The sequence below is a fragment of the Mesorhizobium sp. M1169 genome (assembly GCF_040318345.1).
Taxonomy (GTDB): Bacteria; Pseudomonadota; Alphaproteobacteria; order Rhizobiales; family Rhizobiaceae; genus Mesorhizobium.
This window is the reverse complement of the sequence record NZ_JAMYME010000032.1, coordinates 1-57,671: the sequence shown is the minus strand read 5'-3', so window position 1 is coordinate 57,671 and position 57,671 is coordinate 1. Positions and strand designations below refer to the sequence as shown.

General features: G+C 59.3%; 47 protein-coding genes and 7 pseudogenes (1 of these 54 running past the window's edge). 25 read left to right on the top strand and 29 right to left on the bottom strand.

Going from position 1 to position 57,671, the window contains the following annotated elements; all coding sequences use genetic code 11:
- Positions 1 to 438, bottom strand: the 5' portion of a protein-coding gene (locus tag NKH41_RS25190; protein WP_023721622.1) for an FkbM family methyltransferase. It extends 288 nt beyond the left edge of the window; 438 of the gene's 726 nt are visible here — the first part of the coding sequence; it begins with the start codon at positions 436 to 438; its stop codon lies beyond the left edge, outside the window.
- Positions 439 to 706: 268 nt separating this feature from the next.
- Here NKH41_RS25190 and NKH41_RS25185 point away from each other — a divergent pair.
- The 3 genes and pseudogenes from NKH41_RS25185 to NKH41_RS25175 form a co-directional block, all read left to right on the top strand.
- Positions 707 to 1,172 (top strand): annotated as a pseudogene (locus NKH41_RS25185) (IS6 family transposase); the annotation flags it as partial.
- Between the two features lie 473 nt (positions 1,173 to 1,645).
- Positions 1,646 to 2,788 carry a non-hydrolyzing UDP-N-acetylglucosamine 2-epimerase gene (gene wecB, locus NKH41_RS25180; protein WP_023721620.1) on the top strand — a complete coding sequence of 381 codons (1,143 nt, stop codon included), beginning with the start codon at positions 1,646 to 1,648 and terminating at the stop codon, positions 2,786 to 2,788.
- A gap of 633 nt (positions 2,789 to 3,421) precedes the next feature.
- Positions 3,422 to 3,616: a site-specific integrase gene (locus NKH41_RS25175; protein ID WP_023721618.1), complete on the top strand. Its 195-nt coding sequence runs from the start codon at positions 3,422 to 3,424 to the stop codon at positions 3,614 to 3,616.
- Between the two features lie 1,240 nt (positions 3,617 to 4,856).
- On the opposite strand, the gene NKH41_RS25170 is transcribed toward NKH41_RS25175, so the two are convergent.
- From NKH41_RS25170 to NKH41_RS25135, 8 genes are all read right to left on the bottom strand, one after another.
- Entirely contained in the window at positions 4,857 to 5,747 is an 891-nt protein-coding gene (locus NKH41_RS25170) for a sugar kinase (protein ID WP_245278698.1), read from the bottom strand.
- A gap of 152 nt (positions 5,748 to 5,899) precedes the next feature.
- Positions 5,900 to 7,981: an FAD-dependent oxidoreductase gene (locus NKH41_RS25165; RefSeq protein WP_031194753.1), complete on the bottom strand. Its 2,082-nt coding sequence runs from the start codon at positions 7,979 to 7,981 to the stop codon at positions 5,900 to 5,902.
- Between the two features lie 203 nt (positions 7,982 to 8,184).
- Positions 8,185 to 9,840, bottom strand: a complete 1,656-nt coding sequence (locus tag NKH41_RS25160) for a GMC family oxidoreductase (RefSeq protein WP_352466339.1) — start codon at positions 9,838 to 9,840, stop codon at positions 8,185 to 8,187.
- Between the two features lie 13 nt (positions 9,841 to 9,853).
- Positions 9,854 to 10,552, bottom strand: coding sequence for an SDR family NAD(P)-dependent oxidoreductase (locus tag NKH41_RS25155; protein ID WP_023721612.1), 699 nt, complete (start codon positions 10,550 to 10,552; stop codon positions 9,854 to 9,856).
- Positions 10,549 to 12,108: an aldehyde dehydrogenase family protein gene (locus tag NKH41_RS25150; protein ID WP_023721611.1), complete on the bottom strand. Its 1,560-nt coding sequence runs from the start codon at positions 12,106 to 12,108 to the stop codon at positions 10,549 to 10,551. Before NKH41_RS25150 ends, NKH41_RS25155 begins: the two co-directional genes overlap by 4 nt.
- Positions 12,102 to 12,836, bottom strand: coding sequence for an enoyl-CoA hydratase/isomerase family protein (locus tag NKH41_RS25145; RefSeq protein WP_023721610.1), 735 nt, complete (start codon positions 12,834 to 12,836; stop codon positions 12,102 to 12,104). The genes NKH41_RS25150 and NKH41_RS25145 overlap by 7 nt, the downstream gene beginning before the upstream one ends.
- Complete coding sequence (locus tag NKH41_RS25140) at positions 12,829 to 14,442, bottom strand: acyl CoA:acetate/3-ketoacid CoA transferase (protein ID WP_023721609.1); 1,614 nt, start codon at positions 14,440 to 14,442, stop codon at positions 12,829 to 12,831. The genes NKH41_RS25145 and NKH41_RS25140 overlap by 8 nt, the downstream gene beginning before the upstream one ends.
- Before the next feature lie 153 nt (positions 14,443 to 14,595).
- Positions 14,596 to 15,642, bottom strand: a complete 1,047-nt coding sequence (locus tag NKH41_RS25135; RefSeq protein WP_023721608.1) for a LacI family DNA-binding transcriptional regulator — start codon at positions 15,640 to 15,642, stop codon at positions 14,596 to 14,598.
- Between the two features lie 402 nt (positions 15,643 to 16,044).
- On the opposite strand from NKH41_RS25135, the gene NKH41_RS25130 reads away from it, so the two are divergent.
- The 6 genes from NKH41_RS25130 to NKH41_RS25105 all read left to right on the top strand — a co-directional run bounded on the left by NKH41_RS25130 (position 16,045) and on the right by NKH41_RS25105 (position 21,513).
- Positions 16,045 to 17,274: an ABC transporter substrate-binding protein gene (locus tag NKH41_RS25130; protein ID WP_023721607.1), complete on the top strand. Its 1,230-nt coding sequence runs from the start codon at positions 16,045 to 16,047 to the stop codon at positions 17,272 to 17,274.
- A 66-nt stretch (positions 17,275 to 17,340) separates the two neighbouring features.
- Positions 17,341 to 18,228 (top strand): carbohydrate ABC transporter permease, encoded by an 888-nt coding sequence (locus tag NKH41_RS25125; protein WP_031194747.1) that lies wholly within the window; start codon positions 17,341 to 17,343, stop codon positions 18,226 to 18,228.
- Complete coding sequence (locus NKH41_RS25120) at positions 18,225 to 19,058, top strand: carbohydrate ABC transporter permease (protein ID WP_023721605.1); 834 nt, start codon at positions 18,225 to 18,227, stop codon at positions 19,056 to 19,058. Before NKH41_RS25125 ends, NKH41_RS25120 begins: the two co-directional genes overlap by 4 nt.
- Position 19,059: 1 nt before the next feature.
- Complete coding sequence (locus NKH41_RS25115; protein WP_031194746.1) at positions 19,060 to 19,392, top strand: Clp protease/crotonase-like domain-containing protein; 333 nt, start codon at positions 19,060 to 19,062, stop codon at positions 19,390 to 19,392.
- 2 nt (positions 19,393 to 19,394) lie between these two features.
- A complete protein-coding gene (locus tag NKH41_RS25110; RefSeq protein WP_031194744.1) occupies positions 19,395 to 20,459 on the top strand; it encodes an ABC transporter ATP-binding protein in 1,065 nt (354 codons plus the stop codon).
- A gap of 70 nt (positions 20,460 to 20,529) precedes the next feature.
- The gene (locus tag NKH41_RS25105; RefSeq protein ID WP_023721602.1) at positions 20,530 to 21,513 is read left to right on the top strand and encodes a Gfo/Idh/MocA family protein; all 984 of its coding nucleotides are present in this window, start codon (positions 20,530 to 20,532) and stop codon (positions 21,511 to 21,513) included.
- A 109-nt stretch (positions 21,514 to 21,622) separates the two neighbouring features.
- On the opposite strand, the gene NKH41_RS25100 is transcribed toward NKH41_RS25105, so the two are convergent.
- Positions 21,623 to 22,804: an NAD(P)/FAD-dependent oxidoreductase gene (locus NKH41_RS25100; protein WP_352466337.1), complete on the bottom strand. Its 1,182-nt coding sequence runs from the start codon at positions 22,802 to 22,804 to the stop codon at positions 21,623 to 21,625.
- Positions 22,805 to 22,817: 13 nt separating this feature from the next.
- Entirely contained in the window at positions 22,818 to 24,056 is a 1,239-nt protein-coding gene (locus tag NKH41_RS25095) for an ROK family transcriptional regulator (RefSeq protein ID WP_023721600.1), read from the bottom strand.
- 339 nt (positions 24,057 to 24,395) lie between these two features.
- On the opposite strand from NKH41_RS25095, the gene NKH41_RS25090 reads away from it, so the two are divergent.
- From NKH41_RS25090 to purU, 6 genes are all read left to right on the top strand, one after another.
- Positions 24,396 to 25,406: a sterol desaturase family protein gene (locus NKH41_RS25090; RefSeq protein WP_023721598.1), complete on the top strand. Its 1,011-nt coding sequence runs from the start codon at positions 24,396 to 24,398 to the stop codon at positions 25,404 to 25,406.
- A 37-nt stretch (positions 25,407 to 25,443) separates the two neighbouring features.
- On the top strand, positions 25,444 to 25,758 hold the full coding sequence (locus tag NKH41_RS25085) for a MocE family 2Fe-2S type ferredoxin (RefSeq protein WP_036245547.1): 315 nt from the start codon (positions 25,444 to 25,446) through the stop codon (positions 25,756 to 25,758).
- 12 nt (positions 25,759 to 25,770) lie between these two features.
- Complete coding sequence (locus tag NKH41_RS25080) at positions 25,771 to 26,076, top strand: putative quinol monooxygenase (protein ID WP_023721596.1); 306 nt, start codon at positions 25,771 to 25,773, stop codon at positions 26,074 to 26,076.
- A gap of 45 nt (positions 26,077 to 26,121) precedes the next feature.
- Positions 26,122 to 26,943 carry a 3-methyl-2-oxobutanoate hydroxymethyltransferase gene (locus tag NKH41_RS25075; RefSeq protein WP_023721595.1) on the top strand — a complete coding sequence of 274 codons (822 nt, stop codon included), beginning with the start codon at positions 26,122 to 26,124 and terminating at the stop codon, positions 26,941 to 26,943.
- Between the two features lie 165 nt (positions 26,944 to 27,108).
- On the top strand, positions 27,109 to 27,996 hold the full coding sequence (gene folD, locus NKH41_RS25070; protein WP_023721594.1) for a bifunctional methylenetetrahydrofolate dehydrogenase/methenyltetrahydrofolate cyclohydrolase FolD: 888 nt from the start codon (positions 27,109 to 27,111) through the stop codon (positions 27,994 to 27,996).
- A gap of 10 nt (positions 27,997 to 28,006) precedes the next feature.
- Complete coding sequence (purU, locus tag NKH41_RS25065; protein ID WP_031194740.1) at positions 28,007 to 28,891, top strand: formyltetrahydrofolate deformylase; 885 nt, start codon at positions 28,007 to 28,009, stop codon at positions 28,889 to 28,891.
- Between the two features lie 313 nt (positions 28,892 to 29,204).
- Here the strand turns inward: purU and metH are convergent, their stop codons facing one another.
- Positions 29,205 to 33,014 (bottom strand): methionine synthase, encoded by a 3,810-nt coding sequence (gene metH / locus NKH41_RS25060; protein ID WP_352466336.1) that lies wholly within the window; start codon positions 33,012 to 33,014, stop codon positions 29,205 to 29,207.
- A 343-nt stretch (positions 33,015 to 33,357) separates the two neighbouring features.
- Between metH and NKH41_RS25055 the strand changes: the two genes are divergently transcribed.
- The 6 genes from NKH41_RS25055 to NKH41_RS25030 all read left to right on the top strand — a co-directional run bounded on the left by NKH41_RS25055 (position 33,358) and on the right by NKH41_RS25030 (position 39,002).
- The gene (locus NKH41_RS25055) at positions 33,358 to 33,621 is read left to right on the top strand and encodes a hypothetical protein (protein WP_031194737.1); all 264 of its coding nucleotides are present in this window, start codon (positions 33,358 to 33,360) and stop codon (positions 33,619 to 33,621) included.
- A 361-nt stretch (positions 33,622 to 33,982) separates the two neighbouring features.
- Positions 33,983 to 35,107 (top strand): NAD(P)-dependent oxidoreductase, encoded by a 1,125-nt coding sequence (locus tag NKH41_RS25050; RefSeq protein ID WP_352466335.1) that lies wholly within the window; start codon positions 33,983 to 33,985, stop codon positions 35,105 to 35,107.
- 10 nt (positions 35,108 to 35,117) lie between these two features.
- The gene (locus tag NKH41_RS25045) at positions 35,118 to 36,725 is read left to right on the top strand and encodes a methyltransferase domain-containing protein (protein ID WP_023721589.1); all 1,608 of its coding nucleotides are present in this window, start codon (positions 35,118 to 35,120) and stop codon (positions 36,723 to 36,725) included.
- 88 nt (positions 36,726 to 36,813) lie between these two features.
- Complete coding sequence (speD, locus tag NKH41_RS25040) at positions 36,814 to 37,215, top strand: adenosylmethionine decarboxylase (protein WP_084642945.1); 402 nt, start codon at positions 36,814 to 36,816, stop codon at positions 37,213 to 37,215.
- Positions 37,216 to 37,417: 202 nt separating this feature from the next.
- Positions 37,418 to 37,942, top strand: coding sequence for a hypothetical protein (locus NKH41_RS25035; RefSeq protein ID WP_023721587.1), 525 nt, complete (start codon positions 37,418 to 37,420; stop codon positions 37,940 to 37,942).
- 310 nt (positions 37,943 to 38,252) lie between these two features.
- Positions 38,253 to 39,002 (top strand): hypothetical protein, encoded by a 750-nt coding sequence (locus NKH41_RS25030; RefSeq protein WP_352752663.1) that lies wholly within the window; start codon positions 38,253 to 38,255, stop codon positions 39,000 to 39,002.
- Here NKH41_RS25030 and NKH41_RS25025 read toward each other — a convergent pair.
- A pseudogene (locus tag NKH41_RS25025) lies at positions 38,905 to 39,823 on the bottom strand (aminotransferase class III-fold pyridoxal phosphate-dependent enzyme); the annotation flags it as partial. The gene NKH41_RS25030 and the pseudogene NKH41_RS25025 overlap by 98 nt on opposite strands.
- On the opposite strand from NKH41_RS25025, the gene NKH41_RS25020 reads away from it, so the two are divergent.
- On the top strand, positions 39,714 to 40,952 hold the full coding sequence (locus tag NKH41_RS25020; RefSeq protein WP_352547719.1) for an ROK family transcriptional regulator: 1,239 nt from the start codon (positions 39,714 to 39,716) through the stop codon (positions 40,950 to 40,952). The pseudogene NKH41_RS25025 and the gene NKH41_RS25020 overlap by 110 nt on opposite strands.
- A 24-nt stretch (positions 40,953 to 40,976) precedes the next feature.
- Here the strand turns inward: NKH41_RS25020 and NKH41_RS25015 are convergent, their stop codons facing one another.
- From NKH41_RS25015 to NKH41_RS24960, 12 genes and pseudogenes are all read right to left on the bottom strand, one after another.
- Positions 40,977 to 42,002, bottom strand: coding sequence for an ROK family protein (locus NKH41_RS25015; RefSeq protein ID WP_352491425.1), 1,026 nt, complete (start codon positions 42,000 to 42,002; stop codon positions 40,977 to 40,979).
- 754 nt (positions 42,003 to 42,756) lie between these two features.
- A complete protein-coding gene (locus tag NKH41_RS25010) occupies positions 42,757 to 43,161 on the bottom strand; it encodes an ester cyclase (protein ID WP_023721581.1) in 405 nt (134 codons plus the stop codon).
- Between the two features lie 48 nt (positions 43,162 to 43,209).
- A complete protein-coding gene (locus tag NKH41_RS25005) occupies positions 43,210 to 43,803 on the bottom strand; it encodes an NADPH-dependent F420 reductase (RefSeq protein ID WP_023721580.1) in 594 nt (197 codons plus the stop codon).
- 65 nt (positions 43,804 to 43,868) lie between these two features.
- Entirely contained in the window at positions 43,869 to 44,327 is a 459-nt protein-coding gene (locus NKH41_RS25000; protein ID WP_023721579.1) for a nuclear transport factor 2 family protein, read from the bottom strand.
- A 42-nt stretch (positions 44,328 to 44,369) separates the two neighbouring features.
- Entirely contained in the window at positions 44,370 to 45,239 is an 870-nt protein-coding gene (locus tag NKH41_RS24995) for an SDR family NAD(P)-dependent oxidoreductase (RefSeq protein WP_031194731.1), read from the bottom strand.
- A complete protein-coding gene (locus NKH41_RS24990) occupies positions 45,223 to 46,305 on the bottom strand; it encodes an LLM class flavin-dependent oxidoreductase (protein WP_023721577.1) in 1,083 nt (360 codons plus the stop codon). The genes NKH41_RS24995 and NKH41_RS24990 overlap by 17 nt, the downstream gene beginning before the upstream one ends.
- Before the next feature lie 22 nt (positions 46,306 to 46,327).
- Complete coding sequence (locus NKH41_RS24985; protein ID WP_023721576.1) at positions 46,328 to 47,254, bottom strand: pirin family protein; 927 nt, start codon at positions 47,252 to 47,254, stop codon at positions 46,328 to 46,330.
- A gap of 25 nt (positions 47,255 to 47,279) precedes the next feature.
- Positions 47,280 to 47,882, bottom strand: coding sequence for an FMN-dependent NADH-azoreductase (locus NKH41_RS24980; protein ID WP_023721575.1), 603 nt, complete (start codon positions 47,880 to 47,882; stop codon positions 47,280 to 47,282).
- Positions 47,883 to 48,240: 358 nt separating this feature from the next.
- The gene (locus tag NKH41_RS24975; RefSeq protein ID WP_084642941.1) at positions 48,241 to 48,774 is read right to left on the bottom strand and encodes a cupin domain-containing protein; all 534 of its coding nucleotides are present in this window, start codon (positions 48,772 to 48,774) and stop codon (positions 48,241 to 48,243) included.
- Positions 48,775 to 48,957: 183 nt separating this feature from the next.
- Positions 48,958 to 49,679 (bottom strand): annotated as a pseudogene (locus tag NKH41_RS24970) (acetoacetate decarboxylase family protein).
- A 196-nt stretch (positions 49,680 to 49,875) separates the two neighbouring features.
- Positions 49,876 to 50,426 (bottom strand): annotated as a pseudogene (locus NKH41_RS24965) (isochorismatase family protein).
- Positions 50,427 to 50,580: 154 nt separating this feature from the next.
- Positions 50,581 to 50,982 carry a DoxX family protein gene (locus NKH41_RS24960; RefSeq protein WP_023721570.1) on the bottom strand — a complete coding sequence of 134 codons (402 nt, stop codon included), beginning with the start codon at positions 50,980 to 50,982 and terminating at the stop codon, positions 50,581 to 50,583.
- Positions 50,983 to 51,117: 135 nt separating this feature from the next.
- Here NKH41_RS24960 and NKH41_RS24955 point away from each other — a divergent pair, with 135 nt between their 5' ends.
- A complete protein-coding gene (locus NKH41_RS24955) occupies positions 51,118 to 51,993 on the top strand; it encodes a LysR family transcriptional regulator (RefSeq protein WP_031194727.1) in 876 nt (291 codons plus the stop codon).
- A gap of 378 nt (positions 51,994 to 52,371) precedes the next feature.
- On the opposite strand, the pseudogene NKH41_RS24950 reads toward NKH41_RS24955, so the two are convergent.
- A pseudogene (locus NKH41_RS24950) lies at positions 52,372 to 52,637 on the bottom strand (ABC transporter permease family protein); the annotation flags it as partial.
- Positions 52,638 to 53,364: 727 nt separating this feature from the next.
- Between NKH41_RS24950 and NKH41_RS24945 the strand changes: the two are divergent.
- Positions 53,365 to 53,619: pseudogene (locus NKH41_RS24945) on the top strand (IS5/IS1182 family transposase); the annotation flags it as partial.
- Positions 53,620 to 54,309: 690 nt separating this feature from the next.
- Here NKH41_RS24945 and NKH41_RS24940 read toward each other — a convergent pair.
- Both NKH41_RS24940 and NKH41_RS24935 read right to left on the bottom strand, forming a co-directional pair.
- Positions 54,310 to 55,166 (bottom strand): annotated as a pseudogene (locus NKH41_RS24940) (MBL fold metallo-hydrolase); the annotation flags it as partial.
- Positions 55,153 to 56,658, bottom strand: coding sequence for an aminotransferase class V-fold PLP-dependent enzyme (locus tag NKH41_RS24935; RefSeq protein WP_352491424.1), 1,506 nt, complete (start codon positions 56,656 to 56,658; stop codon positions 55,153 to 55,155). The pseudogene NKH41_RS24940 and the gene NKH41_RS24935, both read right to left, overlap by 14 nt.
- A gap of 94 nt (positions 56,659 to 56,752) precedes the next feature.
- Here NKH41_RS24935 and NKH41_RS24930 point away from each other — a divergent pair, with 94 nt between their 5' ends.
- Positions 56,753 to 57,235, top strand: coding sequence for an Lrp/AsnC family transcriptional regulator (locus NKH41_RS24930; protein WP_352466327.1), 483 nt, complete (start codon positions 56,753 to 56,755; stop codon positions 57,233 to 57,235).
- Positions 57,236 to 57,420: 185 nt separating this feature from the next.
- Here NKH41_RS24930 and NKH41_RS24925 read toward each other — a convergent pair.
- The coding region (locus tag NKH41_RS24925) for an ABC transporter permease family protein (RefSeq protein WP_502906048.1) at positions 57,421 to 57,671 on the bottom strand (251 nt) is incomplete at its 5' end.

Here is a 57,671-nt window from a genome sequence, read left to right as displayed (position 1 = left end):
ACCGTCGAAGTCCCCGAAACTTTCAACGTGTGCTTTATCCACCGACGAAAGCTCATGGGCGTTTCCGATGAAGAGCGTCGCAGACGCTTGCGGAGCGGGCAAGACAACGGATCGAACGAGAACGTCTTCCGGGCGAGCAGTCCTGATCAGCGCTTCCAATTCAGGATTGGGTTCAACCAGAACACCTCGCGCGCCCCGTTGGTACATAAGAAAGGTATTTGAGGTCGAGATGGGGTGATTAGCGCCGATCTCGACATAAAACACACTGGCCCAAGATCTTTGACTCTTGCAGAGTTTTGCAGCCAGAATTCCTTCGACAATAACGTCTTCTCCGGCTTGTGCGTAACTAGCCGGCGCGAAGTGCTTTATCCGAGAGTTCGGGAGATTGAGCCTAGTGACCTCTTGGTTTATTGACTGGTTTTCGAAGTGGGACAACATAGCTCGACCTCCAATGTATTGGACAGGGGACCGCTACGACCGGTTGTCGCGACGGCCCCTGCTCATAATCCCCGCAATCAGCGTGCCACGTGCCGAATGCGGTGCTCCTTACTCAACAAGAGTGAAACACGCGCGCCCGCTGGAATGGCCGCGACACTTTTGTCGGGTTCGCGACATCAGCGCCACCGTCCGGCGACTTCCCGAGGATGTGTTGCAAAGTTTTTGGTAACCAAGCGCATTGGGCTCCGGTGTTCCTCGGAGAGTTGAGATATTCGAAGGCCGCCATTTCGACCAATCTGTGATCTTGCTTTGCATTCGCTCGCATCTGGCCTACGGACTGAGCCTACGCTGATCTTCGAGAAATGATGGCGGAGCGTGGCATTAGTGTCGATCATTCAACGATCCATCGCTGGGTCGTTCATTTCGCGCCGCTGCTGATGGAACGCTTTAACCGGCGCAAGCGCCTCGTGACCGGCAAATGGCATGCGGACGAGAACTACATCAAGGTCCGCTGGCGATGGATGGACCTCTATCGCGCCATCGACAGCGTCGGCGACACCGTCGAGTTCTGGTTCAGTGAATCCCGGGATTTGCCGGCCGCCAAGCGTAAGAGCGTTGGCACGCCATGACCGTGCTGATCGCATCGTCATCGACGCAGGCAGACCAACCGGGAAGCCATTGTTTCCTGCGATGCCACAAGTCGATTGCAGGATTGCTCCCGGCGCCGGTCGAAAGCCGACCCGCATTTGGCAAAGCCGGCCAGCTTGTCCGACGCAGCGATTTGCTCTTCGTCGCTAAGACTGCGTCGTGTGTCGGCTTTGTCGAGCCCGTGACACGAAGTTCGGTTGGGCGAACTTTTTTCTGTTTGCTAAGTAGCTGTAAGCAATCACAAATTGTTTTTTAGCTCGATCAGCCAATGTGGCACGAGTTTTGTGCCTCCTCGTTGAGGAGTGGCGGCAGCAATTGCCGCCATCATTGATGCCGGGGTCAGTCGCGATGGAGGAAGGCGATCCGCGTCAAATCGCGTACTATGGCAAGGGTACATCCTCGTCGTCCGCTGTGAATGGACAAGACGTGGTTCGCTTCGGCCCTGATGATGGCGCCTATGGCCCCTTAGGCGATTCCTTGGCGACTGCGGTCTCCGACGCCCCCAGGCCACGCAAGACACTAGCAGAGAGCGCGCTCACATTTATTTGGAGAGACGATCATGCCCAAGGTGGCATTCATTTTCGGTACTCGTCCTGAGGCGATTAAATGCGCCACAGTAATTAAGGCGATGAAGCTCGACCGCAGGTTCGAGCCCCTCGTTGTTTCCACGGGGCAGCATCGCGAGATGCTGGATATCGCTTTAGCGGAATTCGGTATTCGACCCGACATCGAACTAAGCGTCATGCAACCTCGCCAGACCTTGTCACAGGTCACATATCGAATACTGGAAAGGCTCTCCGGGCAAATAGAACAATGGGGGATCGACGCGGTAGTCGTTCATGGCGATACCGCGAGCACCCTGGCAGGAGCCCTGGCCGCCTTCCAGCACCGTATCCCCATCATCCATATCGAGGCGGGCTTGCGTAGCGGCAACATTGCATCGCCATATCCAGAGGAGGCCAATCGGCGCCTGGTCGCCCAGATAACGGATCTCCACCTGGCGCCGACGATTCGTAGCAGCGAGAACCTTCTCCGCGAAGGTGCCGCTGAGGATCGTATCACGGTCACCGGGAACACGGTCGTCGACGCCCTTCACTGGGCGGCCGAAAATGCCCCCGCCTTCGCCGAGCCAGCGCTTGCCGACCTGAAGAACGAAACGCGGCGGATCGTGGTCGCCTCAGCACATCGGCGTGAATCGTGGGGCGCACCGATGCACGAGATCGCAAAAGCTCTTGTGCAGCTATCATGTCAGGAGAACGTGCGTGTCATCATCCCATTGCACCAGAACCCGGCAGTGCGCGAAGTCATTTTGCCCTATTTAAGCAACCAGGCGAATATTACGGTGGTGGATCCTCTGCCGTACCGCAACTTCTGCAGCCTTATGCTGCGCGCGGACATCATCATCTCGGACAGCAGCGGCGCAGAGGAAGAAGGCCCTTCACTCGGCAAACCGACGCTCGTTTTAAGAGAAATCACCGAGCGGCCGGAGGCTGTCGAAGCTGGCACGGCGCGCCTTGTGGGCCGCAGCACCGCCCGCATCGTGAGTGAAGCGACCCGGCTGCTGCGCGATCCGGACGAATATTCACGGATGGCCCAGCCCGTGGACGCCTACGGCGATGGAAAGGCGACAACTCGGGTCATCGGTGCAATCGCGAGATATTTCGCTGCGCACACCGCGCGCGAGTCGCAGCTGGCCAACTGATGGGCCGCCAGATCAGCGGCGTGGCGCGGGACCGTTCGCTGCCCTCCACGCCCTCCGAAGAACACCACCATATCGAACTGACCGGACCGGGCGATGACGACAAAAGAGAGAAGGTCATGGCTAGGAGTAACAATCCGACGAGATCTCAATTTCTCCAACGCTGTGGTGTGCCTATTCCCATGAAGCCCGCCCCCGATTCCGAAATGAAGCGCCCATACCCAAGGATCAGGGATTCGTCCTCAGTTCCCGGGGCAACCGCCTCTCGGCGACCGGCCTGCAAAATGGCTTTGCCGAGGTCCGTAAACTCGCCGACTTTGATGGCGGTAAGCCGTTTAAGGCCGCACGATCACCGGTTTGCCGTGACCCGCCTCAGCCTCTGGCACCAACAGCGCGCAGACGTTCAGGCGCTGGCCACATATCTCGGCCACGCCAGTTACACCGACACGGCCTACTACCTGAGCGTGCCGCCCTCGATGGAGGCGCAGCACGAGCGAACACCGCACACCTGCTCGTAGCGCCGCTCCTGGAGTCCTATTTCCGCCGGCGCCTGACCAAGCAGCGGAACGCGACTCCCGCGACCGTGGCCAGCTATCGCGACGCCTTGCGCATGCTGATCCTTTTGCCGCCGCCCGGTTGCGGAAGAAGCCGGCGGCGTTGACGCTCGAAGAGCTTGATCGAGACCTTGTTCTCGCTTTTCTCGACGAACTCGAGGAGAAGCGGAACAATTCCGTCACCACGCGCAACGCCCGCTTGGCCGCGATCCGATCTTTCTTCCGACGTCGCTTGCCGCCGACCCGGCGTTCTTCGGCGTTGCCCAACGCGTGCTGACGATTCGCATTAAACGGACGCACATTGAGGTGACGTACCACCTCACCAAGGCCGAAGTGGACACCCTCATCGCGGCGCCCGATCCAAAGACGCCCCGTGGTCGGCGCGAGGGACAAACTGAGGGGGTTCGCCCGCCCGAGGCAAAGCATGATCCGCGTAATGGGATCCGCGTCGATCCTGCACGTAGCGCAGCCGAAGGCGTAGCGGAGGAAGGACTGGGAGACCTTTTTTGCTTGCGAGGGAGAGAAGGCAGGGCCCTCTTTCCCTCTCTGAGGCAGACAAAGTCGGCCGCGATCGCGGCCGTCACTCTTTGAATAGAAAGCAGCCGTCGTCACCGGCTAGCGCCAGGACGGCTCCCGCGGTGAATGGCAAGAAGAGCTAGCGACTTACCATCACCAACTCGTATTACCCGAGCTGGCGCACTATGCTGATTGCGGGCCGTGCTGTAAACGGGCGATATCCCAATCTGGTGTATTGATGACGGCGTTCTGGCCGCGTTGGCTCCGTGCCGAAGGCATAGAGCGGTTTCGCGAAGCGACGCGCCCATATTCTGGCAGGCCCACTAGATTCCAAGGTGGCGTCCAGTCAACCAATTCGGTTACATTGATTGGAACGAACACAGAAGATCAACGTCACTTTGGCAGGAGCAATGGCAGGACCTTTCGAAGAATGGATTTCTCACCTCGGTTTACAGCAGATCGACGATCCATAAATTGACAAGCCGGTCTATCGGAAAACCAGCTTCGGCGAACTGGAGTTAAGCGCCGAAATCGAAAAAAAGATCAGCACCAGCCTTCGCAACGCTCGCGACCGACGGAAAATCCCGCGTTCAAAGCTAGCACCCATGCTTGGGCTCAGCGACTAGGTTTATAATCGTTACGAAAACGCGGTTTCACGGCTGACCGTCGGCCGACTGCTCCACTTTTGCGAGGTGCTGAATATTTCACCGGTGGAGATCCTATACCCCGTCGTGCTGCATCTTTGCGGTGAAGACCAGGCCGAAGCGGAAACTCCTATGGCGATCGTTGAAAAGCTGGCGAATTTCGACGGGCTCACGGCTTCAAGCCATTCTGAGCTTTCTTCGTCACCTGAAGACGAAGGAGACTGATGAAGGCCGCAACGGCATCGGCCGGTATCTGGATCCCGTCTCGCCGGCGACGCACTGGTGGCCGTCGCGTCGCGACGGTGGGCATATACGAGCGTTGTTTTCCAATGCTGGTGTGGTGCAAGCTCGACAGGACTACGCAGCCATACGTGTGCGGATTTCTCTCAGATAAGGGATGGAATCGACCGCGCCGGTCTTCTCAACTGCGAGGGACGCCGCAGCACAAGCGAACCGGGTGGCCGCCTCTGGATCGCCGCAGCGCAAAAATTCAGCCAGAAAGGCACCATCAAAAGTGTCACCAGCAGCCGTCGCATCCACAAGTTGCGCTGAGTAAGCGGGTATCCGAATTCTCATATCGCCACCAGCTACAATTGCGCCTTCTTCGCCTAGGGTCAAAAGGACCGTTTTGACGCCGTGTCGAAGGAATTCGTCGCAAATGGCATCCGGATCCGATAGCCCGAGCAGGGCTTGTGCGTCCTCCATGCTCGGAAAGAGAAAGTCTATTTGTGGCAATGAAGCTGACAAGGTTTCCCACGCCGCTGCCGGCGTCCATAGACTGCGCCGCAGATTGGTATCAAAGGAAACCTTGGCACCTGCCGATCTGGCCATCTCCATCGCTGTAAACGAAGCGTCCCGGCAAGACTCGGAAATAGCCTGTGATATCCCGCTAAGATGAAGAAATGACACTCCCGCGAACATGCCTGGTGCGAGATCACTGCTTGCCAGGCGGCAGGCAGCCGAGCCGGCGCGCCGGTAGGAAAAGCTATGACCATCAGGACCATACTCTATGAAATAGATACCGGTTGGCGCGGCAGCATCACGGATGACATGCGTCGTTGCGATGCCTTCGTCGTGATACAGCGACCGGATACGCTCGCCCAGGCTGTCCTCCCCAAGGCGGGTTATCATCCCTGCTTTCGCGCCGGATCTGGCTGCGGCGACCGCGCAATTCGACACATCGCCGCCAATGCCCGGCTTGATCGTTCCGTCCCGCCGCCACGCGAACTCGAACAGGGGTTCACCCATGCAAACGATGTCAGCCTCTCCACCACCCATACCACACCTCATTGTCCGTCTCCGGTCGCCCTTCGGCTGGCGTTTAGGCCTCAGGTTCCCTCAGTTCCAGATATTCCATGCGGATGTTGACGACATCACGCGCACCGCGACTAGGTATCTTCTTAGTCAGAACCGCGATCAAAGATCCGGCCGGTCAGCCAATCTGGCCAATCGCGTTCGAAGAACGACCCAGCACTCTCGTCGAACGAACGGATTGGACGTGTTGAAACCACCATTTCGACGCCGTCCAATCGGACAATGATCTGTTCACTCCGCTGGGCGTCGCGCTCCCTCCGGAAGCGATAGTCTTCCAGCGGGCCTGTCCTCGCGAGCGGAAGCGATTCACCTTCTCGATCGCATATTGCGCGGGAACCGCGGCTCCCTCCGCCTTGGCCAATGTAATGGTCCAAAGCGGTAAGCACCGCTTCGGAAGCTAGCGCCATTTGCCGCCATTGTATTGACCGCACCGCCTCAGCAGGTCGTTTGTACCTAATGCCATTTGCGCGAATGCTTACATTGAGTCTTCGAGCTTCTGCGAGGGCCTGGCTTACCCGCTCGCCGTCGCAGATCATACCGGCCGCATCGCTCATCCGCGCCTGGATCGTGGAACGCGCCGACTTGATCGTCAGCGAGCTGTCGGGGCGCATGATCGTGAAGAGCGCCGCGATGCCCGCTTGCGCAGCTCGGGCAATGTCGACCTTCGGCGCTACTTTTGCTTTGCCGCTGGCTGCAATGTGCTCGGCCGCTCGGGTGCCAAAGACCTGCCCGGCATTAAGCGCGGCTCCGCCGGGCCGCGTCACGCCGTGCGTACCAGCGGCCTCTCCGATCGCATAGCAGCCGGCAAGGCTACTGCGCCCCCAAACGTCCACCATGATGCCGCCGTTCATGTGCTGGTTGTTGACGGCGAACTCCAACGGTTCCTTGGTTATGTCTATCTTGTAGCGACGATAGAGTTCGATCGCGAGCGGGTTCATGTGCTTCAACCGCTCGATTGGCAAATGTTGACCCGCGCCGGCATTGCCGAGATAGGAACTCACGTCGTCGTCCAACCGTTCGAGGGAGAACGGCAGATCGCCGGGCATGGGCAGCGGATTCCGGTTGAAGTCCATGAACACGCGCCGCCCCGCTGCGGACTCGCGATAGATCGCAACATCTATGAGACTCGAGCTGAAATCGAGCATCCGCGTGGCATGAAAAGGCCATTGATATCCCTTGCGGAACAGGTTGGAGGCCATCTCCTGTGTGCTGCGATAATACTGGGCAAGGAAGTGGTGCTCATTGCCCTCCGCGTCAATCGAATAGACATGCGGAATCGCCTGGACATAGGTGCCGGACAGATTCCAGGGAAAACCCTCCCGGCGCGTGCCTATACCGAACTGGCTCTCCGTAAGGTTGACCAATTCGATACCAGCTTCGAGCGCAAGGCCGAGCGACCCGAAGCAGCCGTTGGGATAGACACTATCACGATAAAGTTCGCCGGGACCGCCCGCGGCAAGCACAAGGACCGAGCACTCGAACAGGGCAAGGCCGAAGGGGTTTGTTGTTGTTCGGTCGTTGGGGCGCATCGTAAGAATGCCGGCGACGTGCCGATCCGTCCCCTCCCCGCAGGTGAGGATTTTGGCAGCCGTAGTGTGGTTATAGAACGGAACATCAAGACGGATCGCCTCTTCGGCAAGCACCTTGACCATCAGACGTGACGTGCGTGGACCGCAACTGGTGGCACGACCCACCTCGTCGTGGTCGGTCTTGTATCTGAGAGTGCCGCCCAGCGCGTCCTGAGGCAGTGGAAGGCCAAGAAACTGTAGCGAGGCCATCATGCGAGACGAGCCCACGGCCTCCACATAGGCAATATCCTCATCCATCGCGCCGCCGGCGCGTATTGCTCGCGCCATCGCCTTGTAGTTATCTCCCTGATCCGCACTGTTGGCCGTATGCAGCGTCTGCTTGTCAGAGCCGGAGCAGGCCGACGTTCCACCCCAAGCGCTTTGACTGACGATAACCACCTCTTTCCCACGCCGCCTTAATTCCACCGCCGCACGCAGCCCCGCCGCACCGGAACCGACCACTACACAACCGCATCGATAGACCGGGACTTGAAGGTCGCCGTGGACCATTGTACCGGACGGAGCCGTCTCCGACCGTAGTCGCGGCATATCGACATCGGTCATGGCGTCGAGAATGTGCTGCGGGACGTCAATCGTCATAAGACTGCTAAGATCCTTGTGTCATCAGGGAGCGCATTTTTGCCAGTGATTCATCACCATGAAATGCCAACCGGATGTGTCAGCACGAATTTGGCCGATCAGTGCGTGCATGCGCGGGATATCTTGGCCGACGAGAACAGCCGGAAATCGTAACATTCGCCCCATTTCCCTGCTCACTTCGTGGCGGCGGATCATGAGTGCACCTATTGAATGTTGTTGCGTGCGCGGGGGCGCGCGTCGTTGCGTTCATGCTCGAAAAGAGCCGGCGGAAGCGGGGCACGATTGCGTATTATGTCGGATCCCTTCTCGCCCACCATGATCGTCGGAGCATTGGTGTTGCAGGACGGCACCCGCGGCATGACTGAGGAGTCGCAAACGCGTAATCCCTCCAGCCCATGGACCTTGAGATCGAGCCCGACGACGGCCATGGAATCGAAACCCATCTTGCACGTGCCGACCGGGTGGTGATCGGTCTTGGCATTGGCGCACCCGTAAATGAACAAGTCTTCGTCCGTCACGGCCTTTGGTCCAGGCAGGCGCTCGGCCATCACGAAAGGTTCCAGGGCGGCCTGCTGCATGATCTCCCGGGCGATCTTCAGGCCCTCAATCGACATTTTCCGGTCGTGCGGGTCTTCCCAATAGTTGGGGTCGATCAGCGGGGCCGCCGAAGGATCGGCGGAAGAAAGTCTAACCGTGCCGCGAGAGCGCGGGTGCAGATAGGCGGAGTTCAGCGTCACACCGGCGCTCTTCAGCCGCTCGACTCCCGCCTCGATCCCGGAGCCGAGGCCGAGGTGGAACTGGACGTCGGGCGAGCGGGCCTCGGGGTCCGCATACCAAAAACCGCCCGTCTCGAAGAGCGAGGAGGCGACCGGACCAGTGCGGAAGAGTACGTACTGGATACCGGCCCAGAGGGTGCGGTGCAGCTTCGCCACGTTGTCATAGGTGTGGTCGCCGGTGCATTCGCAAATGACGAACAGGTCGAGATGGTCCTGCATGTTCGAGCCAACCCCCGGTAGGTCGTGTTTCACCTGAACTCCGACAGATTTAAGATGATCGATCGGGCCGATGCCCGACTGCAGGAGTAACTTAGGCGACCCTATGGCGCCGGAGGAGACGAGTACTTCGCGTTCCGCCCGGATCGCTTCGATGCCCTTCGCAGTCACGACCTCCACGCCCACGGCGCGGGTGCCTTCCAGCACGATGCGGGCGACGCGAGCGCCGGTGCGGATCGAAAGGTTTCTCCGACCCTTGATCGGCGACAGATAGGCCATTGAGACGGAGGAGCGACGGCGATTGCGTTGCGTAAGCTGGTAGAAGCCGACGCCGGCCTGCTGGCGACCGTTGAAGTCGTGGTTGTAGGGAATGCCGAGTTCCTGGCCGGCGCGGATATACGCGTCGCAGATCGGGAGATTCGAGACTGGCATGGAGACGCCGAGCGGCCCACCATAGGAATGGTAGTCGTCGGCAAAACGCTGGTTGTCCTCAGCGCGCTTAAAATAGGGCAGGATTTCCCGATAGCTCCAGCCTTCGCAGCCGTCGTCTGTAGCCCAGAGATCGTAGTCGGCTGCATTGCCGCGCGTATAGAGCTGTGCATTGATTGAAGAACCTCCGCCGATCACCTTCGCCTGCGTATAGCGCAGCACTTGGCCTTTCATGTGCTTCTGCGGCACGGTTTCCCAGCCCCAACTCGCCACGCCCTTGGTCATCTTGGCGAAGCCCGCCGGCATGTGGAACAGCGGGTTCCAATCTCGGCCGCCAGCCTCCAGCAACAACACGCGCACGGCCGGATCTTCAGAAAGCCGGTTCGCGAGCACGCAGCCGGCAGGCCCGGCTCCGGTGATGATGTAGTCGAAGCCCATTCTGTTGCTCCCTTCAGAGGCGTGGAATTGAAGAGCCCCCGTCGGCTTCGATGATCGTTCCCGTCGCAAAACCCAAATCGCCGGAAGCGAGTGCCGTGCAGATTTTGCCGAGGTCTGCTGCTTCTTCCCCCCGCTCGATGCCGGGCCGCACCTCAAATACTGATACTCCCGTATCCATGATATGAAATGCCACCCCCTGGTAGAATGCCGCCAGCTCGGCCTTGCTGATGCAATAGTCCGCGCGTTCGGGCGAACTTACCTCGGGTGAGACCGACGTGATGTTGATGATGGACCTGGGTACATCCGCCGCGCTCCTCACGAGCATTGCCTTGACCACAGCAAGCGTAAAGAACACCGTTCCCCTTAGGTCCATCGCGATCGTCTTATCGAAGTCCGCCGGCACCAGGTCGAGGAAGTCACCTGGTACGACTGCCATGGAGGCATTGCTAACAAGGCAATCGACACGACCAAATCGCGAAAGGACGCCCGTTACCGTTTCTTCATGTCGGGAAACATCAGCGATATCGGACTGCAGATAGGCGGCTGCCACGCCATAGGATTCTAGTTTTGCGACAGCATCCTGCCCGTTGTCGGGACTCGCGACCCCAGTGATCGCCACATTGTATCCCGCTTTTGCAAAGGCGGTCGCAATTCCGAGATCGATGCCGTGGCTGCCAGTGACGACGGCGACGGGCCGTGTGGTCGTCTTCATTCGGCGAGGTCCCGGTCGGTGCGTTGGCCAGGCCAATTTTCCTGTCGCGGCATCCACCAATTGGTGCGGCCTCCGATGTGCATGTTGAGTGTTTTTGTTTCGGTGTAGTCCTCGACCGCGCGGCGTCCGAGTTCGCGACCGAGCCCGGATTGCTTGTAGCCACCGAACGGGAGCTCGGAGGCGCCATCCATGAAGGTGTTCATCCACACCGTTCCTACCCGCAAGCTGCGCCCGAATGTCAGGCACGTATCGAAATCGCGGCTCCACACACTGGCGGAAAGGCCGTAATCGATGGAATTGGCGATCTCGACGGCTTCCGCCGCCGTTTCAAAGGTGAGAACTGAAAGTACGGGGCCGAAGACCTCCTCACGTGCGATTTCCATATCCGGCATGACCGCCTCGAGGATTGTTGGCGACATAAAATGCCCCATCCCGAGATCGAGTTGATCGCCCCCGTGAACAACCTTCGCGCCGCTATTCTTTGCACTGGCGACGTAGCCCGCGATCTTCTCCAAATGCTGAGGCGTAATGATCGCGCCGACCTGCGTCGCTGGGTCCAGCGGATCGCCAACCTTCACGTATTTCGCAAGCTCTGCAACACGCTTGACCACATCCGACGCGATGCTCTTATGGAGGATTAGCCGCGAGCCGGCGTTGCAGCATTCGCCCGCATTGAAATAAGCGCCGAAGACGGCGGCGTCGATGAAGGAGTCGAGGTCCGCATCCGGGAATACGATCTGCGGATTCTTGCCGCCGAGTTCCAATGACACCTTTTTGAGGGTCTGCGCTGCATTCGTCATGGTGAGCTTTCCGACGCCGGTCGAGCCGGTGAACGAAACCATGTCGACCGCAGGATGGGACGTCATGATCGCGCCGACTTCGGGACCCGTGCCGGTGACGATGTTCACGACGCTGTCCGGAACGCCCGCTTCCTCAAGGATCTCGCCGAGAACGAGCGTCGAACCCGATGTCAGCTCTGAGGGCTTAACGACGCATGTACAGCCGGCGGCCAGCGCAAAGGGCAGTTTCTGGCTTAGGATCAGGAATGGAAAGTTCCACGGCGTTATGATGGACACGACGCCGATCCCCTCGCGCAGAACGACGCCTAGTGTGTTCTGCCCAAGCGAATTGTAGCTCTCGCCGTGCAGGTCGCGGGCAAGCGCAGCGGCATAGCGCCAGATGTCGACAGCGCCGGCGATCTCGCCGCGCACCTGAGTTATTGGCTTGCCGCCCTCGATGCAGTCGAGATAGGCGAGGTCTTCGGCGCGGGCCTCGATGAGATCGGCGGCCTTCAGCAGAACCCGCGAGCGCTGCGACGCCGTCGTGTGCGGCCACCGGCCGTGGTCGAATGCCTTTCGCGCCGAGGCGATGGCGCGCTCGGCATCCATCCTTGTCGCCGCCTGGTAGCGGCTCACGACGATGCCGTGGCTCGGCGCGTTCCGGTCGATCGTCCGGCCTTCTGCGCCGGCCGTCCATCTGCCGTCGATCAGCATCTCGAAGCCGCGCACGGGCGCGTCGGCAAGCGCTGTTGGCCTGATCTCTAACGTCATCACCATTCTCCCTTGAAGACCGCCGCGCGCTTCTGCGAGAAGGCGGCGACGCCTTCCTTGAGATCCCCAGTCTTGGCGGCCAGAATCGAGCCGAGCGCTTCGACCGCCGAACCATTGTCCTCGCCATTCGCGACGGCGATCATTAGCTTCGATATCTCGACGGCCGCCGGTCCCCGCGTCGCGACCCGCGCCGCGTAGGCCTTCGCCTCGATGACGGCAGCGCCGCTGTCCACGACGGCGTCGACCAGTCCGTACTTGAGGGCTTCCTCGGCGGAGAACGTCTCACCTCCCAGGACCATGCGGCGAACTCCCGGTATCATGCCGAGCCCGGTCTCCGGCAGGCCGATGCGGATATTTTGTTCCGCGATGCGGAAGTCGGCTGCGGCCGCGAGTTCCAGGCCGCCGCCGAGCGCGTGGCCGTTGAGTGCGGCGATCACCGGCATGCGCAGGGTCGCCAGACGCTCGAAGACGCGATGGCCGAAGCGGACCCAGGCATGGCCGAACTCGTTCGCCTGCATGGCGCCCCAAGCTTTGATGTCGCCACCGGCGCTGAAGGCTCTGCCTTCGCCGGTAAGCACCACCGCGCGGACATCGATCATCGCCTCGACCTCGTCGCAGATGGCGGCCAATGCCTTCAGCATGTCAATATCGACGGCGTTGAGCTTCTCGGGTCGAGCGATCGTGACGGATGCGACCGCGCCTTCGGCGGCAAGCCTCATGTGCGCGTCAGCCATTACATGCCCCCGCCAAGCTACGGGCCGGCTTCACGGCAAGCGACAGGCCGATCGGCCTGTCGACGAAGAGCGCGCCGTCCATGACTTTTAGGGTGTCGGACACGATCAGCGGGAACTCCGACTGTTCAAGAATGCCGGTGTTGAGATCGATGCCCGGCGCAATTTCAGTCAGCACGACGCCGTCCGGCGTCAGTCTCATCACGCCGCGCTCGGTGACATAGGTGATATCCTGGCGCTGTTCGATGGCTCGCCTGCCCGAAAAGGTGACGTGCTCGACCTCTTTGACGAGCTTCCTAAGCTTGCCCTCCTTCTCTACAACGACCTTGCCGTCCTCGACAGCGAGCTTGGCGCCGGCATTGAACATGCCGGAGAAGACGATCTTCCTCGCCCTTGCCGTAATGTCGACGAAGCCGCCGGCGCCCGCCGTGATATGAGGGCGGAACGAGAGCTTTGACACGTTGACGGAGCCGTCGCGGCCTATCTCTAGGAATGACAGCAGCGAGGCGTCGAAACCTGCCCCTTGGAAATATGTAAACTGGTAGGGCGAGGGCATGAAGGCGTCGGCATTCGCGGCGCAGCCAAAGGCGAAGTCAAGCAGCGGCACGCCCCCGACCGCCCCCTGTTCGATGACCCAAGTGACCGCGCCGTGCAGCCCTTCCTCCAGGAGAATGCGTGGGACATTGGCCGAAATCCCGAAGCCGAGATTGACGGCGCTGCCCGCCTCGAGTTCCTGCGCGACGCGCCGCGCGATTATCTTCTGGATGTTGAACTCCGGCACGCGAAAACTTTCGAGCGGCCGAAAAATCTCACCCGAGATTGCAGGGTCGTAGAGCGTCTGCGTTGTCTGTTTCTGGTCGGGATCGACGACGACGTAGTCGACGAGAATTCCGGGCACTCGCACGTCATGCGGCCTCATCGATCCGTCCTTGGTGATGCGCTTCACCTGGGCGATGACGATGCCGCCATTGTTGTGGGCCGCGAGCGCTTGGTCGAGGCCGCCGAGATAGGCGCCTTCGTGTTCGTAGGTCAAATTGCCGCGCTCGTCCGCCGTCGTGGCACGGATGATCGCTACCTGCGGCGCGATCGCCTCGAAGTAGAGGTACTCCTCACCGTAGAATTGGATTTTGCTCACCACGGGCCGGGCTTCCGCGGCCGCATTCATCGCGCAGCCCTGGCGGTTCGGGTCGGCGAAGGTGTCGAGCCCGATCTTGGTGATAACGCCCGGGCGCTTCGCGGCCGCTTCGCGGTGCATGTCGAAGAGCACTCCGGAAGGGATGTTGTACGCCGCCACGTCGTTGCTTGCGATCATTTGCCAAATGAGGGGCGGCTCGGCGGTGGAAGGACCTGAAGGGTAGGAGCCGCCGATGATGGTCTTCAAGAGGCCTTTTTGGGCTATGTAATCGACGCCGTTGATGCCGCTCATGTCGCCCGCGGCAATCGGGTGGAGCGTGGTCAGGTCGCGCGGATGCCCGGCGGCCTCGAAGCGTTCGCCGATCGCCTTCAGCATCAGGTCCGGGCAACCGAGCCCGCTCGAGGACGAGACCGACACGACAGCGCCATCCGGAATGAGGGCGGCGGCTTGGGCGGGGGTGATGTGCTTGCTCATTGCGGGATGCTCAAAGTCCTGGTTCGACGCGCATATGTCTTGGCGCGCCCAACACTGGAACTGACGACTGATACGACCTGCCTCGGCTTCCCCGCATACCAGTGACCCATTCGCGCGCGATCATGCTCGCACCGATCAATGCCCATCGAACCGTCATCCTAACTTCCCCTCTGGTTTGCTCTGGCCAGTTCCACAACTCTGGCGGACGACCAGCCTGACCGCCGCAATGATGTTCTCCGCATCTGCTTTTCCCGCATTGATCTGCTTCAGAAGGAGGTGTGCGGCGCGCCTGCCCATAGCTTGCGGATCGACCGAGATCGTCGTCAGGGCCGGAACCGCCGTTTTCGCCTCGATAACGTCGTCGAAACCTACCACCGCGAAGTCCCGCCCCGGTTCCATGCGCCGAGCGCGCAATCCATCACACACGCCAAACGCCACCGCGTCATTGAAGCAGACGGCCCCGGTCGGTCGATCGCTGATGGTCATCGCACGTCCGATGGCTTCCACGCCACCTGCTCTCGAGGGAATGGACGGAACAACTAACTCCTCATCGAACTTAAGACCACTTTCGTCCATCGCTTTGCGGTAACCAGACCGTCGCTCGGCAAACACAGCCGTATCTGGAAAGCCTCCCAAAAAAGCGATCCGGCTATGCCCTAGCGACACCAAATGCTTGACCGCCATCGCCACGCCGCCAACGTTATCAGACACAATCGACGACATTCTCGCGCCGGGCAGGCTGCGGACTACCACAACCACCGGGATTCCTGACGCCACGAGCGGCTTGAAGTCTGCTGCATCGGTGGCGCGGGCCGGCGAAACGATAAGCCCCGAAATTCCATGCTCACGCATCGAGGCAACCACCTCTCGCTGCCGGTCGGTATTTTCACTCGTATTTGAGAGGAACTGGACGAAGCCCGCCGACTGGACGACCGTGTCGACCCCTACGGCCAACTCTGCAAAGAAGCTGTTTGTAAGATCGTTCACCACGACACCGATGATGCCCGATCTGGCGCTCGCCTGTCGAAGGTTTGCGGCACCCCGGTTGTAGACATACCCCAACTCGCGCATTGTCGCGTTGACCTTGGAACGCGTCGCTTCCTTCACCAGAGGCGAGCCCTGCAAGACCAACGAAACCGTGGACTTGGAAACGCCTGCGGCTTTGGCGATGTCGATGACAGTCAGTCTCGCCTTTGACATCGCAACCTCGGTCTTCTCAAATTAGGCTTCAAACAATTGGAACGTTCCTAGCTTGTCAAGCGGAATTTTATGTAATGGGAGCGCCTGTCACCCGCCGCTTTTGTCATTGCGCCCCGATGGTGTGCCATAAAGCCCCATATTTGCAGTCCTTTGGGTAGACCTAGCTTGAAGCGGTGCAGATCTGGGCCCGATGGGTGAGGGAAAATAGTTGTTGCAATTTAGAACGTTCCAATTTATTGAGTTAATCCGTGCGATCACGCCGGTCACGCGCGGCGTCCACAAACACCGGAGCGGTGTCGATCCATCGCTTGATCGTAGTCGGTGGAGGAGGTGGTCCATTCGAAGCCGGCACGGCCGGCGGCGAGGATATCAAGCCAAACAAACTGAACAGGGAGTGAATGGATGATACGCAACGTCATGAAGTCGGCCGTCCTCGCAGCGGCCACAGCGATGTTCGCCGCGGGTTCGGCCAACGCGGAGCAGGTCGTGCTAAAATTCTGGGACAACCAGCGGGCCGAATCCGATTTCAATCAGAATCAGCAGAACGCCTTGAAGCGCTTCGAGAAGGAAAACCCCGAAATCAAAGTAGAGCTTACCACAATACCATATTCGGAGTACCAACAGCGCTTGTTGACGGCGGTACAGGGCGGTAATGCGCCTGATGTAGCCACCCTGGATCAAATCTGGATGGGCGCCTTTGCTCAAGCCGGCGCAATTACGGCTCTCGACGACCAAGTCAAGACTTCCGGTCTTACGGGCGACACTTTCTTCAAAGGAGCCTGGGACTCGAACGTTTCTGACGGCAAGCTCTGGGGAATCCCCATCAACGTGGACGTTTGGTCCTTCACTTACTACAACACGGCACTCCTCAAAGAGGCTGGCGTTGATCCTGCCTCGCTAAAGACCTTCGAGGGATTGAAGGCAGCGGCGCCGAAGCTTACGGACAAGTCCAAGGGCCGCTACGGCATTGGCTTGTTCGGCCACAAGGGGGAAGACACGGTCGTCGTTCTCGATACTTTCATCTTCTCCAATGGCGGTAAAGTCTTGGATGAGAAGGGCAAATGCGCGCTCACCAGCCCTGAAGCGGTCGGGGCATTGAGTTACCTGCAGTCACTGGTGCCATATGCGCCGCAGGGCATCATGAACGCCAGTTCCGCAACGATGCGCGAACTTTTTCTAAACGGATCTCTTGCAACGGAGTTCTGGCCCGCGCTGGAGCAGCCGACTCTGCAGAAGTCCAAACTTGACTGGGATTTCGTTGTAGGGAATGCGCCCGAAGGTAAGACGGCGATTGGCACGTATGGTGGGTGGAACCTTGCCATCTTTGAAGCTTCCCAGCACAAGGAAGCCGCTTGGAAACTCATCCAGTTCCTAACCCGCGAAGACGTGAACGGCGATGTTGTCGAACTTGTCCCGGCAAACATGAAGGCCGCAAAAAGCTTTTTGGCGGCAAACCGCAAAGGTGCGGATCTCATCATCCCTCATCTCGAGAATGCCTCACCCCGGCCGTTGTCACCTCGCTATCTCGAAGTCGCCGACATCGAGGTGACTCTAGCGCAGGATGTATTTTCCGGAATGGATCCGCAGAAGGCAGCCGGCAAGGCCTGCACTGCTATCGACGCCCTTAACTAGTCACCAGGACTAAGCCGGGCTCGGGCTTTGCCCCGAGCCCGGCCCTCTCTATCGGGAAATGACACAATGTCCCATCGTGAACGCTGGATGGCCTGGATTTTCGTAGCTCCGGCGCTGCTGCTGGTCGGCGCACTTATGTATTACCCGATGATCGGCACCATAATTGAAAGCCTTTATTCGACCTCGTTCATCAACCCGGTGCCGAAGTTCCAGGGGCTTGCAGCGTATTACAAGATCTTGGCCGATCCGATCTTCGGCCAAGTAGTGTGGAACTCCCTCATTTGGACTGTCTTTGTGGTAGCACTGCAGAATGTGTTCGGCTTGCTGGTCGCACTGCTGCTCAATCAGCAGATGCCTGGCCAGGGACTTATGCGGTCGTTGGTGCTTTTGCCTTGGGTCCTCCCCGGCGTAGTGGCCGCCATCCTTTGGCGATTCATGTATGACCCGCAACTCGGTTTGGTGAACTCGTTACTTATTAGCCTGGGACTGATCGACCACGGTACCGCTTGGCTGGCGGAAACGTCGACAGCCATGGGCTCGATCATTATGGCGGCCGTATGGAAAGGGTTCCCCTTCTCGGCGATCGTCTACTTAGCGGCCCTGCAGACGGTCGACCAAGAGCAGGTCGAGGCCGCCAAGATAGACGGAGCGGGAGCGACTAGGCGCCTGTTTGACGTTGTGCTCCCCGGAATCAAAGACGTGATCGCCATCAATCTCCTCCTTACCACTATCCTCACTTTCAATTACTTCGACATAATCTGGGTGATGACAAACGGTGGCCCACAGAATGCCACAGCCATCTTCCCAACCCAGATCTACGAACTCGGTTTCGGACAATTTCGCTTTGGCGAAGCCGCTGTATATGGCGTTTTTTCAATCTTGGTCCTGGCGCTGCTGATAATGGTCTATTTCGGCGTTTTGTCGCGCGGCCGGCATAGGGGGAAGGCGTCATGAACACCCGTTCCCACAGGAGCCGCCAAGCCGCACTGCTGGCCCTCAACGTCGTATTGGCGCTGATAATCCTGGTGCCCTTCTTTTGGATGGTTTCAGTGTCGTTGAAGCCGGCGGCCGAGCCTTTTTCCATTCCCGCCAGGCTGTGGCCGGAGAACCCGACCTTCGACAACTACATCACTGCATTCCGGCCGGAGTTCCGAACCTATTTTATGAATTCGGTCATCGTTTCACTGTCCACCGTCATCATCACCGTTTCGTTAGCCCTGCTGGCCGCCTATGCATTTACGCGCACCCACGTCCGCCTACTTATCATCGCCATGACGCTGGTGATCGTCACGCAGATGTTCCCGGCCAGCGCCATCATCATCCCGATCTACAAGATGATGAAGGGGGCCAACCTACTCAACACATATACGTCGTTGATCCTCGCCTACGTCACCGTAACCTTGCCGGTGGCGATCTGGATGCTGCGTGGCTTCATGGCCAATTTGCCGCTGACACTCGAAGAAGCGGCGGCGATCGATGGGGCCGGGCCGTTCAGAACGTTTTTCGAGATAATCGTGCCGCTTTGCCGGCCGGGGATAGTCGCCACTGCAGTCTTTGTGCTTATCGTCACCTGGCAGGAGTTCCTCTTTGCGCTCTCCTTTACCTCGACCAAGGAGATGCGCACGCTGCCAGTTGGAGTGAATGACTTTATCGGCCAGTACGGCATCCGCTACGGAGAGCTCATGGCCTCATCCGTGATGATCTCCATGCCCGTGGTCGCTGTCTTCTTCTTTCTGCAACGACAGTTCGTAGCAGGCCTGACGGCCGGCGCGGTGAAGGGCTGACGTGTCGGATATCATGCTCTTGGATATTCCTGAGCCCAGCATCGCGTTGCTGACGTGGGACTGGCTGGAGAAGCTGAACGTAGTGCCCTCTGATCCAGACGTGCATGTGCATATTCTCACCGGTACTGACGTTGGCGCCTTAGCACTTGGCACCGACATCGCCGGCTACATGGGCCGACCTGAGCGGGAGTTCATGGAGTTTCAGTTTGCTCGATGCGGGCTGAACGACCGTCGGAGGCGTTCCCAAAACCGACCATCGCCGTCAACGATTTATCGTGACAAATACTCCACAGCTATGACTGCTGTCCGTAGCATCGTCCACGAAGGGATATGATCTTGGCCTCCGTAACGTTGTCATCCGTATCTAAATTTTGGGGCTCCTTTGTCGCCGTGGAAAAGATCTCGCTCGCCATGGCCGATGGCGAGTTCATCGTGTTGCTCGGGCCCTCTGGCTGTGGCAAGTCCACCACAATGCGCATGATCGCCGGGCTCGACGACCCGAGCGCTGGCGAGATTCGCATAGACGATCGTGTGGTCAACGATTTGCCCCCGGGTAAACGCGACCTCGCCATGGTGTTCCAGAACTATGGCCTCTATCCGCATATGACCGTGGCGGACAATATTGGTTATCCGCTCAAAGTCGCAGGTGTGAACCGTGAGGAACGCGAGCGCCAGGTACGCGCCGCCGCCGAGCGCGTCGAACTCGGCGGGCTTCTAGAGCGCAAACCCGGTCAACTGTCCGGCGGGCAAAGACAGCGCGTGGCGCTCGGTCGTGCCATCGTACGCACGCCCAAACTGTTTTTGATGGACGAACCTCTGTCCAATCTCGACGCCAAGCTGCGCGTCTATATGCGCGCGGAATTGAAGCACCTGCAGCGCGACCTCGGTACCACTACGATCTATGTGACGCACGACCAGGTCGAAGCGATGACGCTGGCTGACCGTGTCGCCGTGATGGCGAACGGCAAACTACAGCAGGTCGGCACACCCCTCGACATCTACAACACGCCGGCAAACGTCTTTGTTGCCGGCTTCCTCGGCAATCCACCCATGAACCTGCTTCCGATAGCAATTGCCGACGGACGGGTGCAGGACTCCGAGTTGACGCTTGCGGCTCCGGCCGGCGTGAACGGCGCGATCACCGTCGGCCAGCGACCCGAAGATATGCGGCTCAGCGAAACAGACGCGGGTAATATGGCCGGCGAGGTTTATACCACCGAACTATTGGGCGACAGCACGCTGGTTACCGTAAAGGTCGGCAAAAACTTGGTCGCCGTGAAGACCGACAAAAATACCAAGGTGCACATGGGAGAAAACGTCGGCATCCGCTTCGATCCGAAACATCTGCATTTCTTCGACACGACCAGCGGCACGCGGGTCGCGTTCGACGCAAGTAGGTGAGGCTAGTCAATATCTCATGCAGCGTGACACCTACAAAGTTGAATTCACAGTCGAGCCTTGAGGTAAGATAATGAACGCCGAATTGCGTTGGGGGATTCTAGCGACCGGCTGGATTGCTGATCTCTTTGTCCAGGATTTGCAGCTTGCCGGTCATCGTGTCTCGGCTGTCGGCTCTCGAACACAGGCAGGAGCCGACAAGTTCGCCAATCGTTTCAGTATTCCCAACGCGCACGCCAGCTACAAGGACCTTTTGTCGGACCCGGAGGTCGATATTATCTATGTGGCTACACCCCATCCGATGCACGCCGACAACGCGCTTAAGGCGCTGACCGCCGGCAAGCACGTGCTTATCGAAAAGCCATTCACGATCAATGCACGGGAAGCGCGCAATGTCGTTGATTTCGCCTCTGCGAAAAACCTGGTCGTGATGGAGGCGATGTGGACGCGCTTCCTTCCTCATATGGTGCGCATCCGGGAGATCATCGCATCAGGAGTGCTTGGAAAGATCTATTCGGTGATCGCCGATCATACTCGTGACCTTCCTGGCGATCCCAATCATCGGCTCAACGCTCTGGAACTCGGCGGAGGCGCCCTGCTTGATCTCGCCATTTACCCCATTTCGTTCGCCTTTGACGTGCTCGGAGAGCCTGAACACATCGTTTCGATGGCTCGGATTAAGGAGACAGGAGTGGACGCTGAGGTAGCAACTATCTTCCAACACGCCGGCGGGGCTTTGTCTACCACCATCTCCAGTCTCGACAACACCGGACCCAATGTTGCATCGATCCTCGGCACCGAGGGGAGAGTTGAGATTGCATCTACCTGGTATTCGCCAACTTCATTTCGCCACATCGACAAGAATGACAGGGTGATAGAAGAGTATTCGTCGTCGGTAGCAGGACGTGGCATGCAATATGAAGCTGCCGAAATGGAGAGGCTTGTGACGGCTGGAAAATTGTCCGGTGAGATCATGCCTGCTAACGAGACCGTGTCGATAATGCAATCACTTGATACGATCAGGGCGCAAATCGGACTGCGCTATCCGAACGAATAGAGCATTTTAGTTGATTTCGGTCGAGAAGTGCTGGAGCGGATGCCGCGACGACGGCCGCGGACCGCACCTTGGCTTGGGCTGGTAGACCTCCGGCGGCTTTATTACTTGATTACTTGAGCAAGCCCTTGATCCTAAAGTCAGGGTCTATCAGCGAACTGGCCGCAACCACAGTTCCGCGCTCGATGAGCTTCTCGAGAACACTCATGTCCCTCGCGACCGTGTTCCCCTGTCCTATTGCGGCGGCCGCTGAGACCCGGGCATCTTGATCGCACTGAAAGACGATGCGGACCCCACCGGAGGCTGCGCGGTGATGTATATCCCGGGTTAGATCGAACTGCCCTGCGACCTGCAGAGTCAGATCGAACTGATCCGACCAAAACCACGGGACTTTCTGGTACTCTCCACTGGCACCGAGCATGGCTGCTGCGGCATGGGCACCCTGGTCCTGTGCGGCCTTCCAGCTTTCAAGTCGCATACGGGCTCCTCGCCACTCGAAATTGCAGCAGTCGCCTGCGGCGAAGATATTGGGTTCGGAGGTTCGGAATGCGCTGTCGACAACAATCCCGTTATCCACGAGCAGACCGGCCTTTTCGGCGAGCTCGGTATTAGGGATCGCCCCGACGCCAGCGATAACGGCGTCGAACTCCAGTTCAATCCCGTTGGCCAGCACAATGCGGTTCGTTCCAGCCTCGGTGACGACAGTACCAGTCAGAATCTTGACCCCTGCGGTTTCGTGCCGCGCGTGAACGATTTGGGCGATCGCCCCGGGCACGGCGCGTCCGAGAATGCGCGGTGCGGTCTCGATCACCGTAACCTCGGCACCTGCCTGCCGCGCAGTCGCGGCGAGTTCAAGGCCAATGAATCCGCCACCAATGACCCCGATGCGCGCATTGCTGCTGAACTCCAGCATAATGCGCCGCGCCTGCACATCGGTTCGTAGTGTGAGACAGCCTTCAAGGCCAGGAAACAATCTGGCACGGGCTCCCGTCGCAAGGAGCAACTGATCATACGTCAAGAGCGTGCCATCGGCGAGGTGAATCTCCCGCCTCTCAGGCACCAGAGACTCGACCAGCGCACCACGTCGGAGTTCGATCCCTGCTCCGGGATAGGCATCTTCGGCACGAATGGCCTTGGGATTGGCTAGCATCGTCTTGGATAACGGCGGTCGTTCATATGGCAGAGCTTTCTCTGCAGTCAGCAACGTTACCGACCCTTGAAAACCAAGTTCCCGCAACGTGAATGCGGCGCGGACACCGCATTCTCCGGCGCCGACAATAGCTATCTCTGCCATGCGGTCCTTCACTTCAGCTCTTGAGAACGACTTTGTTGTCTGGCGCAAACTGTTCGTTCAATGGAACCAGAGCAGCGCCAATCGCGCGGGCGTTAAACCCGATCGAGCCCACACGGAACTCAGGAATGATGATGCCCTCCAGATCGTAGCCTGCCACTCGTTCCCGGACGCTCACGATGAGACGATCGAGGAGAGGTCGCAAGAGGACGCCGTCAACAACGACACTATCGGCTTCGATGAAGCTCGTGCCAGAGATGGCCGCAAAAGCAAGTGCATCCGCCGCCAGATCGCACCACTCATCGAAACAGGCAAGTGCCGGTTCATCAAGCTTGGCGACGGATCCACCATCTTCACGGAACGTCTTCATTGGCAATTTGTGCTGCGCCGCAAGGACCTCCAACCGATTGAGGGAGGCGGCTTGACTCAACCGCGCGGGCGCTGGACTCCTATTGTGCGATCCAAGTTTAAGAGGGATTGCACCCACCGCGCCCGCGTTGCCGGTGTGGCCGGTAATTAGATTGCCCTCCAAAACAACACTGCCGCCAATCAAGGTGCTGATGTAAAAGTATACGATTGACCGATTCCGGTTCTCTCTCCGGAAATCAATCTCAGCCAAGCAAGCAGCGTCAGCGTCATTGAGCACCACGGCGCTCAAGCCGGAGGTTTCTTCGACCCTGGCGACCATGTCGGCCTCCCGCCAGCGTGGGGATGCACCGCCAGGATCACCGATGACGGCTATGCCAGACTCGATCGCCGTTGGAGCAGCAATACCTACGCCCACGAGTCTGGATTTCTGGACGCGGCTCAAATCATCCTTCAGGCTGTCGAACGCTGTTCCCATCAGGCCCGAGACGACGTCCGCGTCGAGGGCATCGTAGGCAAAGCTTTTCTTAGCAATCACCCGGCGGTCGAACGATAGAGCCAGCAGATCCAAGGAGCGGCGGCCAATCTTGACCCCGATCGAAATCGCTCCATCCGGTGCAATCTCGATCGGAGTAGAAGGCTGACCAATCCGGCCGCGGATTACGTCCTTCTTCCGCAGGTATCCTTCCTTGAGGAGGCGATTTACGATAATCGTGACCGTTTGCGAGGACAAATGTGTAATGCGCGCGATCTCGGCCTTGGAAAGCGCGCCAGCCTCCTGGATCAGACTAAGGATTAAGCGCTCATTGTAGTGTTTGACACCTATCTGGTTGCCGCCACGGTGCGTCGCGTTGCCTACGAATGCGTTGAAGGTGCTGTCGACTGACATTAGATACAGCTCGCGTTTTCAGGGGCGTTAAGATCGGAAACGCCGGTTATCATGGCGCCCTTCTCGTTACTGCTGGCCGGTCTTGACGTCCAGAACGCCCGCGATGCCATCGCGCCAGTGCCCGCCGCGTCTGATATCCCAATTGAGGCTCCCTTTGAGCGCGTGAATGCGGTCGTAGTGCTTCGTCTTCCACCCGTCAGCTTGCCGTAGGATCGACGGCCGAAATCTGGCATGATTTTTTTTGTAAATCAACCGGATTTAGTTATTGACCATTTGTTGGAATATTGGCATGTTGTAGGCCGATCGGGCCTTTCGGGGCGAGATCGAAAGGAGCATCCGATGGACGATCTTAAGTTTGGAACGCGCAGCAAGCGCGGCGATTGGGCTCCCAACGAGCTGTTGGAGCCGGCGCCAATATGGCTCTTCCCTCCCAATCCAAAGAAGCTTCTGAAGTGGCTTCCATCTTACTTCTTTCCGTACAACCTGCTGTTCATGGTCTCGGCACTCGCCTACTGGCAGCTGGTTGTCCCTGACGCCGCAGTCCTGCAGAACTTTGCATGGGGTTGGTCGCTGAAAATGCTGGCGGTGAACCTCATCCTGGCCTTTCTCTGGTACCAAAGCTGGGAGTTGCCGCTTTACGTTCGCCGTCGGCAGGGGAACCGATTTAAGTACAACCACAAGTTCCCGGCGGATCAGCAATCAAATGTATTTTGGTTCAATAAGCAGACCCTCGACAATATGCTGCGGTCGCTGCTGATCGGTGTACCGATATGGACGTGCCTGCAGGTCTTGATGCTGTGGAGTTCCGCGAATGGATACATACCCTGGCTCAACTTCGCCGAGCACCCTGTGTGGCTCGGGGTCGTGGCTGTCGTGGTGCCAATAATTCACGACTTCCACTTCTATTGCATCCACCGGCTGATCCACGTCCCAGTGCTCTACAAATACGTCCATTCGGTGCACCACAACTCCATAAATCCCAGCCCGTGGTCATCGCTATCGATGCATCCCATTGAGCACTTGCTCTATTTCGGGGTGGTTTTCTGGCACTTCGTTATCCCCTCAAACCCCGTCATTGCACTCTACCAGCTACACTTCGCGGGTTTCGGCGCCGTGCCTGGGCACATCGGTTTCGACACGGTTGAGACCAGCGATGAGCAGGGGTTCGATACCCACGCCTATATGCACTACCTCCACCATAAGTATTTCGAGGTGAATTACGGAGGCGAGGGGCTCGTCCCCGTGGACCGGATGTTCGGCACCTATCACGACGGGTCGAAGGAATCTGACGAACGGATGAAGGCGCGTTTCCGCGCCAAGAAAGAGCGCCTCAAGGACAAATCGGCCTGAACCCGCTCGAACCCTGTTGCCTCAAAATCTAGCGAGAGTGACGATGCCTTGGATTGACGTTTGTGGAGCCGACGACCTGGAAGAGGAAGGCGGCCTACGGTTCGACCATGCAGGTAAGACGTTCGCAATCTTCCGGAATCATCAGGACCAGTATTACTGCACGGACGGGCTTTGTACCCACGAGAATATCCACCTCGCCGACGGGTTGGTGATGGAGAATACGGTGGAATGCCCCAAGCATGCCTCGGTCTTCGACTTCACAACCGGCGAGGTCGAGACGCCTCCCGCCTGCGATAACCTGCGCACCTACGCCGTTAAGGTCGAAGGCGGCCGCGTGATAATCGATGTCTGAGGAGACTATCCGTTGACCGACATCAACGCGAAAGCCGTAATCGCGGAAGTCACGGCTCTTCCGGAGACGGTTGAAAAGGTCCGCGGCTTGCTATGCGACTACGGGCGCATTGTTCGGCAAGAACCTGGGAACCGAGCGTTTGCCTGCCGCCAAGTCGACGGTCGACCAGACAAGTTTGTCGTCTACGAGGTCTACGCGGACCAGGCGGCCTTCGAGACGCACCTTTCCGCACCCGAGAACGCTCGATTGAACGCCAAGCTTGGGACCCTCGTTCAGGGTGCCGGTTCAGTCCTGACCTTCCTGATACCCGTTGAGTAAGCGAGACTCATTAAAGGGAGTCGCATTTCGCGGAGACCCACGATCATGTACCACAACAGACCTCACGTCGAAGACATACGCGCGAAGAAGCGACGGGGCGAAAAGCTTTCGATGCTCTATGTCACCAGCACGGAGGAAGCCGCCGCCGCCGCCGCTGCGGGGATCGATCTCCTGTCAATCGAGGCAAAGGACTTCACCCCCGAAATGCGTGAGGCGGCGGGGGCGTGCTTCGTGCAGATCGGCCTGACGCCGCCAACGAAAGGAACCGTGGACGGAAAGCTGCTGGTCAGCGCCGAGCAATTCCTGGAGGCGGCTTACCGCTACACAGCGATTGGGGGCGATTGTTTCTATTGTGCCGCTTCTTTCGATATCCAGAGGACAATGTGCGAAAATCACATTCCGATTGTCGCTCATGTGGGCCTTATTCCATCTTACGTTACCTGGACCGGCTGGCGCGCTGTCGGAAAGACCGCATCAGAGGCGCTGACGATGTGGAAGCGACTAAAACGGCTCGAGGAAATCGGTTGTTTCGCTGTTGAGCTTGAGGTCGTTCCCGGCCGGATAGCCGAGTTCTTCGCCAAAAACACATCGATGATCTACTTCAGCCTCGGTTCGGGCTCAGGTGGCGATGTCCAGTACCTGTTCGCAGAGGACGTGCTCGGCTACGGCCGGAACCGCCTTCCGCGCCACGCCAAGGCGTATCGCAACTTCAAGGCCGAGTTCGACCGACTGAATAGTGAACGCGTCGCGGCATTCCGGGAATTCCGGGCTGACATCTATTCCGGTGCCTATCCCGGACCCGAACACACTGCGGCGATCCCGGAGGCTGAATTTGAAACCTTTCTTAGTCACTTGGGATCTCGATAGTGAGACTTGCTCCGTCTCAATATCAGTATCCACTTTTTCGATCTATTCTCAGTTGAGATAGACTAATTGTCCCTCGGTCCGCAGGGATTTCCATCGCAGCCGCGCTGGTCGTACCGGCACGGCGTCCAGCATTCTTCGACGCCCGCGAGACCGAAAGGCAAAATCATGACCGTTGGCATTCAACCCAGCAAGCTCATCGACGGAAAAGCAGTCGCAAACACCCTTACCACGCAGATTGCCGCCGATGTAGCTGCGCTGAGATCGGCAACCGGAAAAGTGCCGGGCTTGGCAGTGATCTTAGTGGGAGAAGACCCAGCGAGTGCTGTCTATGTCGCATACAAACACCGTCAGACGCTTGCGGTGGGTATGGCGTCCTTTGAACACAAACTTCCAGCCGACACCAATCAGGACGACCTGTTGTCAATCGTTAATGAATTGAATCAGGACCCTTCTGTGCATGGCATTTTGGTACAGCTACCATTGCCGTCTCAGATTGATCCGAACATGGTTCTCAACGCGATTGATCCGACCAAAGACGTCGACGGGTTTCATGTCCAGAATGCCGGCAGGCTGGCGACCGGCCAAGAAGGGTTCGTTCCGTGCACTCCTCGCGGCTGCCTATTGCTCCTGAAGCATCGTCTCGGCGATTTAGCTGGTCTCCACGCGATCATAGTTGGACGAAGCAATATCGTCGGCAAACCAATGGCCCAACTGTTGCTGGCTGAGAATTGCACTGTAACAGTCGCTCATTCGCGGACCCGCGAACTTCCGGCTCTCTGCAGGATGGCCGACATTCTAGTCGCCGCGGTCGGACGCGCAGAAATGATCCGAGGTGATTGGATCAAGCCAGGCGCGGTTGTCGTCGACATAGGTATCAATCGGGTGACCCAAGGCGGAAAGCCGCGCCTTGTTGGCGATGTCGCATTTGCAGAGGCTGCTCACGTTCAAGCGATTACACCTGTCCCAGGCGGCGTGGGTCCGATGACAATCGCGTGTTTGCTCGCGAATACCCTTTCCGCATTCCGTCACACCTTGGCGGCGCGAAACAACTGAGGAACGAACAATGTCGAAATTTGCACTTCGCGTGAAATGTCGTTCCACCAGGGGCATAGTGGCTGCGATCTCCAGCTTTCTCGCTGATCAAACTTGCAACATCACGGACAGTGCGCAGTTTGACGATGTTGATACTGGCAACTTCTTTATGAGAGTGAGCTTCCGGTCTGAAGGTGGGCGAAACCTGGACGAGCTCCGCGTCGGCTTCGATCCAATCGCATCGCGCTTCGCGATGGATTCAGAATTCTTTGACGAGGCCGTGAAGCGAAGAGTTATCGTCATGGTCTCTCGCTTCGGCCACTGCCTCAACGATCTCCTCTACCGTTGGCGCATTGGCGCTCTCCCGATCGATATCGTGGCGGTGATCTCCAATCACATGGAATATCAAAAGGTCGTGGTGAATCACGACATTCCGTTTCACTGCATCATGGTAACGAAGGAAAATAAAGCCGAAGCGGAAGCCCAGCAGATGCTTGTAGTGACCGAGACCAAGGCCGAGCTGATCGTTCTAGCTCGCTACATGCAGGTTCTCTCGGATGAAATATGTCGGAAGATGTCCGGCCGCATTATCAACATCCACCATTCGTTTCTTCCTTCGTTCAAGGGCGCCAATCCCTACAAGCAAGCGTATGAACGCGGAGTGAAATTGATCGGCGCGACCTCTCATTACGTCACTGCCGATCTAGATGAGGGGCCGATCATTGAGCAAGACATCATTCGGGTGACACATGCGCAGTCCAATGAGGATTACGTCAGCTTGGGTCGTGACGTTGAAGCACAGGCCTTGGCACGGGCGATACACGCCCACATCCATGGCCGAGTTTTCCTAAACGGGAACAAGACGGTTGTATTTCCACCATCACCCGGTTCGTTCGCCTCAGAACGAATGGGGTAGCGATAGAAAGGTTCTGTCGCAAACTTTTCGGAAAGGTCATTTGCAGCTTCCGGCCTGCTCGGCGAATTCCGCCGCAATCATGGCTGGGACGAATGGGCACACGACCCCCGCTACACCAACGAGCACTGGCGGATGGAGAGCGTCTTCCTGCGCGCGAGGGATATGGCCATCGCTGAGGCGGCCGGAAACGCGTGAATGGAAATTGTGCCTCAGCTGACATTCCTATGACCTGAGCGTTTATCCGGGACCTCATTTCCATGATACAGAAACGGCAGTTGCGGCTCGGAGCGTAAGACGGCAGAGCTTGCCGCCACTACTCCGCAGCCTCGGCATAGTGCGCTGGCACATAGTTGAGAATGGGTCCGAGCCAGCGCTCCACTTCCGCGAGCGGCATGTCCTTGCGGCGTGCATAGTCCTCAACCTGGTCGCGTTCGACCTTGGCGACGCCGAAATAATAGCTTTCGGTATGCGACAGATAGATCCCCGACACAGACGAGCCGGGCCACATCGCATAGCTTTCGGTCAGGCTCACCCCGGCATTGCGCTCGCTGTCGAGCAGCCGGAACAGTGTGGCCTTCTCGGTGTGGTCGGGCTGGGCGGGATAACCGGGCGCCGGGCGGATGCCGCGATAGGGCTCGCCGATCAGCTCGTCCGGCGCCAGCTTTTCGTCGACCGCATAGCCCCAGAACTCCTTGCGCACCTTCTCGTGCATGCGCTCGGCGAAGGCCTCAGCGACGCGGTCGGCCAGCGCCTTGACCATGATCGACGAATAGTCGTCATTGGCCCTCTCAAATCGTTCGGCGATCGCCACCTCCTCGATGCCGGCCGTGACGATGAAGCCGCCGATGTAGTCGGGCTTGCCGCTGTCCACCGGCGCGACGAAATCCGACAATGCGACATTGGCCTTGCCGTCGCGCTTGGTCAGTTGTTGGCGCAGCGTGAAGAAGGTCGCCAGCTCCTGCGATCGCCCCTCATCCGTGAACAGCCTGATATCGTCGCCGGTGGCATTGGCCGGCCAGAAGCCGATGACGCCGCGTGGCGCAAACCATTTTTCGGCGATGATCTGCTTCAGCATCGCCTGCGCATCCTCGAACAGCTGGCGCGCGGCGGGTCCTTGCGCTTCGTCTTCGAGGATCTTGGGATAGCGCCCTTTCAGCTCCCAGGTCTGGAAGAACGGCGTCCAGTCGATGTAGCGCGCGAGTTCCGTGAGATCCCAGTTCTCGAAGACCTTCACACCTGTGAAGGACGGCTTCGGCGGCTCATATTCAGACCAATCGATCCGATGCGCATTGGCCCTCGCCTTGGCCAGCGGCAGCCGCTGCTTGTCGGCTTCGGACCGGGCATGCGCGTCGGCGACTTTCTTGTATTCGGCGCGCAACGTGTCGACATACTTCGCCTTGCTGTCATTCGACAGCAAGGACGACACCACGCCGACCGCCCGGCTGGCGTCGGTGACGTAGACGGTCTGGCCTTTCGCATAGCGCGGGTGGATCTTGACCGCCGTGTGCACGCGGCTGGTCGTCGCGCCGCCGATCAAAAGCGGAATGTCAAAGCCTTCGCGCTCCATCTCGGCGGCCATGTGCGCCATCTCGTCGAGCGAGGGCGTGATCAGGCCGGACAGGCCGATGATGTCGACATTTTGCTCTCGCGCCGTCTGCAGGATTTTTGCCGCCGGCACCATGACGCCGAGATCGATGATCTCGTAATTGTTGCAGGCCAGCACGACGCCGACGATGTTCTTGCCGATGTCGTGGACATCGCCCTTCACCGTCGCCATCAGGATCTTGCCCGCCGTCTGGCGTTCGCCATTGTCGATGCCATTGGCGGTATTGGCCAGCTTCTCGGCCTCCATATGCGGCAGCAAGCCGGCCACCGCCTGTTTCATCACCCGCGCCGATTTCACCACTTGCGGTAGGAACATCTTGCCGGCGCCGAACAAGTCGCCGACGACGTTCATGCCGGCCATCAGCGGGCCTTCGATGACATGCAGCGGGCGCTCGGCGGCCAGCCGCGCTTCCTCGGTGTCGGCATCGATGAATTCGGTGATGCCGTTGACCAGCGCATGGCTGATCCGCTGCGCAACTGGCAATTCGCGCCAGGCGAGGTCGCGCTCCTTGGCTTCCTGGCCCGCCGTGCCCTTGAAGCGTTCGGCGATCTCCAGCATGCGTTCGGTGGCGGTGCCGCCGCCTTTCGGTTGACGGTTGTTGACGACATCCTCGCAGGCTTCGCGCAGGTCGGGATCGATGGATTCGTAGACGGCAAGCTGTCCGGCGTTGACGATGCCCATGTCCATGCCCGCCTGGATAGCATGGTAAAGCAACACCGCATGCATGGCCTCGCGCACCGGCTCGTTGCCCCTGAACGAGAAGGACAGGTTCGACACGCCGCCTGAGATATGGACATGCGGCAGCGTCCCGGTGATCTCTCCCGTCGCCTCGATGAAGTCGATGCCGTAATTGTCGTGCTCCTCGATGCCGGTGGCAATGGCGAAGACATTGGGGTCGAAGACGATATCCTCGGGCGGGAAGCCGGCCTGTTCGGTCAAAAGCTTGTAGGCGCGGGTGCAGATTTCGACCTTGCGCGCTTTGGTGTCGGCCTGGCCGTCCTCGTCGAAGGCCATGACGACCACCGCCGCGCCATAGGCGCGCACGAGTCTGGCATGATGCAGGAATGCCGCCTCGCCTTCCTTCATAGAGATGGAGTTGACCAGCGGCTTGCCCTGCACGCATTTCAGGCCGGCTTCGATGATCTCCCATTTGGAACTGTCGACCATGACAGGAACACGGGCGATGTCCGGCTCGGCGGCGATCAGGTTGAGGTACTCCACCATCGCCCTCTTCGAATCGATCAGTCCCTCGTCCATGTTGATGTCGATGATCTGCGCGCCATTGGCGACTTGGTCGCGCGCCACGTCGAGCGCGGCGACATAGTCGCCCGCCGTGATCAGCTTGCGGAACTTGGCTGAGCCGGTGACATTGGTGCGCTCGCCGACATTGACGAAGGGAATCTCATCCGTCAGCGTGAACGGTTCCAACCCGGACAGGCGCATCTTGCGCACGATGTCGGGAATGGTGCGCGGCGGATATTTCCGCACCGCCTCTGCGATGGCGCGGATGTGCTCAGGCGTCGAACCGCAGCAGCCGCCAACGATATTGACCAGCCCCTCGCGGGCGAAATCCTCGATCTGCGCGGCCATGAATTCCGGGCTCTCGTCATAACGGCCGAATTCATTGGGCAGGCCGGCATTTGGATAGGCGCAGACAAAAGTGTTGGCGACGCCTGATATCTCGGCCAGATGCTCGCGCATGGCATTGGCGCCGAGCGCGCAGTTGAGGCCGATGGTGAAGGGGCTGGCATGGCGCACCGAATGCCAGAAGGCGGTCGGCGTCTGGCCGGACAGCGTGCGGCCGGACAGATCGGTGATGGTGCCGGAAATCATCACCGGCAGGCGCACGCCCTTCTCATTGAAGACCTCTTCTGCTGCGAAGATTGCCGCCTTGGCGTTCAGCGTGTCGAAGATCGTCTCGATCAGGATGATGTCGACGCCGCCATCGATCAGGCCGCGCAGCTGCTCGCCATAGGCGAGGCGCAATTCGTCGAAGGTCACGGCGCGATAGCCGGGATTGTTGACGTCGGGCGACATCGAGGCGGTGCGGTTGGTCGGCCCCAGCGCGCCGGCGACGAAACGGCGCTTGCCATCCTGCTGCTCGGCACGAACAGCGGCGCGCCGCACCAGCCGCGCGCCATCGCGATTCAGCGCATAGACGGCATCCTCCATGCCGTAATCGGCCTGGGTGATCGACGTCGAGGAGAAGGTGTTGGTTTCGAGGATATCCGCGCCTGCGATGGCGTATTGATAGTGGATCTCCTCGATTGCCTTCGGCTGCGTCAGGATCAGAAGATCGTTGTTGCCTTGCTGATGGCAGGCGCAGCCGGCGAAGGCCTCACCACGGAAATGATCTTCATCGAAACCCAGCCCCTGGATCTGCGTGCCCATGGCGCCGTCGAGGATGAGGATGCGCTCACGCGCCGCTGCCGTCAGCGCCGCAAGCACTTCCGACTCGTCGGGCTTTGCCGCGACGGAGCCGAACAATGCGTCCAGCGATGCAGAATTCTGCGACATTTTCATCCTCAAGACGACAGTAGTGTCCATTCACATAAAGACATCTTTATGTCAACATACGCGCTCCAGCCTGGGTGTCGCGCACCGGAGAGAAAGTTTTGTGTCAAAATCGGTCCAAAAGCAGATGAGATGGATGAGCGGCATGCTCTCGAAGCGGCTTGGGCGGCAGCGCTCAAGCCGGCGCCGCTCCCATGTGTCTCGACCGATGCAAACAATATTGTGGCCTTTGGCCCAAACTGTCCACTATCGAACGGACGCATTATAGTCGAACGTTTTGCATTTCGTGCGAAGCCCTCAAAGCAACAAAAGAAGACGCGCGCGGGGAGAAGGCGGCCGGCCCAACTTGAGTATCAGCGCGGAGCTACATCATCAGGATGGCACGTCACTTGCACATCAACTTTGGGAAGCCATCGTGACGGCAATTGCCCGCAAACCAAGGGAGATGACGATGGCAATTCGCCTGAATTGCTCGGAGCAACTGAAGATGGCTGAAGATCTGCAGGCGTACCATGCCGAGCCACGGGGACTGATTATGTGGCGAGCCGAGTTGAAGCAATTCATTGACGATCGGGCGAAACACAATAGTCGGCATTGTCTCGCCGTCTGAGGTTGGACGTGAAGGGACCGCGGGCGGGAATATCAGGCGAGAGCTCGGGTCAGAGCTTCCCATACCGCAAGCGTCGAGGCGACGGAGATCGGTCAGGAAATGCTGAGCGTTATGAGCGGGCTCGGGAGGAAGAGAATGCGGAAGGTTGAGAAGATCAGACGAAGCGCTGCTGCAGGCTCCTGCCGAATGAAAGCCCTGCATCGTCCGCTAACGCTTTCGCAGCGTTAGGTGGGAATTCTCAGTCTGCTGGTGCGGCTGACGCTATTCCTAAAACGCGACGAAACAGCTCGAATCTAACCAGGACGCAGGTCAGGGGCCTAGCGCGACACTTCTACAAAATCTCGAAATGAAGAGTACCAATATGACGGATAAACCCTCGGTCTCTATCCTGAAAGAAACCCGCGACAACGAGAAGCGGGTTATCATGCTTCCGCAAGGTGTTCGACAGTTTGTCGAGGCCGGTTTTAAGGTTTACGTTGAGCATGATGCCGGAGCCGCCTCGGGAGCGTTTGATGGGGACTACAAGGCGGCAGGGGGCGAAATCGTTTCAACAGACGAGGCTTGGACAGTTTCTCCATTCCTCTTGAAATATAAGTTTCCGAGCGTCGCCGAACGGCGGTACCTGTGCCGCCCGCTGCATATTGGCGCATACTTTTACCCAGGCGAAAACTACGAGCTAACGCACCACCTGCGCGAGCATGGGGTGACAGCCTATAGCTATGAGTACTTTCAGGCCGCAGATGGTTCGTTTCCGCTCATGACGCCCGATAGCGAGATCAGCGGGAAATTGGCTGTGCTCTTTGGGGCCCATCACCTGCTATCGACGCAGGGAGGGCTCGGCATAATGCTGGCTTCCCTACCGGGGATGAAGCCGCCGAAAGTCGTCGTCATCGGGCATGGAAATGTCGGCGCAGCAGCTGCTCGAACAGCCGCAGGTCTCGGAAACGAAGTTGTTGTCTTTGGCTACCGCGAGGAAAGCCTCCGCCGATTTGAGGCGACCGTTCCCTCGAACGTCAAATGCCTGATTGTCTCGCAAGAAGCCCTGGAGCGAGAGATACCCGACGCCGACCTGGTGATCGGAGCGACTTTGATTTCGACCTACGATACACCAGCGATGCTCACAGACGAACTCGTCAAGAAGATGAAGGAAGGCTCGATGATCATCGACGTCACTTGCGGCTATGGAGCAGGATACATCCCGACGGCCCATACATTCACCTGGATGGGCGCGGCACCATATAAGGTGCATGGCGTTTGGCACTACAAGGATCCCGTAATGCCAGCTCACGTGCATCAGACGGCGTCGATCGGGGCAACCACAAACCATACGCGTTATCTTATTAGTCTCGGCAAATCGATTTTCCTTAAGGATTTCCAGGACTCGGTTTCCCAAAAGGGCAAATTTGTTGAAAACGGTGAGATCATCCATCCGCACGTGATTAGCGACTTTGCCTTGATCGAGGCATTGGCCAAGAAATCCGCGTGAGGGGGCGGCCATGGCGATGCGGCATAAGATATCATATAAAGAACGGGCCGCGTACTACGATGTCGAATATACGGACACTGTAGACCATGCTTTTCTCGCCAGTCTTGTTGGTGGTTCTACGCGCTCGGTCCTTGAGATTCCGTGTGGGGTCGGGCGTAACGCGCTTAATTTGGCTCGAAGCGGATGTTCGATAGTCGCTGTCGACAACGAACCGGCTATGGTCGAACGGCTGACAGAAAAGGCTGAAAAACTCGGCTTCAACAATGTGTCAGCACTCGTTCGGGATCTCCGGACGTTGGACCTCGAAGAGCGGTTCGACCTTATCCTCGTGCCCCGAGAGGCATTTCAGCTGTTGGTAGACTTGTCCCAGGCGCGGCAGTCGCTCAAAGCGCTGCGACGGCACCTCTCGGACGATGGGACATTGATGATCGACCTATCGTCTTTCGCAAAGGTCAGGCCAGAACAGGCCTACCTCCAGCCAGACTATTTCGATCCTACTGCCCCTGATGGCAGTTGGCGCTTTGAGTGGACGCGCCCGCTAGCCGCCAGGCTCACGTTGTCTCGTCATCGTATGCAGCAACACAATTGTGACGGCACAGTCGACGTGTCGTTCAGACACATTCGTGACACTGAGACGGCCATCGACGAGACCGAGACGACCATTCGACTTAGGCCTTACTGCGTCGACGAGTTCACGGCGCTCTGCGTCGATGCTGGATTGAAGGTTGAAAAGGTGTTCGGCGACTACGGACGCAACTGGTACCAGCCGAACGACGCCCGAATGATTTTTCTTCTCAGCGCAACTACCGACATTCGGGACGATCAGCTCCCCCCGTCCGGGGTTATGTGGGAACTCGGCCGAGGGTTCCAGAACGACCGTGATGCCTTTCGAACGAAAGACCTGCAGTTGGTTCCAATGCGTCCGTCCGTCCGAGCTTATTTTGAGACCTATCTGACGGAGTATTTCTCCGGCCCCTTCATCAAGGGCCAAGGGGCCGAGGATATTTTGAAGGCGATGGCGGAATGGGGCGTTATGGGAAATGCTCTCGATCTGGGATCTGGAACTTCGACGCTGTTCTGGTATCTCCCAACCAAGGGAGTCAATCGCCTCTCTTGCTGCGACATCGCGCCTGAAGCCCTTAGCGTGCTAGCGAACTTCGTACGGAGCAATCAACCGCTTCCTGAGTGTTACGGTTGGGTAGCCGATCATTTCAAAATATCCAATCACTCGGTCAACCAGCTTCGCGAGCGCTTTGCCGAGTTCTTGATTTTCGACTGCCTGAAGCGGTGGCCAAGTTGGATGGACAGCCACCGATACGACTTGATCACTGCCTTCGGTAATCTAGCGATTTCGGGGACAGCTGACGCGTACGACGATTGCTTCCAGCACATCGCTGATCACCTTGCACCCACGGGCCGAACTATCGGAGCGGATTGGGCAAGGCGGCAGTCATTTGCGCAGAAGGATGGGCACGACAATTCGTATTTGAGCATCGAACTGATAGCCAGCGCGATGAAGAATGCGGGGCTCACCCCGCTGGAATGCCGTCGTATCGAGATACAGCGGGACCCACTTTACGACGCCATTTTCGTTTGGGTCGGCCAGAAAAATAGCTGAGCGATCTCCTTCGATATTTTGGAGCTTTTAGCATGTCGCACAATCGCGAAGGCGGTGCAGGTAGCTTTGTTTCAGTTAACGGCGTGATCTGCGCTGGCGCCCATTATATTGTCGATCTGTTCGGCGGCACAGGTTTGGCAATCCCGCTTTTATCGAAACAGCCATTACGAAAAGCGCACAGTCCGCTGGAGCCACTATACTTTTTTCAAACTTCCATCGGTTTTCACCCGAGGGTGTCTCAGGCGTACTGTTATTGGCGGAATCTCACATCAGTATCCATACTTGGCCAGAGCACAGCTATGCGGCATTAGATGTGGTTATGTGTGGCCGGGCCCGCCCCAAAGAGGCTATTGCCGTTCTGAAGGAAGAGTTCAAGCCGATCCGTGTCGTCGAGTATTTGCTTGCCCGCGGCAGAGCCGACAATGCCGACCAATACTCTCAACCGGATCGGATCGACTCCGAACGTTGGCTCAAGGGGCTTGAGCGCTAATTTTCGATTCATCAATCGCGCGTCGTCGATCTCGTGCGTCAGGCGCCCGTGATTTCGGGCACTGCATCCCGGCGGCCGCCAAGGCGAAGAAAGATCAGAGCTGCTCGATCACCGTAAAAGTGGGGAGTAGACGCTATGGGGCGAGCGGCGAGAGTGGGGCACCTTAGGCGCTGTTGGATCCACCATCAGAAGGAGGCACCCCATGTCGCAGTCTTTTGACGCGAGCCGGTCCCTTACCGCTCTTGAACAGGATAACACGGTCATCGCCGTCATCGAAATGAGCAAGGCGAAGTGGCTCGTCGCCGCGCTCGTACCGGGTCTCAAGCGCCAGCCCCTCAAGAAGATCGATGCTGCCGCACCATCACTGTTGAAGCTGCTGCAGCGCTGGCGCGACGAAGCCGGGCACACGATCAAGCGCATCGCCGTCACCTGTGAGGCGGCCGGCGTCGGCTTTTGGCTGGCGCGTTGGCTGTGGGCGCGCGACATCGAGGCCTATGCCATCCATCCCGCCAGCGTTGCGGTGTCGCGTGAGCACCGGCGCGCCCGTCTCGCCCGTGGTGACAAGGCGCCACAGGTGAGCGGGCTGACTATCTGCTGGAAGCGTTCTCAACGACCCCCCGCCACCACTCTTGCTGGTGTGGCGGGCAAGCTCGACGCTGTATTGCGTAAGGGCGAGGCTGGGAGGAATGCTCCGAATTCCCCTGGCCGCAAATCCGTTCCGCGCTGAACGATCTGGTGCGCTTCGGAAAGCTCGAACAGGGGCTTTCACGGTAAGCGGCGCTCTAGCCGGCAGGGTGGCAGCTGCTGCCGCGCCTGAAATACGACGATGGAGGGGAAGTCCGAGCAGCGCAGCGATTCGCAGGCGGCAATCGCAAAGTTTTGTTCACGCTGCCTAACTCGCTGAGCAGAAGACGATTGACGGGTGCCACTGGTGCCTTTCGAAAATTTCCCTGTGGATATTGCCTCTGTGACGAATTGGCGTCGTACCCGTTTGGTGGATGTTGAGTAGAAATAAGCAACTTGGGCTCGGGGGAATCATGAACAAGTTGCTTGTTGGTGCGGCAATGCTTGCCGCAGGCGTCTTCGGCGCGGATACATCTTTTGTTTCTTATATTAGAAGCTCTGCAGGGATGGCGGCCTTTGCGCAGGAGGCGCAAGGGACTTCGCCAGATGTTGGCGCACCATCGGACGGCGGCTTTGGTAATGGCGGGGCAGCGCTGAGTTCGGGAACAGCCTCCGGTACGGATGATGCTGGTGCAACGCCGGCGGCAAATGCCACGGGAGATGCCGCGCCCGCGGCCGAGGCTCCCGACGCGGCGGCCGAGGTAGGAACGACAGATCAGTCGACCGACAGCCAGGCCGCGCCCGAGGAGCCTGCCGCGACGACGTTGGCGACGACGACGACCTCCGAAAGCGGCGATCCAGAGGCGATCGGCACGCCGAAGGTGGATCTGCCGAAGAACTCTGGCAACGGCAATCTGGGCTATGCCATTGGCATCGACCTTTCGGACTTCCATGGCATCGAGCCGTCGATCGCGCTCACCTACGATTCTTCGCGCCGAAACAAGCTAGGTGCCCTCTACCAGGGCTGGCTGGGCTATGCCTGGGGTCTCGGCGGTTTCGATGTCATCGAGCGGGCAAGCCCGGGCTATGGCATGCCGGCCTTCGATGCCGCCTGTACAGCTCACCTCACCCCTGCCAAGCACCCTCTTTGCGTAGATCATCCATCGTCCGTGAAATGCCTTCGCGCAGGATCGCCACCGTGTCGTCGATCTGCTCTCGGCTGATGATCAGTGGCGGCGACATCACGCACATGTTGATCAGCGGCCGCACCAGGAGGCCGAGCTCATAGCAATGGGCATCGATACGTTTTCCGACATCCTTGTCGAGCTGCAGCGGGTCCTTGCTTTCGCGGTCGGCGACGCATTCGACACAGCCCATCAGTCCCAAGCCCCTCACCTCGCCGACCAGCGGCAACTCTTCCAGCGTCTTCAGCTGCGCCTGGAAATAGGGGGCGACCGCCTGCGTATGCGCAAGCACGCTTTCTTCCAGCAAATCGAGGTTTTTCAGCGCCACCGCACAGCCGACGGGGTGGCTGGTGTAGGTCAGCCCATGACCGAACATCGCATCGGGATGGTTCGAGCGGCGCAGTTGTTCCAGCAGCCGTTCCGAGATGATGACGCCGCCGAGCGGGAAAATAGCCCGAGGTGACGCCCTTGGCGAAAGTGATCATATCGGGATCGATGCCGAAGACCTCGCCCGAGGCGAAGACATGGCCAAGCCGGCCGAAGCCCGTCACCACCTCGTCGGAGACATAGAGGATGTCGTTGTCGCGGCAGATCTCGCGGATGCGCTTGAGATAGCCGTCGGGCGGCACGATGACACCGCCCGAGGCCTGCACGGGCTCACCAACGAAAGCGCCGATTCTGTCGGCGCCGACCCGGGCCACCGTGTCGCGGAACTGCTCGACCAGGAAATCGGTGAAGGCGGCAAGGCTCATGCCTTGCGGCCGGCGGAAAGGATCGGGCGAGGACAGCTTGATCACCAGCTCGTCGGCGCCATCCATCCAATCCCTGTCGCGCGGGCGGCCGTTGAGCGAGGCCTTCATCCTCAATTGTTTACGGCGGGAGGGCGAGCTCAGCCGCATGGAAGTAGCGGCGATGACGGGCCTCAGCCCAGCCGCAGTGTCTGGCGTTGCGGGCGAGTTGATCGAGGAAGGCATCGTTGTTGAAGGCAAGAGCGCGCAAAGCAGTGGCGGCCGTCGCCCGATACCGCTCAGTATCAATTACGCAAGGCATTGGTCCATCGGCTTCAAGCTATCGCAGCACCGGCTAGAGGGTACGCTCACCGACCTCTCCACCCAACCGATCGGCACTTGCGAGTTGCCGCTCGCTGACCATGAGCCGGCCACGGTCGCTGCAGCGGTCCAGAAGGGCGTCTCCACACTCCTGCGGAATAGGCGCGAAGGTCGTCAGAAACTTGTCGGTGTTGGCATGGCGATGCCCGGGCTGATCGACGTGAACAGAGGGATTTGCCTGGTATCGCAGCGCTTCGACTGGAGGGACGTGCCGATAGCGGCACTTATTGCATCACGCATCAGTGTGCCGGTCTGGGTCGACAACGACGTCAATGCATTCGCAATAGCTCAGCAGCTGTTCGGCCACGGGCGTCGGCGCAACTCAGTGCTGGTGCTGATCATTGGAACCGGCGTCGGGGCGGCGTTTATCTTCAACGGTCAGATCCATCGCCGTGCGCGTTTCGCTGCTGGCGAGATCGGATTCCCGGTCAAGGAAGACGCCGGCTCGATCGCCACCGAGGAGCGGCTGAGCTGGGATCGACGCTTGTCGGAACCGGCGATAGTCCGCGCTTGGCAGGAGATCCGCAAGCGCTCCCCCAAGACCCCTGTCGACCTTCAGCAGGCCGCAGCGAAGTGCGACCGGCTCGCATTAGAGTATCTGCGCGAAGTCGGTTGTGACATCGGGCGTCGGGTAACCGCAATGATCGATCTGGTCGATCCGGAAGTTGTCATCGTTGGAGGCGAGGCGGTCCGCTTCGGCCCTGCGCTCGTCGACCCCCTCGTGAACACTGTCAGAGAATCCTCGTTTGAGAAACCGCCAGCGGTCGAAATCGACTGGGACAACAATGTGTGGTCACGCGGGACAGCAGCCCTGGCCATCCAGCAGTTTTTCGACTTTGAGAGCACGGCCGGATTTGAACGAAAAGCCAACGCGAGATGAGCGAGCCTGAGGACCCTCTCATGATCAAGGTAAGGCAGCTAGCCCACGAAGCGCCAAGCCGACGGCACCGAGCACCGCATCATTCTCCGCCAGCTTTCCGATCATGACGCGGGTGCGCATCGGGGAAGGCACATCGCGTGCCTTCATCAGCGTGTGCTTTTCGTAGACCGCAACGAGAGGCTTGAGCAGCATGTCGCCTGCTCGCGTCATACGCCCGCTGACGATGACGAGCGGCGGATTGATGATCGTGCCGATAAGGGCGAGCCCTCGGCCGGCCTGTTCCGCCATGTCCTCGATCATTCGACGCGCGCCCACATCACCCTGGGACGCCATCGCCGACACGTCGTAAATAGTGATGATGCGCCCATAAAGCCTCGACATCTCTTGCAGGGAGCGATCGACGCCAATCTGAACTTCGAGGCATCCACGGTTGCCGCAGCGGCACAATCCGCCATTAGGCTCGATGCTCATGTGACCGAATTCGCCGCCCCCTCCGGCGACCCCAGTGATAACTTTGCCGTTGCGAACGATCGCGCCGCCCACACCGAGATCGAGTTTCAACAGGACGAAGTCTTCATAACCGGCGGCTGCACCCCACATCATTTCGGCCAGCGCCGAGCAGTTGCTCTCGTTGTCCGCGAAGACCGGCTTCTCCAACACGGCGCCGAAAATCTGCGAAATGTTCACTCCCGCCCAGGTTGGCATGCCGTTGGCGCGCTGCACCATGCCCCCAGGGCTGACCGGCCCGCAGACCGAGACGCCGACGCCGAGCAGGGCCGAGATGTCCAGCCCGCAAACCCCGTAAGCCACGGTCACGATGTCCCTCACGACGGCCGCCGCGCATTGGGGCGAATAGCCCGGTTCAACTTCGATACTTTTCTCCAAAATTACTGAATGTGAGACATCGGCGATCGCCAGGCGGATGTCCTGCTGGTTGAGGTGAACGCCCACGCACGTGCCGGCACGCGGATTGAGCGTTAGCGGGGTCGCCGGTCGGCCGATTGCCCTAGGGGTGCTATTGGTCGCAGGTCCCTCAATGACAATTTCCAAGAGCTTCAGCTCCCCCACCGCGGTTGACACGGTAGAGCGAGCAAGTCCGGTGAGCCGGGCAACCTGTGCGGCCGACAGTGGCCCGCGCTCACATAGCGCCCTCACGATTTGGCTGGTGACGAAAGCTGACGTTGCGTTGCCCAGCAACGATCTCAGCGCATTCTCATTCAAAATTTCGCCTCACATCCGGCGCCTCTGCGCAATTCGTTTGTCTCAAAAATTTCCCAGCCAAGCTTAGGCCTCCTGACCGATGATGTGGAGGGAGTGCCCTCACCGTGCTTCACCCTACAACTGGCAAGGTCCGCGACTTCACAATGCTCCGCAAGGTGGCCATTCTGGATACGGCAAAGCTGAGATGCCATCGCGTCGATTCTTCTGTTTGTGGACATATTCCAACGAAATCGCCTCCGTGCCTGCCGGAGAAGGCGTTTAAGGCTGCCACTTGGTCGTCTGCGGCCACGATGGCCGAGATCTGCAAAGTTCAAATCAGCGAAAGCGAATGAGGCCGCCATCCGATGCTTGTAGCCATGTACGCCAACGCCGCCTTGCGGAAGTCCCAATACTCGGCAGCCGCGACCTGTTAACGAAGATGGCGAAGCTCGAAGGACAATCGCGGCTCGCTCTGTTCGCTTCGTAGCTTGCCGTCCGCACCGCGAGCAACACGAGAACTGCCAACACCGCCTGAAACGCCTCGGCCATCATATCAAACAGTCTCGCTAGCAGGTACGCCCGTGCGAACCATTGACATCCGCGATCATCCTTGAAGTTGCTGCATAAGCGTCGAGAAGTCCGCAACTTCCCAATGCTCGGCGAGATGCCCATTTTCAATTCGGTAGAGCCGAAACGCCATTGTATTGATCTCTCTGCCAGTGGCCTTGACACCGGCGAAATCGCCTTTGTGCGTCCCGCGGACGGCATTCAGGACAGCAACCTGGTCGCCTTCGGCGACGATCGCCGAAATCGGTAGCTTCAGATCAGCAAACGCTGAGTGAAGCCCCGCGAAGTACTGCTTGAGCGCCTCGCGCCCCCGACCTTGCCCAGCCAGATGGTCGTCATAATCCTGCGTAACGATCTCGTCGAAGACGCTGAAATTCCCGCTTTCGATGGCGGCGAAGAATCGCCGCCCCAGTGCTTTGTTCCCTTCTAAGTTTGAGGACATACCGCCTTCTCCAATTCAACCTTTCGCTGCCATCGTGGCGCGTGCTGGTCATCCGAGTTGAACGAATTCCTGGCCGGAAACACCACCGCCGAACTGCTGCGCACGGCCGCCTTCAGCGATACCGCCCAGATCGACGGCGGCGAAGCCGAGGCGCTCGACAAGGTCCACGACAGCGAGCCGAGCCGATGGATCGTCACCCGAGACGAACAGCACACGACGGCCGCCGAGCACCGCCGGGTCGGCCCCGAGGATTGCGGCCGGAAGCGTGTTGAAGGCCTTGACCACACGCGCACCCGGGACGGCGTCAGCAACGATCTCCGTCGACAAACGACCCTTGAGGTCGCGCGGCGAGAACGCCGGGAAGTCGATCGCGTTCGTGGCGTCGACCACGATGCGGCTGTCCCATTCAACATCCTTCACTGCATCCTGTACTGCGTCGAAAGGGATAGCCAAAATGACGACGTCGGCCCGGAGAGCTTCGGAGGCAGTCACAGGCTTTACGATGGGCCCAAGTTCACTAACCAAACCAGCCAAGCTCTTTAGGCCCTTCGAGTTGGCGATGGCGATGTCGATTCCGTTGGCAACGAAACGCCGAGCGAGCGCGGTGCCGATCGCTCCCGATCCAACGATGGCGTAGTTCATCTTTTCGCCCTTCCTGATTCGTCAGCTTTCGCGGTCGGAGGCGGCTTTGCGTAACCGTTTCCCTTTCAGAACATTCCATTTGCATTGGCGCGAGGAATGTTTGGCGCGATCAACGGGGCCGAGTTCTGCGGATCGCCGACCACCTGCAAGGTGTCCCAATGCTCGATCGCTTTGCCGTTGGCATCCATTTTGTAGATGTCGACGCCGGCGATCCCGGTGTCATTCGGGTCGTCGTTGAAAAGATTCAGAAAATTCACATGGGCCCAGACGTAGTCGTCGAGGGCGATGATTTTGTGGACCACGACGCGCGCCAGAGCGCGTTCCTTGTTGATCTGGCCAAAAAACTGCGCCAGGGCGACTGGCCCATCTGCGATCAGGGGATTGTGCTGGATGTAACCCGGCGCGATGAACTTGGGCACATATTCTTCCGCCTTCTTCTGGTTGATCACCAGATCATAGAAGCCAAGGATGTTGTCCTTATTGCGAACGGCACGGCTGTCGTTGCCGTCTACGAGCTCAAGCATGGGGTATCTCCTTCTTATGAAGTGTGGATTTGCTGGAAGGCCCTAGCTCAGGCCGGCGACTTGAAGCCGGAGCCCATCCAGTTCAGCGTCGGACTTCTCGCGAGCTGCGCGGAGCATTTCGTCGGCGTCCTGTCCCACCGGCGCGCGGCTCGGTGCAGGTACCTGTTCGGCCAGTTCGACGATACGCTTCGCGGCCGCAGCCGACTCGAGCCCACTGCTCTGCATGCCGTTGAGCGTGTTCGCGAAGGTTTCGAATGTTTGACCGTATAACTCGCGCTGTTCAGAGGTCATATCGTCCGCGACCCGCTTTAGAGCGGCAGCCGTTTTCGCCGGTCCCCCAGTCTTCATATTGCCTGCCGCAGCCACCACGACATCGATGCCGAAGCGCTTCAGCTCGGCACGGTAGACGGCCGCAAATACCTCCAGGGCGACCTTCGATGCGCCTGATGGCCCATTGAACGGGAGCGGTACGCTGGCGGTCCAGGTGCTCACCTGGACGATGCGACCGCGCGCCTTCCTCAATGCGGGCAGGAACGCATTCATGACCGAGAGGGCGCCGAACACGTTGACGTCGAATTCGCGCCGGATGGCGTCGAGCGGCAAAATCTCGATCGGGCCGGGGGTAAGGATCCCTGCGTTGTTGATCAGAAGATCGAGGGCGCCATCGCCGAGCGCGTCGGACACGTCGTCAGCCCAGGCTTTCACGGCCTGTTCCTTGGTCATGTCGCAGACGGTCAGGCTGACGCGTCCACCGGAGGCGTCCTTCAGATCCTGGACCTCTGCGGCGGACATGGCCGTGCCGAAAACAGTATAGCCCTTGGCCGCCAGTCCGAGCGCGATGTCGCGGCCAAGGCCACCGCCAGCGCCGGTGACTGCGGCGGAGCGTCTCAAGTGTTCAGAAGAGTTCGGCATTTGAGGTCTCCTTTTCAGTCGGTGCCCCGTGCTTTGACCGCGCCGCGCGGACGATCGGCGCTACTTCGGTTCCGAGCAGCTCGATCGAGCGCTTCATCGCAGCGGTTTCGAGGGATGCCGTGCTCATTTGGAAGGTGATCCTCGATACGCCGCCGAGTGCGCTGTCGGCATCGAGCATCTTGCTGGCGACAGTGTCCGGATCACCGATCAGAAAGGCGCCCTCCGGGCCGCACATCGCCTCGAACTGCTGGCGCGACGGTGCAAACCAACCGCGTTCGCGGCCAATCGTCGTTGTCAGATGCGCCCAGCCGGGGAAGAAGGCATCCTTGGCTTTTGCGATGGTCTCTCCGACGAAGCCCATCGCATGGGCACCGACTGTGAGTTGCTCAAGCGCGTGCCCGGCGCGCAGTCCGCTCTCGCGGTAGAGATCGACGAGCGGGCGGAAGCGCTCAAAGCTGCCGCCGATGATCGCGACCATCAGTGGGAGGCCGAGCGTTCCGGCGCGTGCGAAGGATTGCGGCGTACCTCCGACGCCGAGCCACACCGGCAGGCGCTGCTGATGCGGCCGGAGGAAAACGCCTTGCCCGGTGAGTGCCGGGCGGAAGCGCCCCTCCCACGCGAGGTGGGTCTTCTCGCGAAGCTTGAGGAAGAGCTCGAGTTTCTCCGCAAAAAGATCGTCATAGTCCTCCATCCGAAAGCCGAACAATGGATAGGCCTCACCGAAGGAACCGCGGCCAACGACGATCTCGGCACGCCCCTTCGCGATCAGGTCGAGGGTTGCAAACTCCTGAAACACCCGCACAGGATCGGCGGCGCTCAGGACCGTGACGGCGCTCGTGAGGCGGATACTCTTGGTGCGGGCAGCCGCGGCCGCCAGAATGATCGCGGGTGCGGAATCGAGGAATTCGGCACGGTGGTGCTCGCCGATGCCGAACACGTCGAGGCCGACGTCGTCGGCAACCTCGACCTCCTCGAGGAGATCGGCCATGCGGTCGGTTGCCGAAGGCAGTTTGCCCGTCGCCGGATCAGGGAGGATTGCCGCGAAACTGTCGACACCGATTTCCATAACACCTCCTTGCAATGTGTTGTCAGCCGCGGGGCGCAATGCGCAATGGGTCAGGAGGCAGCGGGATGAACTCGGTCTCGCCAGCGATCTCGGGAAAGCGCCCCTGCCGCCAGTCGTCCTTCGCCTGTTCGATCCGGTGCTTGGAGCTCGAGACGAAGTTCCAGTAGATGTGGCGCGGCTCGGGAAAGGGTTCTCCGCCCACCATCATCAGATGGGCGCCGCTGCGCGCTTGCAGCACGATCTCGGCGCCGGGCTTGAAGACCACGAACTGCGCTTCGCCGAAGCTGCCCGTCTGGCCCGCGACTTCAATCTCGCCCGAGACGACAAACATCGCGCGCTCGATATGCTGGGCTGGGACCTGCAGGCGCGCGCCGGGCTTGAGCACGACATCGACATACATCAGGTCCGAATAAACCGGCACCGGCGAGCGTTCTCCGAAAGCTTCGCCCGCAACGATGGTGAGCGAGACTCCGTCCGCTTCGAGCGCAGGCAAGAAGTCTTCGGCATGATGGGAGAAACCCGGCTCCATCTCTTCCAGGGCCTTGGGCAGGGCGACCCAGATCTGCTGGCCGAACATCGCCCCGCCCTGCGTCTGGAATTTCGCAGGCGAACGCTCCGAATGGACGATGCCCCTGCCCGCCGTCATCCAGTTCACGTCGCCGGGCCGGATTGTCTCGACATTGCCGGCGCTGTCGCGATGAACCATCTCGCCCTCGAGTAGATAGCTCAGCGTCGAAAGGCCGATATGCGGATGCGGCCGGATCTCCGGGCCGGCCCCGGCGCGGAACACGATCGGTCCGAAATGGTCGAGGAAGATGAAGGGACCGACCGTCCGGCGCTGCGCAGACGGCAGCGCGCGACGAACCTTGAAGCCATCACCAAGATCCCGAACAGGTGGAAGCAGAACCTCTTCCACCGCTAGGTCGACCGTCGCACTCGAAATGGTCATTGCCGCCTCCTGTGCGTGGCGTGGGTCAGGCGGCTTTAGCGAGCGCCTGCATTGCACCCGAGAGCGCAGCCTCGCGCGCTTCAGGCCCGAAGCCGATCTTCTCGGCGTGGATGAAAGTGACATCGGTCAGCCCGATGAAGCCCAGAAGGGTCCGCAGATAGGGTTCCTGGAAATCCATCGCCTGAGCGGGACCTTCAGAGTAAAGACCGCCCCGAGACTCGATGACGAAGACGCGCTTGCCGGTCAGCAGCCCCTGCGGACCCGCCTCCGAATAGCTGAACGTCTCGCCAGCACGCAGAACGTAATCGAACCAGGCGCGCAGGCCGGTCGGGATGCTGAAATTGTACATCGGCGCGCCAATCACGACGGCGTCCGCGGAGCGGAGTTCGGCAATCAGTTCGTCCGAAAGAGCTCGGGCGGCGAGTTCCGTGTCGGTCGCGGGCTCGCCGCGGACACCCGCCACATCGGCGGTGGTAAGATGCGGAACCGGCACGGTACCAAGGTCGCGACGAATAACGGTTGCGCCGGGGCTGGCCTCCAGCAAGCGGTGAACAGCTTCCTCGACCAGAATTTTGGAAACGGACCCGTCGCCAAGAACACTGCTGTTGAGGACCAGAATACTTGCCATAACACTCTCCTTGGTACTGACCGATCCAAGATGCTGTTCAAAGGCGCGCGACGGTAGCCTCGCACAGCGCCAAGCTGTGTCGCGAAAACTGGAACGGCTGCGTCGGACGTAAACCTAGATCGAGGCGGCTGCGTATTCACCGCAGCGGCGTGCCGAAGGCTGCATGACTATGCCCGTATAGCCTCGCCTGCCTGTTGCTTCGGTATATCGAGCGCGGTCACCGCTCGCTTTCCGCTTCCCGCCCACGGCCATGATCACCCGCGTGCGGCGCCTCGTATGTCTCCCAACGGCATCGACTGCACTGAAGCCAAGAAGGCCAGAACCGGATCGCATGATCCGTCGTTTCGTCCGCGGCTTTTTACTTCCGCAGCGTATTCCACGGTGCATCGCTGGAGACATCGACCACCTCGTACCCTGTCGGTCTGACGGAGGGTCCGAGGATTGCGGCGATCTTCGCGGGCTGGTCGCCGGTATTGAACGAGGCGTGCACGACATCTGCCGGGATGAAGGCGGAATCGCCGGGACCGAGGATGCGCTTCTCACGATCGATCCACTGCTCGACCTGCCCGGCAAGGACAAGCACCACCTCTTCTTGGTCGGGATGCTTGTGGAAACTGTGTCCTTTGCCCGGATCGAAATTGACCTCGATCACCGTGAGTTGCTTGGCGCCCGTACTGGGCGGATCGCTGAGCCGCCGGGACGATCCAAAGTCATCGACCTTGAGCTGGGCTTCATTCGCGATAACGAATCTACCAGGCATCGGATTGCTCCCCACATTTGTTCTCTGATTTGGCAGCTCTTGAGTTTGACCGAATGCCGCATCAAACGGCAGAGCGGCGCTCAATGCTCCACGCGCGCTAAGCGCAAGGACGTCGCTTCTCGTCTCCGTCATTGCTGCTCCTCCGGTGGAAGCGAGGCGCTTAATGTTGATGGTATCGCTCCGACCGTGCGATGCGGTAGCCCTGCTGTTGGCCAAGCTGTGTCGCGAAACGCGGAACGCTAATGTTGGACCTTGAAGACCTACAAACGGGTGTCGACGGGGCGAGCTTAACAGGTCCTCGCCTTCGGCGCTGCATCACGCGTCGAACGGATATGTTTCGATGGGCCGGCGCAGCCGGAACGCGGAATTGTAAAACGCGGTAGCCTCTACGGCTCCGGCGATCGGCAGTTGATGCACCGCAGAGAACGCCGAAGCTCCGGTAAACATCAGCGAGCCGTCCCCGGACCAGATTTCCCCAGCGTAAAACTCCAGTGCCGACCGCACGAATTCGCACACGGCCAGGGGACCGCCGGGAACCGCCGAGCCGATGACCCGCAATCCGAACGCCTTGACGACCTGCGGATTGTCCGCACTGATTTCGCCGACCAATTGGCTGGGGCGGAAAATCCCTTGCGCCAGCACAACGTCGGCCGGTCGCGACAACCGGGCCGTGACCAGCCCGTACACATTGGACTGGTTCATGTCGAAATCGATCTCGCCCAGCAGCTTCGGATACCCCTCTCTCTCCCGCCCGGCGAGCATTCCTCGTTCGTTGGAAATGAAGATGTGCGGACAAATCCGACATTTTCGCCGCGGAAACGCGCGTGGATGATGTGGATGTATTCCCGGAACGGACCGACGCTGCTGAACCCGTAGGACAGGAACATCACCGACACTTTGGTGTCTTGTTCGATTTCCAGGTCGGGAGGCAGCAACGCCGCCGCCGCCTCCGCATTCGTCCGATAGCTGAACGTCACCTGGTTCACGCCCCTGAACGACGCGTTTGTGAAACTCAGAGGGTCTGCATGTACTGGCATCGTTTGTGCCAGGATCCCGAGTCAGTTTGCCACGCATTGTCACGTGGCTCCTTCCGCCAAGTTTCCGATCCCCAGGTCGAGCCTGCATCGAGAAGCGAGCCCCGGGGGCGTCATTCAGAGAGCCGAGGCTGCCTGCGAGGAGATCACTCGGTGGCGCCCGCAACTCGCCATCAGCAGCCAGTCATGGCGCATCTCGTCAGGGAAAACGCTGCGGCCTTGCGAGCTTCTGAGCCTCGGGCATGTACCACTTGATGACGTCCCGGACCGGGTCGGCGAGCGCCGACTTCCAATCGCGGAACAGCTCGGTGACTAGCGCGAGAGACGTATTCGGGACCGCACCGGCTGCCGTCAGGCGTTCGATCGCGGTGCGGTGGGCGAGCTGTGACATGCCGCCAACCGCGTCGACGACGAACATGGCTTCGTAGCCATCGTCCATTGCGTCGATGACCGGGAATGCCAGACAGATCTCGGTGTAGAGCGCGCCGAAGATCAGCCTCTTCTGCCCGTCTTTTCGACAGCGGCCCGGAATGCGGCATCTTCCCAGGCATCCATCGAGCTTCGGTCGATGACTTCGACGTCGGACAGTTCGTCCCTGATCGAAGCTCGGGTCGGACCGTTCACGCCCATCTCAACGCCGACCGTGCTCAGCACCACAGGGATATTGAAAGCTTTGGCGGCCCTGATCAGAAACCGGACGTTCAGATCGATCTCGTCCGGTGTCGTCTCGGACTTCACCTTCTCGAACATCTCTTTCTGATAGTCGATCAGGATGAGCGCGACCTGTTCCGCAGTCCAGACACCGTGGGCTTCACTCATAACGATTTCCTTTGTCTGGGCGTGAGTAGGACACGCGACCGGGTTTGCTGATGCCCGGTCGTCCCAAATCATCGGCTGGTTTGCTTCAATGCACGGGCTGGGTCCGGCGGGCATCCAGGCTTAACGAGCCCGCGCCGAAGGCAGCGACCTGAAGCAGACCACCGGCAATAGCGATGTTCTTGAGGAAATGGATCAGTTGGTTCTGGTCCGCGAGATCATGGTGAAACGCCAACGCGGCCGCCACGCTAAAGCCCGCCAGGACCAGGGCGATGATCCGTGTCTGATATCCAATCACGAGCAACACCCCGCCTCCGACCTCGACGATGATCGCGATCAGGTAGCCGAGAAGCGGTGCCGGAAGACCCGCCGAGGCGATATAGCCTTGTGTCATCGCGGGGGCCGCGATCTTGCCGAGGCCGCTCAGAAGAAACAGAACGGCGATCAGCACACGGCCGGCAGCCGCAAGTGTCGTGGTTTGATTTTGCATTCGTGATACCTGCGCTGTCTGAAAAGGGTGGTCAGAGGCCCATCGGCCTCCACCAATCCACACACATCGTTCCCGAAGGCGATGTGGTAGTGTTACATCAAGGCAAGCTGTGTCGCGAAAAGTGGAACGCTCATGTTGGACCTTGAGGACCTGCAAACATTTGTCGAAGTGGCCGATGCTGGCGGCGTCTCGCCGGCCGCCCGCCGGCTCGGGGTCTCCAAATCCATCGTCAGCCGGCGACTGTTCCGGCTGGAAGCGGAACTTGGTGTGCAGCTTCTCGCACGGACCACCCGGGGCGCCGCGCTGACCGAAGCCGGCGTCACGTTCCGCGACCACGCGGCCCGGGTCTGCGCCGAAATAGATGTCGCGCGGGAGACCATCCTGCCCGCTGGCGAGCTGCGCGGGCGCCTGCGGATCGCAGCGCCGCTCTCCTTCGGAACAACACATCTGGCGCCGGTGTTTGCAGAACTTGCGAAGCGCCACCCGCTGCTGAGCGTGCATGCGTCTTACAGTGATCGCTTCGTCGATCTTGTCGGAGAGGGTTTCGACTGCGCCATACGTGTCGGCTACCTTCCCGACTCCGACCTGATCGCGCGTCGCATAGGGCCGATCTATGGAAGGCTCGTCGCGAGTCCGGATTACATCAAGGAGCATGGAGCTCCAGAGACGCTTGACGACCTTCCGATGCACCAAGCCGTGTTGCAGGGTACGGAAGCTTGGCAACTTATCGACGCAGACAAGACTGTTACCGCTCACCCGCAGGGACGGTTCAAGGCGGACAACGGCGTCGCGCTCGTCGCCGCGGCAGTGGCGGGCCTAGGGATCGCCGCGCTGCCGGATTTCCTGACCGAGGACCATTTGGCTTCCGGCGCCTTGGTCCCGGTGATGACACGCTATCGGTTTCCTGAGGCCGGCATATATGTCGTCCGACCGCCGGGACAGCACCCGGCGCGGAAAATCCGGGTGCTCACCGAACTGATGATCCAACATTTCGGCTCGGCGCCGGGATAGGGTAAAGGCGAACCAAGGCGCACCCGTGAGCATCGAGATTGATCGCGGCCTCCACCGGCGCGCCGATTACAAGTCAGCTCCCGACAGTATCGCCGGCACTGCAACAGGCGTCTCCAGAGTGTTCAGGACGAAAAGCAGTTGCCGATCTTCCGCTTCATCTAAAGTTCTTGGATGGCAAGAGCTGTCAGGAATCGGGCGACATAGGGGCCAAACGCTACATTTCGCATCGCTCATGCGAGTCCAATGTCACGGCGATGCGGTGATGCCGCCGTAGACGTAGACGTAGAGCGTACGGCCGTTGATAAAACCTTCAGGCATCGGAGGCGAGGAAGACGCCGCCACCGCGCCCTTGCTGCGCGGGTCCTGACGACGCTTCGCTCAGGTCCGTACCCTAAGGGCTTGCTCCAGCCGATCGGCAATCTGTGTGACGATATAGGCAATAACCATATAGATCACGACGGCAATTACGAAGGCTTCGAGGTAGTAGAAGTTCAGCGCGGCGGTCAGCTGGGACTGGGCGAATATATCGACGACCTCGATGGCAAATCCGAGTGAAAGCGCCTTCATGATGACCATCATCGAGGTTGTCAGGTCGGGAATTGCGTGAGAGCCACCTGAGGAAACAGAATCCGTCGGAACATTTGGCCGACGATGGCAGATGCGGCTCCAATTGGTGGAACCTCCTAGTGAGAAATGGAGGTGCCGGATACTGGCCGCTCAAATTTCTATTGTAGCTAGCTTAACTTTAAGTATAGTTGATCATCTAAATTTCTCTGTAACGCCGGCAATTCTCGGATGGGGTTTATGCCTTCCATTCGAGGAAACGCGCGGGCCTTGTTTGCCGATCACGGCAACTCCGTGAGTGCCATCGATGAACTGATATTCCCAGTGCCAAAAAGCTTCTGTTTCTAGCGACGAATTTACTGTCAGGACGATAACATGCGGGTCGTTAGTGCCATTTGGATTTTGCTTCGTCGACTGCCACGGCCCTTGCTGTCCGTCACGCTGCTGGGCTGGGCTTTTATGGTCTGGTCAAAGATGGTTCCCACAACACCTGATCTTTGTTTAAGGGGAACATTCGCGCAGGCGCTTACGGCTAGGGCTGAAGCGGCGGTTGCAGGGGTGACCTGACGCTGGTCGCGTTATCGTGGTGCGCTATGCTGATGGGGATGATGGCCCCGCTGCTGGCGGCGCCGTTGGCCCATGTTTGGCAGCAGACCATTGGGCCTCCGCGGTAGCACGCAAGTTTGCTGTTCATGTTTCCCTACCTCTTGGTCTGGCTGGCAGTCGGCGTCGTCCTGATCCCGATTGTGGACCTGATCCAGGTGTCATTCTTGCCAGCGCTCTTCGGCGGGGCCATCGCTCTGATTCAAAGGCCGCAAGCGCCACATCATTACCGACACCGAGGGACACTTGGTCGGGCTGACGGTGCACACGGCTAACATCCAGGACAGGGATGGGGCAGTCGGCGTCAGCGCCTCCATTCGACGGCTTTATCCCTGGTTACGCCATCTGTTCGCCGACGGCGCCTATGCCGGAGAAAAACTGTCGCAGGCTCTGGCCAATCTCGGCACATGGACCATCGAAATTATCAAGCGCTCCGGCGCGGCCAAGGGCTTTGAGGTGGCTCTTCTCCGCTCGACGATGTGGAAAGGATAGGACTGGCATTCGCGTCGTGTAACTTAGACGTCCGCGCCTTAATGCGGCAAGACCGGTCGCATCTATGTTTGAGGGCATCGCGTTGAAACACCAAGAGCGCTAAGGGAGAACAAGCGGTGATTTTGGTGGGCGATCGCTATGATCGCTGCCCGGGTCGCCCGCAGTCAACTGTGCCGGCCATGGGAACGAGTTAGGAGCGCCAAATCCGGCTATTTAGTTGCGCGCGAGGAACATGAAAGCCGCGATCAGCCTTCGGTAGTTCCGGCCTGTCTGGAGCACCTATCAAATTGCTCTAGTCGACTGGAATCGCGCCAAATCACCAGTACATACATCGGCTACTTGAGCTTCGCCTCAAGCTTTTCGTCCCCAAAAGAATTACCTCCCAGGTGTGGCTCGATATCCGAAGCTTTATGATCCTATCCCACATCCGAGATATCCCCTCCGATCGATAATAGTGTTGCAGACGCGCCACTGCAATTGCTTACCGCGATCACTTCCGAGGATTGCTGATCCCGAGGACGTACATCAATAGGGCGTGGCGAGGATCGACTCGCCTCAGCCAATCGGACCGAGCGTACATCCGATCAGTGATCCTGAAGCGATCGCGCGCAGGAACTGCTGGAGAGAGCCATCCAATTCGTCGCTAATCCGGCGATGCGGCAGCGCGTTGAGCGGGATTTTCAGATAACGCAGGCCATTTTCCTCGACCTGAGGCAGCTCTCCTCCGCGAATATTGACCTGGAGGGCATGCAACATGAGCCTTGGCATCGGCAATGCCCTGTCTCGCGCCTCTCGAAGCCTGATGAACGCACTCCGAGATTGACCGGCGACGTGCTGGTTTTTCTCTTTCTGCTCCGCCACCGAACTCTCCCACAGAGCCTGGCGCCCTCCCGGCCTGTAGTCGTGACCGGTAAAGAGACGGGTCTCGCCGGGTAAGCTCAAAATGTCCTGGATGGACTGCCACAGATCAGCTGCGCTGCCGCCTGGAAAATCTGCACGGGCGGAGCCGCTATCGGGCATGAAAAGTGTGTCGTGAATGAACGCTGCATCGCCGATGACATAGCTTATCGACGCCAAGGTGTGTCCTGGCGAGTGCGTGACGCGCGCTTCCAGCTCGCCGATGTTGAAGGTCTCGCCGTCGCAAAACAGCCGATCCCATTGTGAGCCGTCACACGGGAGATCCGAGAAGTTATAGATCCGTTGCCAGATCCGCTGCACTTGCTTCACGCGCCCGCCGATCGCTGTCGGCACGCCGGTTTTTGCCTTGAGATAACCCGCGGCCGAAAAGTGATCGGCATGCGGATGGGTGTCCAGGATCCACTCGAGCTTCAAATTGTGGCTGTTGATGTAGTCGAGGATCGTGTCGCATTTGTCGTTGCCGTCGAGCCAGACTTTTCGTCGAAATCGAGCACTGGGTCGACGATGGCGCATCTTCGCGAACTCGGGCATGCAACGACATATTGGATGCTGCCCGTCCGTGCATCGTAGAAGCCGACGACTTCAGGCTGCTGCATGGGCGATGCCCTCGACTGCGGCTCGCGGGAAAAAGATCGCCCGGCCAGGGTCGAGGTCGTAGTCACGCTCGAAGTCCGTTGCGTCGGACGCAATCTGCGCCACGGCATCGAGTATGAACTGCACCTTCTCGTCCGGCAGCAGAACGCTGAAATTCAACCGGGTGAATCCCGGCTTTTTCATTTCGTCGCCGGAGAGAATGGCTTGCCTGATTTCCTCGGACTGCTCGTCGTCGATCGACAGCAGTCTGTGAACATACGGGCCGGCACAGGCGCAGCCACCGCGAGCCTGGATCCCGAATCGGTCGCTAAGCATGCGCGTGATCAACTGCTGGTGGACGTAGCCGCCCTTTCCGTTTTTGACCCTAAAGGAATAGATCGGAAGCCGGTCAGGACCCGACAGGCCGAGGAGCTCCAGCCGCGGCACGTCTTTCCATGCGCGAAAAGCACGACGCGCAAGCTCGCGATTGCGCGCTACCGTCGCATCAAGTCCGATCGCATCTTTGACGATGAAGGCCAGCGCGGCTCGTATGTCGCCGATCACGTTCGGCGTGCCGGCTTCCTCGCGTGATTCCAGGCTATCGCTGTAATCGTGTGTTTTGGGTGAGACGAACTTCACCGTCCCGCCACCTGGCCACGACGGCTTTGTCTCTGAAAGTCCATCGCGTCGAACGATCAAGATGCCGGAGGCACCGGGGCCCCCGAGGAACTTGTGAGGCGAAACGACTATCGCGTCGATCTCGGCATCAGGGGCGGGCGACATGGAAATCGGCAGATAAGGACCTGCGCCGGCATAGTCCCAGATCATCTTTGCGCCGGCGGCGTTCGCCATCGCGGTGACGGCCGCGACATCGCTCGTGATGCCCGTTACGTTCGAGGCCGCGGACATGGTGCATATCGTCAGAGTTGGCGACCGGTCCGCAAGCGCGTCCTTGAGGTGAGACAGGTCAGGCCCGCCGGACGGATCCTCGGCGATTTCCACGATTTCTGCTCCGCTCTCGCGCCAGGGCAGAATGTTGGAGTGATGCTCATAGGGACCGATAATGATCCGAGCGCGCTTGCCCGCTGCCACGGCTTCGGCGACGCCGAATAGCTTGACGAGGCGGTTGATCCCCGACGTAGCGCCGGAGCCGGTGAAGATCACAGCATGCCGTTCGGTGGCCCCGCAGAATTGACCGACCAGGGCGCGCGCTTCCCGACGCATGCGGGTCATGAAGCCTCCGCAATAGGAGGCTTCCGTGTGGCTGTTGGCGTAGTACGGCAGGACCTCCTCAAGCACAAAGCGCTCGATCTGACGGAGTGCGCGGCCTGACGCGACATAGTCGGCGTACACCAGGTCCTTTTGCCCGTAGGGACCCACGATTTTCGCCGTCGATCCCACAAGCCCATCCCGGAGGTCGGCGGTGACGTCAGCCTTTTTCTTCAGCCCCTGGCGGAACTTTGACAGAGGGGTCTCGGTCTGCCCTGTCGTCGGGCGAGCTGCTTGCACGGTCATTCTCCCCGGCTCGGATGTTGACTCGGATTGTAGCCTGCTCCACGGTCGAAAAAATTCACCTATTTTCTGCAATTTCTTGCAAAGAGCGTGTCAGATGATCGAAGATCGGGCGAAAATCGATGTATTTGATATGAAGATTTTGACGGCCATGCAGATCGATGCAAGCCTTTCGCAGCGAGATTTGGCGGAGAGGGTCGGCCTGTCCCAGAACGCGTGCTGGCGGCGGATCCAGCGCCTGCAGTCGCTAGGTCTTATCCGGGGGTCGCACAGCAATATCGATCTGCGAGCGCTGGGTCTCGACCTGACGGTTTTCGTAATGGTCCGCACTCGCCACCATTCCAAGGAGTGGAGTGAGGCGTTCCGTGCCCATGTTGAACGGTTGCCGGAGGTGATCGATTTCTATCGGATCGGAGGGGACTGGGACTATCTGATCAAGGTCGTGACGCAAGGCATGTCCGGCTACGATGCGTTCTACCAGAAACTGATCACGAACTTCGACCTGGCTACGGTGACAGGCTTCTTCTCGATGGAAGCGATCATCAACAATCGTCCAGTGGATCTGACCAATCTGCGATAATCCGGCGCGCAATTGGGACGCGCCGCTGGCCGTCGAGCAAGCCTTCGGCCGCAGGCCCCGCCAAGGTGTCTATTACAAGCCCACAGATCTGGCTGCGAGCTGGCCCCGCACGTCGGCTGTTTGCAGGCTCTCAACAGAGCCTTGAGTTCCTCCGCCTTGATGCGCGGGTTCCGACGACGCTTCGCTCAGGTCCGTACCCTAAGGGCTTGCTCCAGCCGATCGGCAATCTGGGTGACGATATAGGCAATCACCATGTAGATCACGACGGCAATCACGAAGGCTTCGAGATAGTAGTAGTTCAGCGCGGCGGTCAGCTGGGACTGGGCGAATATATCGACAACCTCGATGGCAAATCCGAGAGAAAGCGCCTTCATGATGACCATCATCGAGGTTGTCAGGTCGGGAATTGCCGTGAGAGCCACCTGGGGAAACAGAA

Excerpts from the sequence above, each read along its gene's own strand:
- wecB (WP_023721620.1), top strand. The coding sequence starts at position 1,646 with ATGCCCAAGGTGGCATTCATTTTCGGTACTCGTCCTGAGGCGATTAAA.
- NKH41_RS25170 (WP_245278698.1), bottom strand. The coding sequence starts at position 5,747 with ATGGGTGAACCCCTGTTCGAGTTCGCGTGGCGGCGGGACGGAACGATC.
- NKH41_RS25165 (WP_031194753.1), bottom strand. The coding sequence starts at position 7,981 with ATGACGATTGACGTCCCGCAGCACATTCTCGACGCCATGACCGATGTC.
- NKH41_RS25160 (WP_352466339.1), bottom strand. The coding sequence starts at position 9,840 with ATGGGCTTCGACTACATCATCACCGGAGCCGGGCCTGCCGGCTGCGTG.
- NKH41_RS25155 (WP_023721612.1), bottom strand. The coding sequence starts at position 10,552 with ATGAAGACGACCACACGGCCCGTCGCCGTCGTCACTGGCAGCCACGGC.
- NKH41_RS25150 (WP_023721611.1), bottom strand. The coding sequence starts at position 12,108 with ATGGTGATGACGTTAGAGATCAGGCCAACAGCGCTTGCCGACGCGCCC.
- NKH41_RS25145 (WP_023721610.1), bottom strand. The coding sequence starts at position 12,836 with ATGGCTGACGCGCACATGAGGCTTGCCGCCGAAGGCGCGGTCGCATCC.
- NKH41_RS25140 (WP_023721609.1), bottom strand. The coding sequence starts at position 14,442 with ATGAGCAAGCACATCACCCCCGCCCAAGCCGCCGCCCTCATTCCGGAT.
- NKH41_RS25135 (WP_023721608.1), bottom strand. The coding sequence starts at position 15,642 with ATGTCAAAGGCGAGACTGACTGTCATCGACATCGCCAAAGCCGCAGGC.
- NKH41_RS25130 (WP_023721607.1), top strand. The coding sequence starts at position 16,045 with ATGATACGCAACGTCATGAAGTCGGCCGTCCTCGCAGCGGCCACAGCG.
- NKH41_RS25125 (WP_031194747.1), top strand. The coding sequence starts at position 17,341 with ATGTCCCATCGTGAACGCTGGATGGCCTGGATTTTCGTAGCTCCGGCG.
- NKH41_RS25120 (WP_023721605.1), top strand. The coding sequence starts at position 18,225 with ATGAACACCCGTTCCCACAGGAGCCGCCAAGCCGCACTGCTGGCCCTC.
- NKH41_RS25105 (WP_023721602.1), top strand. The coding sequence starts at position 20,530 with ATGAACGCCGAATTGCGTTGGGGGATTCTAGCGACCGGCTGGATTGCT.
- NKH41_RS25100 (WP_352466337.1), bottom strand. The coding sequence starts at position 22,804 with ATGGCAGAGATAGCTATTGTCGGCGCCGGAGAATGCGGTGTCCGCGCC.
- NKH41_RS25095 (WP_023721600.1), bottom strand. The coding sequence starts at position 24,056 with ATGTCAGTCGACAGCACCTTCAACGCATTCGTAGGCAACGCGACGCAC.
- NKH41_RS25090 (WP_023721598.1), top strand. The coding sequence starts at position 24,396 with ATGGACGATCTTAAGTTTGGAACGCGCAGCAAGCGCGGCGATTGGGCT.
- NKH41_RS25075 (WP_023721595.1), top strand. The coding sequence starts at position 26,122 with ATGTACCACAACAGACCTCACGTCGAAGACATACGCGCGAAGAAGCGA.
- folD (WP_023721594.1), top strand. The coding sequence starts at position 27,109 with ATGACCGTTGGCATTCAACCCAGCAAGCTCATCGACGGAAAAGCAGTC.
- purU (WP_031194740.1), top strand. The coding sequence starts at position 28,007 with ATGTCGAAATTTGCACTTCGCGTGAAATGTCGTTCCACCAGGGGCATA.
- metH (WP_352466336.1), bottom strand. The coding sequence starts at position 33,014 with ATGTCGCAGAATTCTGCATCGCTGGACGCATTGTTCGGCTCCGTCGCG.
- NKH41_RS25050 (WP_352466335.1), top strand. The coding sequence starts at position 33,983 with ATGACGGATAAACCCTCGGTCTCTATCCTGAAAGAAACCCGCGACAAC.
- NKH41_RS25045 (WP_023721589.1), top strand. The coding sequence starts at position 35,118 with ATGGCGATGCGGCATAAGATATCATATAAAGAACGGGCCGCGTACTAC.
- NKH41_RS25035 (WP_023721587.1), top strand. The coding sequence starts at position 37,418 with ATGTCGCAGTCTTTTGACGCGAGCCGGTCCCTTACCGCTCTTGAACAG.
- NKH41_RS25030 (WP_352752663.1), top strand. The coding sequence starts at position 38,253 with ATGAACAAGTTGCTTGTTGGTGCGGCAATGCTTGCCGCAGGCGTCTTC.
- NKH41_RS25020 (WP_352547719.1), top strand. The coding sequence starts at position 39,714 with ATGCCTTGCGGCCGGCGGAAAGGATCGGGCGAGGACAGCTTGATCACC.
- NKH41_RS25010 (WP_023721581.1), bottom strand. The coding sequence starts at position 43,161 with ATGTCCTCAAACTTAGAAGGGAACAAAGCACTGGGGCGGCGATTCTTC.
- NKH41_RS25005 (WP_023721580.1), bottom strand. The coding sequence starts at position 43,803 with ATGAACTACGCCATCGTTGGATCGGGAGCGATCGGCACCGCGCTCGCT.
- NKH41_RS25000 (WP_023721579.1), bottom strand. The coding sequence starts at position 44,327 with ATGCTTGAGCTCGTAGACGGCAACGACAGCCGTGCCGTTCGCAATAAG.
- NKH41_RS24995 (WP_031194731.1), bottom strand. The coding sequence starts at position 45,239 with ATGCCGAACTCTTCTGAACACTTGAGACGCTCCGCCGCAGTCACCGGC.
- NKH41_RS24990 (WP_023721577.1), bottom strand. The coding sequence starts at position 46,305 with ATGGAAATCGGTGTCGACAGTTTCGCGGCAATCCTCCCTGATCCGGCG.
- NKH41_RS24985 (WP_023721576.1), bottom strand. The coding sequence starts at position 47,254 with ATGACCATTTCGAGTGCGACGGTCGACCTAGCGGTGGAAGAGGTTCTG.
- NKH41_RS24980 (WP_023721575.1), bottom strand. The coding sequence starts at position 47,882 with ATGGCAAGTATTCTGGTCCTCAACAGCAGTGTTCTTGGCGACGGGTCC.
- NKH41_RS24975 (WP_084642941.1), bottom strand. The coding sequence starts at position 48,774 with ATGACGGAGACGAGAAGCGACGTCCTTGCGCTTAGCGCGCGTGGAGCA.
- NKH41_RS24960 (WP_023721570.1), bottom strand. The coding sequence starts at position 50,982 with ATGCAAAATCAAACCACGACACTTGCGGCTGCCGGCCGTGTGCTGATC.
- NKH41_RS24935 (WP_352491424.1), bottom strand. The coding sequence starts at position 56,658 with ATGACCGTGCAAGCAGCTCGCCCGACGACAGGGCAGACCGAGACCCCT.
- NKH41_RS24930 (WP_352466327.1), top strand. The coding sequence starts at position 56,753 with ATGATCGAAGATCGGGCGAAAATCGATGTATTTGATATGAAGATTTTG.